The sequence below is a fragment of the Tenacibaculum sp. 190130A14a genome (assembly GCF_964048965.1).
Taxonomy (GTDB): Bacteria; Bacteroidota; Bacteroidia; order Flavobacteriales; family Flavobacteriaceae; genus Polaribacter; species Polaribacter polynesiense.
On the sequence record NZ_OZ040189.1, the window covers coordinates 3,743,187 to 3,800,857 of the forward strand.

49 protein-coding genes (2 of these 49 cut by a window edge) are annotated in these 57,671 nt (G+C 32.1%); 19 read left to right on the top strand and 30 right to left on the bottom strand.

Annotated elements, in window-relative coordinates; genetic code table 11:
• From infB to rimP, 3 genes are all read right to left on the bottom strand, one after another.
• Window positions 1-521: the beginning of a translation initiation factor IF-2 gene (infB, locus tag ABNT22_RS17535; protein WP_348718004.1), read on the bottom strand. 2,371 nt of this gene lie to the left of the window's left edge; only the first 521 of its 2,892 coding nucleotides appear in the window; the start codon lies at window positions 519-521; its stop codon lies off the left edge, out of view.
• Between the two features lie 131 nt (window positions 522-652).
• Entirely contained in the window at window positions 653-1,909 is a 1,257-nt protein-coding gene (gene nusA, locus ABNT22_RS17540; protein ID WP_348718005.1) for a transcription termination factor NusA, read from the bottom strand.
• A 12-nt stretch (window positions 1,910-1,921) separates the two neighbouring features.
• Window positions 1,922-2,383 carry a ribosome assembly cofactor RimP gene (gene rimP / locus ABNT22_RS17545; RefSeq protein ID WP_348718006.1) on the bottom strand — a complete coding sequence of 154 codons (462 nt, stop codon included), beginning with the start codon at window positions 2,381-2,383 and terminating at the stop codon, window positions 1,922-1,924.
• A gap of 151 nt (window positions 2,384-2,534) precedes the next feature.
• On the opposite strand from rimP, the gene ABNT22_RS17550 reads away from it, so the two are divergent.
• On the top strand, window positions 2,535-3,362 hold the full coding sequence (locus ABNT22_RS17550; protein WP_348718008.1) for a universal stress protein: 828 nt from the start codon (window positions 2,535-2,537) through the stop codon (window positions 3,360-3,362).
• A 634-nt stretch (window positions 3,363-3,996) separates the two neighbouring features.
• Here ABNT22_RS17550 and ABNT22_RS17555 read toward each other — a convergent pair.
• Window positions 3,997-4,995 carry a glycosyltransferase family 4 protein gene (locus ABNT22_RS17555; RefSeq protein WP_348718009.1) on the bottom strand — a complete coding sequence of 333 codons (999 nt, stop codon included), beginning with the start codon at window positions 4,993-4,995 and terminating at the stop codon, window positions 3,997-3,999.
• Window positions 4,996-5,748 carry a hypothetical protein gene (locus ABNT22_RS17560; protein WP_348727183.1) on the bottom strand — a complete coding sequence of 251 codons (753 nt, stop codon included), beginning with the start codon at window positions 5,746-5,748 and terminating at the stop codon, window positions 4,996-4,998. It lies immediately after the preceding gene.
• Window positions 5,749-5,903: 155 nt separating this feature from the next.
• Here ABNT22_RS17560 and ABNT22_RS17565 point away from each other — a divergent pair, with 155 nt between their 5' ends.
• From ABNT22_RS17565 to mscL, 3 genes are read left to right on the top strand one after another with little or no spacing between them, the layout of a single operon-like run.
• Entirely contained in the window at window positions 5,904-6,521 is a 618-nt protein-coding gene (locus ABNT22_RS17565) for a thymidine kinase (RefSeq protein WP_348718011.1), read from the top strand.
• On the top strand, window positions 6,514-7,614 hold the full coding sequence (gene alr / locus ABNT22_RS17570) for an alanine racemase (protein WP_348718012.1): 1,101 nt from the start codon (window positions 6,514-6,516) through the stop codon (window positions 7,612-7,614). The genes ABNT22_RS17565 and alr overlap by 8 nt, the downstream gene beginning before the upstream one ends.
• A 50-nt stretch (window positions 7,615-7,664) precedes the next feature.
• Window positions 7,665-8,066: a large-conductance mechanosensitive channel protein MscL gene (gene mscL / locus ABNT22_RS17575; RefSeq protein ID WP_348718308.1), complete on the top strand. Its 402-nt coding sequence runs from the start codon at window positions 7,665-7,667 to the stop codon at window positions 8,064-8,066.
• A 50-nt stretch (window positions 8,067-8,116) separates the two neighbouring features.
• Here the strand turns inward: mscL and ABNT22_RS17580 are convergent, their stop codons facing one another.
• Both ABNT22_RS17580 and ABNT22_RS17585 read right to left on the bottom strand, forming a co-directional pair.
• Window positions 8,117-9,130: a hypothetical protein gene (locus tag ABNT22_RS17580; protein WP_348718013.1), complete on the bottom strand. Its 1,014-nt coding sequence runs from the start codon at window positions 9,128-9,130 to the stop codon at window positions 8,117-8,119.
• Window positions 9,131-9,376: 246 nt separating this feature from the next.
• A complete protein-coding gene (locus tag ABNT22_RS17585) occupies window positions 9,377-9,967 on the bottom strand; it encodes a carboxymuconolactone decarboxylase family protein (protein WP_348718014.1) in 591 nt (196 codons plus the stop codon).
• Window positions 9,968-10,083: 116 nt separating this feature from the next.
• Between ABNT22_RS17585 and ABNT22_RS17590 the strand changes: the two genes are divergently transcribed.
• The 3 genes from ABNT22_RS17590 to ABNT22_RS17600 are packed head-to-tail and all read left to right on the top strand — an operon-like array spanning window position 10,084 to window position 12,603.
• Window positions 10,084-10,509, top strand: coding sequence for an OsmC family protein (locus ABNT22_RS17590; protein WP_348718015.1), 426 nt, complete (start codon window positions 10,084-10,086; stop codon window positions 10,507-10,509).
• Window positions 10,510-10,514: 5 nt separating this feature from the next.
• Window positions 10,515-12,200: a single-stranded-DNA-specific exonuclease RecJ gene (gene recJ, locus ABNT22_RS17595; RefSeq protein ID WP_348718016.1), complete on the top strand. Its 1,686-nt coding sequence runs from the start codon at window positions 10,515-10,517 to the stop codon at window positions 12,198-12,200.
• 58 nt (window positions 12,201-12,258) lie between these two features.
• On the top strand, window positions 12,259-12,603 hold the full coding sequence (locus ABNT22_RS17600) for a hypothetical protein (RefSeq protein WP_348718018.1): 345 nt from the start codon (window positions 12,259-12,261) through the stop codon (window positions 12,601-12,603).
• A 34-nt stretch (window positions 12,604-12,637) separates the two neighbouring features.
• On the opposite strand, the gene ABNT22_RS17605 is transcribed toward ABNT22_RS17600, so the two are convergent.
• On the bottom strand, window positions 12,638-13,678 hold the full coding sequence (locus tag ABNT22_RS17605) for an endonuclease/exonuclease/phosphatase family protein (RefSeq protein WP_348718020.1): 1,041 nt from the start codon (window positions 13,676-13,678) through the stop codon (window positions 12,638-12,640).
• A gap of 188 nt (window positions 13,679-13,866) precedes the next feature.
• On the opposite strand from ABNT22_RS17605, the gene ABNT22_RS17610 reads away from it, so the two are divergent.
• From ABNT22_RS17610 to ABNT22_RS17625, 4 genes are all read left to right on the top strand, one after another.
• Entirely contained in the window at window positions 13,867-16,626 is a 2,760-nt protein-coding gene (locus ABNT22_RS17610; RefSeq protein WP_348718021.1) for a TonB-dependent receptor, read from the top strand.
• Window positions 16,627-16,642: 16 nt separating this feature from the next.
• Window positions 16,643-18,625 carry a DUF5689 domain-containing protein gene (locus ABNT22_RS17615; protein ID WP_348718022.1) on the top strand — a complete coding sequence of 661 codons (1,983 nt, stop codon included), beginning with the start codon at window positions 16,643-16,645 and terminating at the stop codon, window positions 18,623-18,625.
• A gap of 87 nt (window positions 18,626-18,712) precedes the next feature.
• Window positions 18,713-19,600, top strand: a complete 888-nt coding sequence (locus ABNT22_RS17620) for a metallophosphoesterase (protein WP_348718023.1) — start codon at window positions 18,713-18,715, stop codon at window positions 19,598-19,600.
• A gap of 94 nt (window positions 19,601-19,694) precedes the next feature.
• Complete coding sequence (locus ABNT22_RS17625) at window positions 19,695-21,950, top strand: inorganic phosphate transporter (protein WP_348718024.1); 2,256 nt, start codon at window positions 19,695-19,697, stop codon at window positions 21,948-21,950.
• Window positions 21,951-22,014: 64 nt separating this feature from the next.
• Here the strand turns inward: ABNT22_RS17625 and ABNT22_RS17630 are convergent, their stop codons facing one another.
• The 11 genes from ABNT22_RS17630 to tyrS all read right to left on the bottom strand — a co-directional run bounded on the left by ABNT22_RS17630 (window position 22,015) and on the right by tyrS (window position 36,976).
• Window positions 22,015-22,881 (bottom strand): acyl-CoA thioesterase II, encoded by an 867-nt coding sequence (locus tag ABNT22_RS17630; protein WP_348718025.1) that lies wholly within the window; start codon window positions 22,879-22,881, stop codon window positions 22,015-22,017.
• 1 nt (window position 22,882) lies between these two features.
• Window positions 22,883-24,088, bottom strand: coding sequence for a GNAT family N-acetyltransferase (locus ABNT22_RS17635; RefSeq protein ID WP_348718026.1), 1,206 nt, complete (start codon window positions 24,086-24,088; stop codon window positions 22,883-22,885).
• Between the two features lie 51 nt (window positions 24,089-24,139).
• Entirely contained in the window at window positions 24,140-25,096 is a 957-nt protein-coding gene (locus ABNT22_RS17640) for a hypothetical protein (RefSeq protein WP_348718027.1), read from the bottom strand.
• Window positions 25,097-25,202: 106 nt separating this feature from the next.
• On the bottom strand, window positions 25,203-28,016 hold the full coding sequence (gene leuS, locus ABNT22_RS17645) for a leucine--tRNA ligase (RefSeq protein WP_348718029.1): 2,814 nt from the start codon (window positions 28,014-28,016) through the stop codon (window positions 25,203-25,205).
• A 142-nt stretch (window positions 28,017-28,158) separates the two neighbouring features.
• On the bottom strand, window positions 28,159-29,094 hold the full coding sequence (locus tag ABNT22_RS17650; protein ID WP_348718030.1) for a 2-dehydropantoate 2-reductase: 936 nt from the start codon (window positions 29,092-29,094) through the stop codon (window positions 28,159-28,161).
• A 398-nt stretch (window positions 29,095-29,492) separates the two neighbouring features.
• A complete protein-coding gene (locus tag ABNT22_RS17655; protein ID WP_348718031.1) occupies window positions 29,493-30,035 on the bottom strand; it encodes a DUF2911 domain-containing protein in 543 nt (180 codons plus the stop codon).
• 84 nt (window positions 30,036-30,119) lie between these two features.
• Window positions 30,120-31,355: a PepSY domain-containing protein gene (locus tag ABNT22_RS17660; RefSeq protein ID WP_348718032.1), complete on the bottom strand. Its 1,236-nt coding sequence runs from the start codon at window positions 31,353-31,355 to the stop codon at window positions 30,120-30,122.
• 65 nt (window positions 31,356-31,420) lie between these two features.
• Complete coding sequence (locus ABNT22_RS17665; protein ID WP_348718033.1) at window positions 31,421-33,772, bottom strand: TonB-dependent receptor; 2,352 nt, start codon at window positions 33,770-33,772, stop codon at window positions 31,421-31,423.
• A 34-nt stretch (window positions 33,773-33,806) separates the two neighbouring features.
• Window positions 33,807-34,853: a transporter gene (locus ABNT22_RS17670; RefSeq protein WP_348718035.1), complete on the bottom strand. Its 1,047-nt coding sequence runs from the start codon at window positions 34,851-34,853 to the stop codon at window positions 33,807-33,809.
• A 135-nt stretch (window positions 34,854-34,988) separates the two neighbouring features.
• Window positions 34,989-35,303, bottom strand: a complete 315-nt coding sequence (locus ABNT22_RS17675) for a hypothetical protein (protein WP_348718036.1) — start codon at window positions 35,301-35,303, stop codon at window positions 34,989-34,991.
• A gap of 368 nt (window positions 35,304-35,671) precedes the next feature.
• Window positions 35,672-36,976, bottom strand: coding sequence for a tyrosine--tRNA ligase (gene tyrS / locus ABNT22_RS17680; protein WP_348718037.1), 1,305 nt, complete (start codon window positions 36,974-36,976; stop codon window positions 35,672-35,674).
• A 62-nt stretch (window positions 36,977-37,038) separates the two neighbouring features.
• Here tyrS and ABNT22_RS17685 point away from each other — a divergent pair, with 62 nt between their 5' ends.
• Window positions 37,039-38,040, top strand: a complete 1,002-nt coding sequence (locus tag ABNT22_RS17685; protein ID WP_348718038.1) for an SDR family oxidoreductase — start codon at window positions 37,039-37,041, stop codon at window positions 38,038-38,040.
• 1 nt (window position 38,041) lies between these two features.
• Here the strand turns inward: ABNT22_RS17685 and ABNT22_RS17690 are convergent, their stop codons facing one another.
• Genes ABNT22_RS17690 through ABNT22_RS17705 form a run of 4 tightly spaced genes read right to left on the bottom strand, consistent with a single transcriptional unit; the run spans window position 38,042 to window position 41,064 of the window.
• Complete coding sequence (locus ABNT22_RS17690; protein ID WP_348718039.1) at window positions 38,042-38,518, bottom strand: DUF4296 domain-containing protein; 477 nt, start codon at window positions 38,516-38,518, stop codon at window positions 38,042-38,044.
• Complete coding sequence (locus ABNT22_RS17695; protein WP_348718040.1) at window positions 38,518-39,858, bottom strand: dihydroorotase; 1,341 nt, start codon at window positions 39,856-39,858, stop codon at window positions 38,518-38,520. Before ABNT22_RS17695 ends, ABNT22_RS17690 begins: the two co-directional genes overlap by 1 nt.
• A 4-nt stretch (window positions 39,859-39,862) precedes the next feature.
• Window positions 39,863-40,324, bottom strand: a complete 462-nt coding sequence (locus tag ABNT22_RS17700) for a GNAT family N-acetyltransferase (protein ID WP_348718041.1) — start codon at window positions 40,322-40,324, stop codon at window positions 39,863-39,865.
• 5 nt (window positions 40,325-40,329) lie between these two features.
• The gene (locus ABNT22_RS17705; protein WP_348718042.1) at window positions 40,330-41,064 is read right to left on the bottom strand and encodes a polyprenol monophosphomannose synthase; all 735 of its coding nucleotides are present in this window, start codon (window positions 41,062-41,064) and stop codon (window positions 40,330-40,332) included.
• Window positions 41,065-41,133: 69 nt separating this feature from the next.
• Between ABNT22_RS17705 and ABNT22_RS18400 the strand changes: the two genes are divergently transcribed.
• The 6 genes from ABNT22_RS18400 to ABNT22_RS17730 all read left to right on the top strand — a co-directional run bounded on the left by ABNT22_RS18400 (window position 41,134) and on the right by ABNT22_RS17730 (window position 49,628).
• Window positions 41,134-41,772, top strand: coding sequence for a DUF4271 domain-containing protein (locus tag ABNT22_RS18400; protein ID WP_412766897.1), 639 nt, complete (start codon window positions 41,134-41,136; stop codon window positions 41,770-41,772).
• A 12-nt stretch (window positions 41,773-41,784) separates the two neighbouring features.
• On the top strand, window positions 41,785-42,531 hold the full coding sequence (locus ABNT22_RS17710) for a uroporphyrinogen-III synthase (protein ID WP_348718043.1): 747 nt from the start codon (window positions 41,785-41,787) through the stop codon (window positions 42,529-42,531).
• Window positions 42,532-42,657: 126 nt separating this feature from the next.
• On the top strand, window positions 42,658-43,338 hold the full coding sequence (locus ABNT22_RS17715; protein ID WP_348718044.1) for a DUF2064 domain-containing protein: 681 nt from the start codon (window positions 42,658-42,660) through the stop codon (window positions 43,336-43,338).
• A gap of 81 nt (window positions 43,339-43,419) precedes the next feature.
• A complete protein-coding gene (locus ABNT22_RS17720; RefSeq protein WP_348718045.1) occupies window positions 43,420-46,533 on the top strand; it encodes a carboxypeptidase regulatory-like domain-containing protein in 3,114 nt (1,037 codons plus the stop codon).
• 78 nt (window positions 46,534-46,611) lie between these two features.
• A complete protein-coding gene (locus ABNT22_RS17725) occupies window positions 46,612-47,496 on the top strand; it encodes a sterol desaturase family protein (protein ID WP_348718047.1) in 885 nt (294 codons plus the stop codon).
• A 41-nt stretch (window positions 47,497-47,537) separates the two neighbouring features.
• Complete coding sequence (locus ABNT22_RS17730) at window positions 47,538-49,628, top strand: S46 family peptidase (protein WP_348718048.1); 2,091 nt, start codon at window positions 47,538-47,540, stop codon at window positions 49,626-49,628.
• A gap of 108 nt (window positions 49,629-49,736) precedes the next feature.
• Here ABNT22_RS17730 and ABNT22_RS17735 read toward each other — a convergent pair whose 3' ends face one another.
• The 7 genes from ABNT22_RS17735 to ABNT22_RS17765 all read right to left on the bottom strand — a co-directional run bounded on the left by ABNT22_RS17735 (window position 49,737) and on the right by ABNT22_RS17765 (window position 56,630).
• Window positions 49,737-50,105 (bottom strand): hypothetical protein, encoded by a 369-nt coding sequence (locus ABNT22_RS17735; RefSeq protein WP_348718050.1) that lies wholly within the window; start codon window positions 50,103-50,105, stop codon window positions 49,737-49,739.
• A gap of 53 nt (window positions 50,106-50,158) precedes the next feature.
• Window positions 50,159-50,398, bottom strand: coding sequence for a hypothetical protein (locus ABNT22_RS17740; protein WP_348718051.1), 240 nt, complete (start codon window positions 50,396-50,398; stop codon window positions 50,159-50,161).
• A gap of 19 nt (window positions 50,399-50,417) precedes the next feature.
• Window positions 50,418-52,571 (bottom strand): hypothetical protein, encoded by a 2,154-nt coding sequence (locus ABNT22_RS17745; protein ID WP_348718052.1) that lies wholly within the window; start codon window positions 52,569-52,571, stop codon window positions 50,418-50,420.
• A gap of 108 nt (window positions 52,572-52,679) precedes the next feature.
• Window positions 52,680-53,939 carry a POTRA domain-containing protein gene (locus ABNT22_RS17750; RefSeq protein ID WP_348718053.1) on the bottom strand — a complete coding sequence of 420 codons (1,260 nt, stop codon included), beginning with the start codon at window positions 53,937-53,939 and terminating at the stop codon, window positions 52,680-52,682.
• The gene (locus ABNT22_RS17755) at window positions 53,936-54,667 is read right to left on the bottom strand and encodes a hypothetical protein (RefSeq protein ID WP_348718054.1); all 732 of its coding nucleotides are present in this window, start codon (window positions 54,665-54,667) and stop codon (window positions 53,936-53,938) included. The genes ABNT22_RS17750 and ABNT22_RS17755 overlap by 4 nt, the downstream gene beginning before the upstream one ends.
• Entirely contained in the window at window positions 54,654-55,652 is a 999-nt protein-coding gene (locus ABNT22_RS17760; protein ID WP_348718055.1) for a glycoside hydrolase family 113, read from the bottom strand. The genes ABNT22_RS17755 and ABNT22_RS17760 overlap by 14 nt, the downstream gene beginning before the upstream one ends.
• 111 nt (window positions 55,653-55,763) lie before the next feature.
• Window positions 55,764-56,630, bottom strand: coding sequence for a transporter (locus ABNT22_RS17765; RefSeq protein ID WP_348718057.1), 867 nt, complete (start codon window positions 56,628-56,630; stop codon window positions 55,764-55,766).
• 141 nt (window positions 56,631-56,771) lie between these two features.
• Here ABNT22_RS17765 and ABNT22_RS17770 point away from each other — a divergent pair, with 141 nt between their 5' ends.
• Window positions 56,772-57,671: the 5' portion of an FAD/NAD(P)-binding oxidoreductase gene (locus ABNT22_RS17770; protein ID WP_348718059.1), read on the top strand. 441 nt of this gene lie beyond the right edge of the window; only the first 900 of its 1,341 coding nucleotides appear in the window; the start codon lies at window positions 56,772-56,774; its stop codon lies beyond the right edge, outside the window.

The window sequence follows — 57,671 nt, forward strand, 5'->3', positions numbered from 1 at the left end:
GCTGGCTTTGGCTCTTCTTTTTTAGTTACTTCAACTTTTTTAACAGGTGCTGGTTTTGGCTCTTCTTTTACCTTCTCTTCAACCTTAACTTCTTTAACGACTTCTGGTTTAGACTCAGGTTTTGGCTCTTCTTTCTCCTCTACAGCTTCTACTTTTTTACCAGTAGAAATATCAATCTTTCCAATTGTTTTTACCTCTAATTTTTCTGCTTTAGCTTTTAAAACTTCTTGTTTCTTAACTTCTTCTTCAAGACGTTTCTTTTCTTGCTCAGCTTCTAATTGTTGACGAATAGCCTCTTTTTCTTTTCTCTTTTCTTCGGTAACTTCTTTCGATGCTACTTTTTTAGATTTATCTGTTTGAAAACCATCAAGCAATACCTGATATTCTGTATCAGAAATCTTAGTGGTAGGGCGTGCTTCTATTTCAAAGCCTTTTTTTTCTAAATGCTCTACCGCTCTATCTAAAGAAATATTTAACTCTCTTAAAACTTTGTTTAGTCTTAACTTTTTGCCTTCAGCCATATATTGTTTTATACTTTTTACTCAAAAAACACACTTTACAACCAGTGTAGTTATGTTTTTTTTCTTTTGTGCCTGTTTATTTTACGAAGGTAAACAAACTAAAAACCTTTATTCTAAAAAAATCACTTTTATTAGTCTTCGAACTCTTCTCTTAAAATTCTTTGAACCTCTAAAATAGTTTCTTCTTCTAAATCTGTTCTTTGTAAAAGCATAGATACATCTTTTTCTAAAACACTTTTTGCTGTATCTAAACCAATCTTCTTGAATTCTTCAATTACCCAAGCTTCGATTTCATCTGAGAATTCAGTTAATTCTACATCTTCTTCTTCAATCCCTTCTCTTTGAACATCAATTTCATATCCAGTTAACTGACTTGCTAAACGAATATTAACACCAGATCTACCAATTGCCTTAGAAACCTCTTCTGGTTTTAATAAAACATTTACACGTCCTTTTTTCCCATCTTTTTCTTCTTCAAATTTTTCAATTTCTACAGAAGTTACTTTTGCTGGACTTAACGCTCTTGCGATAAATAAGTTTTCGTTTTTTGTATAATTGATTACATCAATATTTTCATTTCCTAACTCGCGAACAATACCATGAATACGAGATCCTTTTACTCCAACACACGCTCCAACTGGATCGATTCTATCATCGTAAGAATCTACGGCTATTTTCGCTTTATCTCCAGGGATTCTTGCTACACCTTCAATTGTAATTAAACCATCGAAAACTTCAGGAATCTCTTGCTCAAACAATTTCACTAAAAACTCAGGTGATGTTCTAGATAAAATAATTGCTGGTTTGTTCCCTCTCAATTCTACTGACTTGATAACACCTCTTACTGCATCTCCTTTTCTAAAAAAGTCAGAACGGATCTGCTCTGTTTTAGGTAACACTATCTCATTCCCTTCATCATCTAATAAAATAACTGCATTATGTCTAATATGATGTACCTCTGCACTATATATATCACCCACTAAATCTTTAAATTGTTTAAAGACATTCGTGCTATCATGCTCATGAATTTTAGAGATTAAATTTTGACGTAAAGCTAAAATGGCGCGTCGACCTAAATCTATTAACTTAACTTCTTCCGATACATCTTCTCCAATTTCAAAATCAGGCTCAATCTTTCTTGCTTCAGACAACTCAATTTCTTCGTTATCATCTTCTGACATTCCATCAGCAACTACAACTCGATTTCTCCAAATCTCTAAATCTCCTTTATCTGGATTAATAATAATATCAAAATTATCGTCAGAACCAAACTTACGCTTTAATGCTGCACGAAACACTTCTTCTAAAATAGACATTAGTGTTACCCTATCAATACTCTTATTATCTTTAAAATCTGAAAATGATTCTATTAACGCAATATTTTCCATTTCACCTTATTGTTAAAATATAATCTTCACTTTTGCTTCTTTAATCTCATCATACGCTAGTGTTTTCTCTTTTTCTACCGTATGCTTTCCTTTACCTATTGGTTTAGGCTCTCTAGTTTTCCAGTGTAACGTAATATCACTATCAGTTACCTCAGTTAACGTACCTTCAAATTCTTCAGTTTCCGTTTTCACCTTTAGAATTCTACTCACATTCTTTTTATACTGTCTTCTAACCATTAAAGGATGTGCAATATCTGGTGTAGTTACCTCTAGTGAGAAATCTTCTTCTTCTCGATCTAAATTATGTTCTATATTTCTACTTATTCGAACACATTCGCTTAAAGGAACTCCTGCATCTCCATCTACAATGACCTTAATCTTACTATTTGCAAGAAACTGCAAATCAATCAAAAACAATGATTCATTCTCCGCCAACGCCTCTTGTAATAACTCTTTAACTCTCTCTTGATTCATTCTAGGTATAAAAAGAGGGGACTCACGTCCCCTTCATTTATCTTGTTTATAAATTTCGATGCAAATATAGTAAGTAATTCATTAATATACAAATAGCTTTGCACTGTATTTTTTCCTATCTTTATGAGACTCTCTCTTAAAACCCACCTTTATGAAAAAAATACTAATTCCTATCGATTTCTCTAAGCATTCAGAATATGCTGCAACACTAGCTTCTAGGATAATTGAAAAAACTAAAAGCGAGGTACATTTATTACATTTAATTGAGATTCCTTCTGGAATTGTAGACATGGGAGCAGGGTCTAATTTCAGCATCCCTGAAAGTATGTTATACATCCGAACAATTAGAGATAAACTTGTTACATTTAAAGAAACCTTTTTTGACAATCCAAACAATGTAAAACATGCCATTCGATTTCAAAATCCTTTTGAAGGAATTAGAGATTACTCAACAAAAATAGGCGCCAATCTCATTATTATGGGATCTAAAGGGCACACCGCATTAGATGAAATTTTAATTGGTTCAAATACAGAAAAAACAGTTAGAAGCTTAAACATTCCTGTATTAGTAACCAAAAAAGATAGTAATGATTTTAAGTTTGATAAAATGGCATTTGCTTCTACTTTTGAAAAAGATGAAGACGAAGCTTTAAAAGGCTTTTTAGATTTCGCTACAGCTTTTAACCCTGACATTTATTTCTTAAAAATCAACACTCCACAAAAATTTCAAAACACAACAGAAGCTAAACAAATTGTAGAAAAATTCGTTTCTAAATATAACATTCCTAAATATCACATTTCTATATACAATGATAAAAGTGTAGTTGAAGGTATTCTTAATTTTTCAGACGAAAACAATATTGACCTAGTTTCTATTGCAACACATGGCAGAAGTGGACTCTCTCGTTTTTTTAACGGAAGTATATCCCTTGATCTTTCCAATAATGTCTTAAAACCTGTATTAACATTTAAGATCTAACATAGGAACTCTTTTTATATAAAAAAGCTAAATTGATGAATCAATTTAGCTTTTCTTTTTAATCATTGCTAATTAAAACTTTATATATGGAGTGTATTTAGAGGAACTAAAAAACGTAAACCTAAAGTGAAAGAAATCCTCTAAAATACACCCCCTCTATAAGAACTCTTATTATTTTTCTATGTTTCTTAATAGTTGGCTCTATAAACATCTTAGCATTTAAACATCAAACAACAGATGCAAAACGCAATTTGATTTATGTGTTACTTCACAAAACCATATGTCATTTTAAAAAAATCGGATATAATTGCTCTATCCTTGGCCCGAGTTAGTGTTTTTTGTGGGGTATTTAAAGAGGTATAAACTTTTCAAGAAGAAATAGATAGGAGTTTTTAATGTAATCTATTTCCTTATGAGAACAAATTTAAAAAATAAACTTCTAAACTCCATAGCTACCAAGTTAGACATTACAAAAAAGGGGATAAACCCTTAAAGAAAAAATCTTATGAAAGACCAAGTTGTAAATCCCACTTTTCCAAGTAAAACCAACTTCTATGACTATATTGTAACTTCTTTACAACCATAAAAAAAGATACTTTTACAACAATAGTTTACCAAGAGTATAAAGGGGTAATCACCCTGTTATCCCCTTGTATACTTTAAACAATTCTTCCGCTTCTTTCTTAGCACTCCAATTTTGAACAATCTCTTTTCTTCCTTCTTCTCCTAAGTCCTTAGACCCATCTTCAACTAAATTAAAGAGTATTTTCTCAAGCTCCTGAAAACTACCTGCCTCAAACAAATAACCAGACTTATTATTGGTAATCAATTCAGAATGAACACCTACATCTTTTGTTGCAACAACTGTATTTCCACATGACATGGCTTCAGCACAAACTAAAGAAAAACCTTCAGTAAAAGAAGGAACTACTGCAACTTTCGCTGCTTGATAATACATTACAATATCTGGAGTCTCATCTACAAAGTACACTTGATTTACAACATCATGTTTATTAACAATAGTTTTCATCTCTTCTAAAAATGGTGGTTTATCAACCTTACCCACAATTACCAAAGCCCAATCTCGATTATTTTTCAGTACTTCTACAGCTCCTTCCAATAAAACTATTTGCCCTTTGGCCTTTCGAACTCTTCCTGCGCAAATAATTATATTTTCTTGCTGAACATTACTTAGAGAAACATTTTCTTTAGGATGAAACATATCTGTATTCACACCATGTGCTACTTTTGTATTTTCTATTCCCAAAGCTTGATGCATCGAATTTGTTAAGGTAATAACCGAATCTGATTTTTTAAGCAAGAACCTAGTTAAACCAGAAGGTTTACTCTCTGCATGACGAGTAGAAACCAACTTAAATTTCGCCCCTAAAAGACGATAATAAAGCATTTTCATTATCTCATTATTTCTATGACAATGAACCACTACTTTTTTATCAGAGAAAATCAACTTTTTTAATTCTTTAGTAGAAATCTTTTCTCCATCAACTCCATATCCATATAAATAAGTAGGCGCTATTTTTTGTAGATAAGGCATTACATTTTCTACACTTCTTGTAACACCAGTTCTTCGCTTATGAAAATGTGTATGAACTACTATTATATCAGATTTCATTTAAGCAAATCTTCTTTCAATTATTTCCAATAAACGGGTTTCATAAGTTTCTTTTTCTGACCAGTCATAATCCGGCTTCACCATTTTAGTGATAAACTTTTTTGCCTCTTTTTCTGTTTTCATTGTATTTAATTGAGATACTACTCGATTAAAATCTGCTTGATCTCCATTAAACAAATGTTTCACAAAAGCAATACGATCATTTAAATCAATTTGAATTGAACTTTGCAAACGATCATTCAATGTTTTTTTAACTTCTGCTTTTTCAAATAGATTTGCCATCACATCAACTGGGAGTGTATCTTCTAACTCCTCTTCTAACGTTGGTGTTTTTCTTTCTCCTACATCTTTAACATCATTCTTGGTAGTGTCATTATTAAACAATATTTCTTCTAATTCATCAAAAGGTTGTTCTATAATCTCTTCTACCAACTTCAACTCAATCTTTTCTTCCGTTATTTCCTCGATTACTTTTTCAGCAATCTCTTCTGCCTCTTGTTCTACTTCCGCTTCTATATCTTCTTCTAATTGATGAATAATCCTATCCTCTTCAACTAACGGTTCTTCAATTTTATTTTGACTTTCTATCCTTTTTACTTCAGCAAGAGACACCTCTTCTAACAACTCTTCTTTGGTTTTTGTTGCATTAGGTGTATTATTTATATACTCCTCTACATAAGCCAATACAGATAGCTTTTCATAAACTTCATGTGCTTTTTCCTTCAACGCAAACACATCGTCTTTATTTTTCATTTTTAAAATGCTGTGTGCTAAACTAGTTAAATCGGATGCAAGTTTTTTGTGCATAAGTTGTTGTTTGAATTTAATATTTACTCTTAAATTTTAATAAATTTGTTCCCTATTCGAAAGAAATGCAAATATCAATAATTAGAGCTTAAAATTACAAAATGTTTCTTGAAAATACAGTAAATCATACAGAACAATTTGGTTGGATTGAGGTAATTTGTGGCTCAATGTTTTCAGGCAAAACCGAAGAATTAATTCGTCGTTTAAAACGCGCACAGTTTGCTAAGCAACGTGTAGAGATTTTTAAACCGGCAGTTGACACCCGTTATGACGATGAAGAAGTAGTGTCTCATAATGATAATAGAATTCGTTCTACACCTGTACCGGCTTCATCTAATATTCGGCTATTGGCTAATGATGTAGACGTAGTTGGAATTGATGAAGCGCAGTTTTTTGACGATGAAATCGTAGCTGTTTGTAACGACTTAGCTAATAGAGGAATTCGCGTTATTGTTGCCGGACTCGATATGGATTTCAAAGGAAAACCATTTGGTCCTATGCCAGCACTTATGGCTACCGCAGAATATGTTACAAAAGTGCATGCCGTTTGTACCAGAACTGGTAACTTAGCACATTACAGTCATAGAAAAGCACAAAGTGATGACTTAGTACTTCTTGGAGAAACCCAAGAATACGAGCCTTTAAGCAGAGCTGCTTATTACAAAGCAATAAGAGAACAACAGAGTCAAAACGAAAAAGAAGGAACCAGCAATGAATAATCATGTAACTGTTTTAGAAATTGATGCAAATGCCATTTTGCATAACCTAAATTACTTTAAACAAAAACTTCAACCTAAAACAAAAATTCTAGTTGTTGTGAAGGCTTTTGGCTATGGTAGTGATGCTGTTGAAATTGCCAAAATTGTTCAGGACAAGGTTGATTATTTCGCTGTTGCATATTCTTCTGAAGGAATTATACTTCGTGAATCAGGTATAAAAACTCCTATTTTAGTCTTACATCCTCAAGTAGAGAATTTAAAGGACATTGTAAAATATAGATTAGAACCGAATCTTTATAATTTTAAAATTCTTGACGCATTTTTACAATTAGCTGACGAAGCTCCTTTAATGAACTACCCAATTCATATTAAGTTTAACACAGGTTTAAACAGGTTAGGTTTTTGGCACTCTGATGTACCTGCTATTTTAACTGCACTAAAACAATCTAACAATATAAAAGTTGAATCAATATTTTCTCATTTAGCAGCTAGTGAAGATCCTAATGAACAAGAGTTTACCATAGGGCAAATAAACAACTTTGCATATATTATTAAACAGATATATCAGCATTTAGGATACGAACCGATGATTCATATATTAAATACTTCTGGTATCATAAATTACACCAACGCCCAATTTGACATGGTACGTCTTGGCATTGGTTTATATGGTTTTGGAAACCATCCAGAAATAACTGGACAACTTAAGAATACTCATAGTTTAAAATCAATTATTTCACAAATTCACTTAGTACAACCAGGCGAAACCGTTGGTTACAACAGAGCTTTTGTAGCCAGTTCTCCTACAAGAAGTGCTACGATTCCTATTGGACATGCAGATGGAATTTCAAGAAGATTGGGAAACAAAGAAGGATTTGTGATTGTTAACAATCAACCTGCACCCATAATTGGAAATGTTTGTATGGACATGATTATGGTAGATGTTACAAAGATTGATTGTAAAGAAGGTGATGAAGTAATTATTTTTAATCATCAACAGCATATCGAATATATCGCACACAAATGCGAAACCATCCCGTACGAAACGATTACAGCTATCTCGCAAAGAGTAAAAAGATTGGTTAAAAGCTAATTTTTTAGTACTTTTCAAATCAATTAACTATTAAATCAAAAAAAATGGGAATGCTCAAAGAGTTTAAAGACTTTGCAATGAAAGGCAATTTAGTCGACATTGCAGTAGGTTTTGTTATGGGTGCTGCTTTCAACAAAGTGGTTGCTTCATTTACTGGAGGAATTGTTTCTCCTTTAATCGGATTATTATTCAATGCAGACTTTAAAGATTTAAAGTACATTATTAAAGAAGGTGTTACTGATGATGCTGGTAAAGTTACTGGTGAAGTCGCTGTAATGTACGGAGAGTTTTTAACGAATGTTATCGATTTTATCATTGTTGCTTTTGTAATGTTTATGATTGTAAAAGGAGTGAATGCAATGAAGAAAAAAGAAGAGCCAGCTCCAGAAGCACCAAAAGGACCGAGTCAAGAAGAGCTTTTAGCTGAAATTAGAGATTTATTAAAGAAGTAATTTCTTGTTAAGATAAACACTAAAAAAGCCCTGGTTAACCAGGGCTTTTTTTATATAAAGGAAATGTTACTCTTCACTTCTATCTGATCTTTTAGTTTTTGCACCTTATCATACATTCTATTAAAGAACAATTTTCGTTCTACTTCAGCATTACCAGAGACTTTCTTTGAAAATTGTAGTTGTTTTTTAAAAAAGTAATCAGCCTCATTGCTTGTTAATTCTTCTTCTACTCTAAAATGAGATAAATTTGTATAATGAATAAACAATGTCTTTTTACTCTTTGATTTAAAGAGTGCTTCATTACCAAGACTAATTAACTGATTGTTGTAAAGATCAAATTTACTGCCTTTACCGTTCTTTCCCCACTCTCCTTTTTTTGAATTTACCTCCACCTTCTCAATCATTCTTTTTATCTCATCGCACATTTGCATAGCCTGTACCTTTTCTATAAACTTAGCTTCATAAAAATAATACACCTGATACAACAAGCTATTAATAGTTGTATCACTCCAAATTTCAACTGCATTAAACTTTTTAAACGAATCTTTAAATCTCTTAGACTCTTCAATCACCTTTACAGGTGGAACAAACTTTTTAAAACTGGTAAAACTATTGGTCGAAAACCCCGAATACACATTTAAATAAGCATATAGCCTAAATCTACCATATAGCGTATCTGTAGGTATATGATATACCGGAACATCCTTAGCTGCTTGATAGAATACAGATTTTTCACCCTTGTTGCTAAATGCTTCTAAAAAAACACTAGAGCTTTTAAAAAAGTCATATAGCCCTTCTGAGGAGTTCCTATAATTATTTTTTGAAATTTTAAAAAAGTTGTGATTGCTTAAATTAGAAAAACCATATAAACTATTTAAAGAAATACCATAATGCTCTGCTAATTTCATTCCTTCTTCAAAAGAAAGATTTGTCTTCCCCTTTAAACGCCTATATGCAGCATCGTAGCTTATTTCAAGAACATCTGCTATATCCTCTACTAATAACACATTTTTAGGTAATTTTTCTACTATTTTTTTGAAAAGATTTTCTTTACTCCTCTCCATAAATCAATTAAGTTAAGTTATTAACAAATAATGCAAATCCTAAAAAAAAAATTTGCAGTTATTACAACAAGAACTAGCTCGTGTATGCCTTAATTTGCTACACGATTATCTTGTTATAGATGATTTATGGGGGAACCTTTCAAAATTTTCTATAAAATAGGAAAGGTTTAAAAGAAAGTCTTCTCGCGAGAGAAGACTTTCATCTTATGTTTACTAATATAAGTTTTTTTTTGAAACCATAAAAGGTTAAGCATGTTTTCCTTTTTCCCAACCATGCTTACCTAAATATTGCTCACCAGATTCTACAGCTCCATCTTCAATACTAGTTCCCATTGAGTCATTCCAACGGTTTAAATACCCAAACAATGAAATCACTCCTAACATTTCAACAATCTCACCCTCATTCCAGTGTTCATATAAGCGGGTTTTAATTTCTTCATCAACCATATTTGGAACCATTGAAGCAGCCAACGAAAAATCTAAGGCAGCACGTTCTGCATCTGAAAACGCTGGATGCGTTTTATACTCCCAAATATTATCTAACTTTTCTTGCTCCGCTCCATATCTTTCTGCCGCCCTAATAGCATGCGCTTGACAATAACGACAACCTGTAGCATTACTACTTACCCAAGCAATCATTCTTTTTAAAGCAGAAGTTACTCTACCCTGGTTTGCCATTACTGCTTTGTTTAAATTGATAAACGCTTTTGAGATATCCGGTCTTCGTTGCATTGTTAAAACAGAATTCGGGCAAAAACCTAGCGTTTCATTATAAAAATCAGACAAACGTTTTGTTTCATCATCATGATTTGGATCTAGAGGTGTTACTAATGGCATTGTTTTATTTTTTAATTTTTAATACTAACTTTTTATACTAAGTTTGTGTAAAGATTCGACAATATTTGTCGACATACACAAAAGAGCTTACGCAAGAAACAAAAAATTATTTACATATGGCTTCTCATAAAATAACTACTACCTGGAAAGAAAACATGTTGTTTGAATCAGACAACCCAAGTGGACATAAAGTTTTAATTGATACTTCAGAAGAAAACGGAGGAACAAACAAAGGATTAGGACCAAAAGCAATGATGCTTTCTTCTCTTGCTGGATGTTCTGGCTTAGACGTTGTTTCTCTTTTAAATAAGATGAGAGTAGAGATAGATGACTATAAAATGGAAGTAGAAGCTGAACTTACTGAAGAACACCCTAAAACATACCATACAGTTACTGTTGACTACCATTTTTATGGTACTGATTTAGACGAAAAAAAAATTACCAAAGCCGTTCATCTATCTAAAGAAAAATATTGTGGAGTAATGGAAATGTTTCGTCAATTCTCTAAAGTAAATACCAATATTCATTTTCATAACAAATAATTCATATGCGTTGGACAGTTAAGCCGCAACCCGATTCGGAAATTGTACACTTATTGGCTAGAGAGTTAAACATTGATAAAACCTTAGCAATTTTACTTGTTCAACGTGGTATTACTTCTTTTGAAGAAGCGAAAAAATTCTTTCGCCCAACCTTAGAGGATTTACATGATCCGTACCTAATGAAAGATATGGATTTAGCTGTAGAAAGAATTGAAAAGGCGATATCTCAAAATGAAAATATCTTAATCTATGGAGATTATGATGTAGATGGAACCACATCCGTTTCTTTAATGTATTCTTATTTAAAAACCGTATATCCCAATATTGCAACATACATTCCTGATAGATATGCAGAAGGTTATGGGGTTTCTTACAAAGGAATAGACTTCGCTCACGACAATGATTTTTCTTTAATAATTGCTTTAGACTGCGGTATAAAAGCCATTGAAAAAGTAGCATACGCTAAAGAAAAGGAAATTGATTTTATTATTTGTGATCATCATAAACCTGGTAATGAAATTCCCAAAGCTACGGCAATTCTAAACCCAAAAAGAATAGATTGCGAGTATCCTTACAAAGAACTTTGTGGTTGTGGAGTCGGGTTTAAACTCATACAAGCCTTAGCCAATTCGCATAACCAAACCATTAACGATTTAACAGCGTATTTAGACCTAGTTGCCACAGCAATAGCTGCTGATATTGTTCCTATTACAGGAGAAAACAGAATACTTACCTATTTCGGTTTACAGGTTATTAACTCAACTCCTAGAAACGGTATTAAAGCTCTTATTTATCAATTAGATAAAGAAGAATTAAATGTTACAGATGTTGTTTTTGTTATAGCTCCAAGAATTAATGCTGCTGGTAGAATGAAACATGGAAACTATGCTGTTGAGTTGCTAACCGAAATGGACTTCGATTCTGCAATTGCCTCGGCTTCAGAAATTGAAAAGTTTAACAATGACCGTAAAGAACTAGACAAACAAATTACACAAGAAGCATTATTACAAATAGAAGACAACAAAGAGGAAGAACACTTTACAACTGTTGTTTTTGATAAAAATTGGCACAAGGGAGTTATTGGTATTGTTGCCTCAAGATTAACAGAAACTTACTATAGACCCACACTTGTTTTCACTAAAAGTGGCGATAAACTAGCAGCCTCGGCTCGATCGGTAAAAGGGTTTGATGTATATAATGCCCTAGAACAATGTGCCGAGTTTATTGAACAATTTGGAGGGCACAAATATGCTGCAGGACTCACGTTGCTTCCCGAACAATACAAAAACTTTAAACGTAAATTTGAAGAAGTTGTAAAAAACACGATTGATAAAGATTTACTTATCCCAGAAATAGCTATAGACACTGAATTAAGCTTGATGAATGTAACACCTAAATTTTACAGAATCATTAGACAAATGGGGCCCTTTGGACCACAAAATATGAAACCTACTTTTAAAACCTGTTCAGTACGTGACAATGGTTATGGAAAAAAAGTCGGAGCGGATCAAACGCATCTAAAGCTAAATATTTTGTATGGTTCTGACCGTAAAACCTATAACGCTATTGGTTTTGGACTAGGAAAAAAACATCCATTAATTCAAAACGAATTCGATATTTGTTATAGCATTGAAGAAAATCATTGGAATGGTTTTACATCTCTTCAACTTATGTTAAAAGACATTCAGTAAATTTTATTTAGATTAATTCTAAATAATTTATATATTTGTTTTCATATAACAACAACATATGGAAGGTATTCACAAAATATATAGCAACGACATTGGCATTTCTTTTCAATGGAAAGGATCAAAATCTAACTTAACCCAAATTATTTTTAGAGATACTGGATTTCACTTAAACGCTTCTGAAATCGAAGATTTTTTGGAAAATGTTGCAGATTCAAAAGCACAAACCAATTGTGTAACTTGTATTAAAGGAGAAAAATGTAAGTCAATATTGTTACAAACACCGTCTCATAAAGTGAGCATGGCAGTATCTAAAGTTGAACTAGGTCAAATAGATGATTTGTTAAAAGGAACACTTTTTCAACTTAGACTTCATAGCTATTTAATTGATATTTGTAAAAACTAAAAAGAGCCTGCGTTTGCAAGCTCTTTATAAGTATCTATTTTTCTTTAATTAAATACATATATACTGGGTAATGGTCACTATACCCTCCTGTATATTTTCCATAAGAAAAACTTCTAAATGGGTATCCCTTATATCGTCCTTTCTTTTGTGTTAAAAATCTCTTGTTAAAAATACCTGATTTAAACATTTTATAACTTGAGTAGTCCTTTTCTCCTCTATCTAATACTGGACTTGTAAATAAAATCTGATCAAATAAGTTAATATTATCTCTATATCCTAATGTATTAAATCCTCTACGGAACATATCTTCATAAGGATTATAAATATCTCCTTTATTTACATTCTTCTTTTTTGATTTTGTTTCCAACACATTTTTAAAGCTAGAATTTATAGGGTCATCATTAAAGTCACCCATAATAAAAACCTTAGGATTAGGGTCTGTTTCCTTAATCTTTTCAATAATCTGCTTTACTTTAAATGCTGCTTTTTCACGTAAAGGTCTACTTTTTGCCTCTCCTCCTCTTCTAGAAGGCCAGTGATTTACTATAACATGAATTAACTCATCATCTAAATATCCAGACACCAATAAAATATCACGCGTATAAATCTTTTTATTCTGAGCATAAATATTAGGGTTGAATGCTTCAAAATGAATCGGCTTAAAATATCTTCCTTGATATAACAAGGCAACATCAATACCCCTTTTATCTGGAGAATCGAAGTGAATTATACCATAACGCTTCTTTTTTAATTTTTCTGAATTAACTAAGTCTTCTAACACTCTTTTATTCTCAATCTCAGCAACTCCTAAAATTGTCGGACTTGTTTTTGCTTTCTCTGCTCCTAATTGTAAAATAACATCTCCTAGTTTATCAATTTTATCCGCATAAACCTTTTCTCTATCTCCATTCATCTCCATAATAGGACTCTTCTCATCATCTTTATTTGGATCATTTACAGGATCAAATAGGTTTTCTAAATTATAAAACGCTAATGTTCTAATCTTATATTGCTTTTGTGCGTATACGTTTGACAATCCAAAAGCTACAATAAATAATAATATTACTTTTTTCATTTAAAAAAATTTTCGACGGCAAAAATAAGACAAAATTCAAGCCAAAGATACATTAGAATGTTAAACCTTGATTTGTTAATGTTTAGTTAACATTTGGGTAATCATAATTTTGCTACTTTTGCATCCCTTTTGGAGTTTTTTAACTACCCTAGGGAATCAATATTTAAATATTTTATAAACAAGCATTTATGAGAAATTTTACAGTAGCAATGTTGCTTATGCTTTTTAGTATAATAAGCATTAATGCGCAAAACATTGTAAAAGGAATCGTTCTTAATGGCGATTCTGAGCAACCCTTACAAGGTGCTTCTGTTAGTGTAAAAGATGCAGGTATCAGTATTCTTACAGGAGCTGATGGTTCATTTACTTTACAAAACTTATCTGATGGAAGACAAATTGTAACGATTACTCTTAATGGGTATGAAACCCAAAACTTTCCAGTACAATTATCTGGCAAAACTGTTGATTTAGGAACTGTCTTATTATATGAAGACATTTCTGAAGATCAAGATTTAAGTACCATCACAATTACAGATGACGAATTGAATGATGATACAAGTGCTGCGGATAACATTTCTGGATTATTACAAGCAACTAGAGATACGTACTTACGTACTGCTGCATTCGAATGGAGTGGTTCTTTTTACAGAATTAGAGGTTTAGATTCTGAAAATGGAAAAGTACTTATCAATGGTCTTGAAATGAACAAATTATACAACGGGAGACCACAATGGAGTAACTGGGGTGGATTAAACGATGTATTACGTAATCAAGAATTTAGTAATGGGTTTACTCCATCAAACTATACGTTTGGAGGTGCTTTAGGTTCTACTAATATTAATACTCGTGCTTCTCAATATAGAAAGGGAGGAAGAATTTCATATGCTTCTTCTAACAGAAGTTATGTACACAGAATTATGGGTACTTATGCTTCAGGTGTAATGGAAAATGGTTGGTCTATTGCTGCTTCAGGAAGTAGAAGAGCAGGTAATGAAGGATATGTTGATGGGACTTTCTATGATGCTAACTCTGTATTTTTATCTGTTGAAAAACAAATCAGTGATAGTCATGCATTAAACTTAACTATTATTGCTGCTGAAAACGAAAGAGGTAAATCATCTCCTAATACCCAAGAGGTATTTGATATCCGCGGAATCAAGTATAATTCTTATTGGGGGTACCAAGGTGGTAAAATGAGAAACTCTCGTGAAAGAAGAATTTATGAACCAATCGTAATGTTAAACCATTACTGGGATATTTCTGAAAGCACTACGTTAAACACAAATGTGGGATATCAATGGGGGCAAATTGGTAATAGCCGTTTAGATTATAACGGAGCTAATAACCCAGATCCAACTTACTATAGATACCTTCCAAGCTGGCATTTATCTAATCCTAACGGACCAGATTATGAAAATGCTTATAAATCATTGATTAACTTCCAAGAAAATGGTCAAATTAACTGGGATGATTTAATTATTGGAAATGAAGGATCTCCAAACAATGCAAGAGTTATCTTGTATGAAGATAGAAATGATGATAAGCAATTAACTGCAAACACTATTTTATCTTCTGAATTAACAGACAATATTACATTAACTGCAAGTGCAGAATATAGAAGACTTAGATCTGAAAACTTTGCTACTCCGATTGATATGTTAGGAGCGCAAGGATATTTAGATGTAAATACTTTTGGTGATACTTTTGAGCAACAGCAAAGTAATATTTTAACACCTAACAGAACTATCGGACTTGGAGATAGATTTAAGTACAACTACATTTTCGAATCAGAAATCTATGGTGGTTTTGCTCAATTCCAATTTAAGTACAATAAAATTGATTTTTATGTAGCTGGTCAAGCTAGTCAAACTTCGCACCAAAGAGAAGGTTTATATCAAAATGGATATTTCCCGACTAGCTCTTTAGGTAAATCTGAAAAATTAGATTTCTTTAACTACGGTGCAAAAGGAGGATTTACGTATAAAATTTCTGGTCGTCATTTAATTGACTTCAATGGAGGATATATTTCTAAAGCTCCTTCTTTAAGAAACTCTTTTTCTAACTCTAGAGCAAACAACGTAACTGTAGCTGATGTAGCTGAATTAAACAGTGAAAAGATCTTATCTGGAGATCTTAGTTATATTTTTAGAAGTCCAATGATTACCTCTAAGTTAACTGGATATTTTACGGACATTTATGACGCTACTGAAATTTCTTTCTTCTTTGCAGATGGTATTGGAGGAGATAATTCAGCATTCATTCAAGAGATTTTAACTGGAATTGACAAAAGGCATTTTGGTGTTGAGTTTGGTATCGAAGCTAAAGTAACACCTACCTTAACTTTAAAGGCTGCAGCTAACTATGGTCAATATACTTATAACAACAATCCTAACTTAGTAATTACTACTGAAAACGCAAATACTCCAGGTTTTGTAGACGGAAAAAGAGATTTAGGGCAATCTAATCTTAAAGATTACCGTATTGCAGCTGGACCTCAAAAAGCATATTCTTTCGGATTTGATTATAGAGACCCAGATTACTGGTGGTTTGGAGCAACTGTAAACTATTTAGATGAAGCATTTGTTGATGTTTCTCCTATTAGAAGAACTACAAACTTTATAGCTGATGTTGATGGACAACCTTTCCCAGGTTATGACCCAGTATTAGCAAGACAATTATTACAACAAGAGCAATTTGATGATTACTTCGTTGTAAATGCTATTGGTGGTAAATCATGGAAAGTTGGTAATGGTAAATACATTGGTTTATTTGCTAGTATTAACAACATCTTTGGAGAAGAATATAAAACAGGTGGTTTTGAACAAGGAAGAACTGCAAACTATATTGAACTTCGTGATGATAACGCTAACGGAAAACCTACTTTCGGTAACAGATATTGGTATGGAAGAGGTACAACTTATTTTATTAATGTAAATTACAGATTCTAATATAATACTCTCTAAAATGAAAAAAATTAATTTATATAAAATCTTTGCAATTTTATTTATTGCAATATCTACATCTTGTGTAGATAATAATGACTTTGTTCTTCCAACAGTTGGAGAGGATAAAGAATACACGAACTTAATGCCTTTAAGTGATATTGTAGCACTTTATAACGGTGGAGTAGTAGATTTTGATCAATACATTGAAGATAACAACTTAGAGGATATCAATACTTACGGATATGTTATTTCTGATGATAGAGAAGGAAACTACTTTAAAACATTAATTATCCAAGATAAAGCTGAAAATCCAACAGTTGGTGTAGAAATCAGAATTGATGCTACTAACTTAAACGCAGTTTACAATGTTGGTAGAAAAGTATACATCAAATTAAAAGGTTTAGCTTTAAGTAAGTACTTTACAAATTTCCAAATTGGAGCAAACGGTGGTACTAGCGTTGATAGAATTGATGAATCTGAATATAGAAACCATATTGAACGTTCTTCTGAATTAACAGACATCGTTCCAACTACTTTAAAAATTGGGGAGTTAACAGATAACTTGATCAACACTCTTGTAAAAATTGAGAACGTACAATCAGATCAAAAAGGATTAACATATGCAGATCCTAACAGTACTTTTTCTGTAAACAGAACATTTAAGAGCTGTGAAACTTTTGAAAAGATTATTATGAGAACTAGTGGTTTTGCAAACTTTAAGTCTTTTTTAATCCCTGACATGAAAGGAAGTGTTACTGCTGTTTTAGGAAAGTTTAGTAGTGATTACCAATTATACATCAGAGATACAAATGATGTAAACTTTACGCAGGAATACGGTTGTAACAACAACCCAACAGCTGCCACTTTAGCTGAAATTAAAGCTTTATATACTGGAAGTGAAACTACAATTACTCAAAACTCTAAAATTAAGATTGTTGTTACTTCAGATTTATCTAAAGCAAATACATCAAACAGAAATGCTTTCGGACAAGATGCAAGTGCTGGTATCGCTTTACGTTTTAGTGATACTTACAACTTAAACTTAGGAGATGAAATCGAAATCGCTGTTGGTGGTTTAAAATTAAGTGAGTTTAGAGGTTTATTACAATTAAACTTATCTACCGGAGACATTATTAGCAACACTCCTGGTACGTTACCAACTCCAGAAGTTATTACTATTGCTCAAGCTTTAACGGGAGACTACCAAGGTAAATTAGTTTCTATTGAGGGTGTTCAATTTAAAGATATTACTAAAACATATTCTGGATCAAATGAATTCACTTCAGATTGTACAGATGCTTTAGCAACATTTGTAAGTAGCTCTGCTACTTTTGCTGGAGATCAAGTAAGTGATAAAAAAGGTACGGTAACTGGTGTTATGAGTTCATTTAATTCTCCTCAAATTTATATTAGAGATACTACTGATGTAAACTTCACGGAAGATTATGCTTGTGGTTCAACAACTCCAGCTGGACCAGCAAAAATATTCTTCTCTGAATTAGCGGATCCTAACAATGAATTCGGTGCAAGATTTATCGAAATTTATAATGCAGGTACAGAGAATATTGATTTAACAGGATGGACACTTAGAAGATATACGAATGGTTCAACTACTCCTTCAAGTAGTTCTATTGACTTAACAGGAAATACAATTAACGCAGCACAAGCATTTGTTATTGCTGCTGACGCGACAAAATTCCAAGCTACTTTTGGTTTTGCTCCAGATTTAACTGAGGGTGCAGCTAACACAAACGGTGATGATAACTTTGAGTTAGTGAATCCGAGTGGACAAGTAGTTGATGTTTTTGGTGTTCCTGGTGAAGATGGTTCTAACACTAATCACGAATTTGAAGATGGTAGAGCGTATCGTAAAGCTTCGGTTACTGAAGGAAACCCTACATATACATTCTCTGAATGGGATATTTGGAATGACACTGGTGCTGCAGGTACAACTAACGCACCTCAAGATGCTCCTGGGAACTTTACTCCTGGAGTTAGATAATAATCTATCTTTTACAATAAAATCTAAAAACCCAAGTTTTAAAACTTGGGTTTTTTTATGCATCTTTATCTTGTTAAAATTACAGGTATGTTTTCTTCAAAAACTAGAATAACTCGAGCTTTTAAAAACGCTAAAAAGCTCCCTCTAAATATCGACTCAAAATATGTTTTCTTTTCAGATTGTCATAGAGGTGATAATAGTTTTGCAGATGATTTTATGCATAACAAAAAAATTTACATGTATGCGTTACAACAGTACCTACAAAAAGACTTTACATATATTGAATTAGGTGATGGAGATGAGTTATGGGAGAACTCTTTTAAAAATATTTTTGAAGCTAATAAACATGTATATCTTCTATTAAAAGAGTTTCACTTAAAAAACAGACTTCACTTTATTTGGGGAAATCATGATATGGATTATCGAAATCCCAAAAAAGTAGAGAAGAATTTAGCTTACTACTACGATACTATCGATGATAAAGAAAAAGAGCTCATGATCAATGCTTCCTTTTCTGAAGCAATTCGACTTACTCAAGAAGATGGTAAGTCTATCTTTTTATTACATGGACATCAAGCAGATTGGTTTAACTATACTTTTTGGAAATTAAGCAGGTTCTTAGTACGTATTTTATGGCGACCTCTTCAATTAATTGGAATAAAGGATCCGACAAGTCCAGCACAAAACTTTAAAGAACTGATTAAAGTAGAACATCGTTTGGAAAAATGGATTAAAGAAAACAACAATCAAATGATTGTTACTGGACACACACATCGTCCGAGATTTCCTTCTCATGATGAGTTACCTCATTTTAACGATGGTAGTTGTGTTCACCCAAGGTGCATTACTGGATTAGAGTTAGAAAACAATGAAATTACCTTAATAAAATGGCACGTTATTACCAACGAAAATGGTACAATGAAGATTGTTAGAACTATCTTAGAAGGCCCAAAAAACATATCAGATTACATTTAACATTTAGATTTACAAGTCTTTATTAATAACATTAAAATAACATTACTTATCACACCGCTTTTCGTAAATTTGTCGGGTTAAATTAAAGACAGAAATGGGAGATCCGTTTATTTTAATGTTAGTCGCTTTAGCGGCTTTGGCAATTTTAGATTTGGTAGTAGGAGTAAGTAACGATGCTGTAAACTTCTTAAATTCAGCTATCGGTTCAAAAGCAATTCCAATCAAAACAATTATGATAATTGCTAGTGTTGGTGTTTTCTTTGGTGCTATTACTTCTAGTGGAATGATGGAGGTTGCTCGAAAGGGAATATTTAACCCTAATATGTTCATGTTTGAAGAAATCATGTACATCTTTATGGCTGTTATGATTACCGATATTCTCCTCCTCGATGTGTTTAATTCCCTCGGAATGCCTACCTCAACAACGGTGTCTATCGTTTTTGAATTATTAGGATCGGCAGTGGCTATCGCTTTAATCAAGATTTCTGCCAATGATGCACAATCTATTTCTGATTTAGCCTCTTATATAAATACTCAAAAAGCAACAGAAATTATATTCGGTATTGTAATTTCCGTAGTCGTCGCATTTACGGTGGGGGCTATTGTTCAATACTTCTCAAGAATCATCTATTCTTTTGATTTCGAAAAAAGACCTAATTATATCAACGCTTTATTTGGTGGATTTGCCATAACAGCAATCACTTATTTTATTATCATCAAAGGTTTAAAAGGAACTCCTTTTTACAGTAACTTAAAAGGAATTTTAGAAGGAAATACCGCTATGATAATTGCAGGTAGTTTCATTATGTGGACCGCAATTTCACATCTATTAATCAAACTATTCAAAGTTAATATTTTAGTGTTAATTATAGGTGTAGGTACTTTTTCTTTAGCCATGGCTTTTGCAGGTAATGACTTGGTAAACTTCATTGGAGTACCAATTGCTGCTTTAAACTCATATGAAGAATGGCAACTTTCAGGAGTTGCTGCCAATGAATTTGCTATGGGAGTATTAGCTAAGAAAGTTCCATCTAATGTATGGTTATTATTATTAGCAGGATTAATCATGGTTATTACTTTATGGACCTCTAAAAAAGCAAGAGCTGTAATTGAAACAGGAATTAACTTGTCTCGTCAAGGAGAGGGACAAGAAAAATTCCAACCAAATAATTTATCAAGAATCGTAGTTCGTTTAGCAATGGTAACCAACCAAGGTTTTAATTGGCTGGTTCCTCAAAATACGCAAGCGTACTTAAACTCTAAGTTTGAAAAACCTGTTATCAAGTTACCAAAAGATAAAACCTATGAATTACCGGCATTCGATTTGGTAAGAGCAGCGGTTAACTTAATTATGGCTAGTGTACTAATTTCTATTGCTACCTCTATGAAATTACCTTTATCTACTACTTATGTAACTTTTATGGTAGCTATGGGTACCTCTTTAGCTGATAGAGCATGGGGACGTGAAAGTGCTGTATATAGAGTAGCTGGAGTAATTAATGTTGTAGCGGGTTGGTTCTTAACCGCCATTGTTGCTTTTGTAGCTGCAGGTATTGTTGCTTATTTAATTAGCTGGGACAAAGCGATGATTCCGGTATTATTATTAGTAGTTATTGGAATGCTTGTTAGAACGAGTATTATGTATTCTCGTAAGGCAAAAGAAGAAAAGAAACAATTATTTGTAGAACGTGCTGAATTGATTTCTATTAACGGAGTAATTGATGAAAGTTCTGATCATATTGCTGAAGTAGCGCAACGTATCAACAAATTGTATTCGAATGTAGTAAACGATTTAGCTACCCATGATTTGGTTAAATTACGTAAGACAGACAAGCATGTTACTAAATTAAACGATGAAATTGATAGTTTAAAAGATGGTGTTTTTTACTTTATTAAATCTCTTGATGAAACATCAGTACAAGCAAGTCGTTTCTATATTTTAATTTTAGGCTATTTACAGGACGTAGCACAGTCGATTAGTTATATTTCTCGTTCTACTTACAAACACGTAAATAACAACCATAAAAACCTTAAAAAAGGTCAAATAAAGGATTTAAAACATATCGACAATACTTTATCTAAGTTATTGAACGATATTAGTAATACGTTTGAAAGCAAATCTTTTGATAATCTTCCTCAAATTATTGAAGAGAAGAAGGAACTTTTAAAAGAACTTTCTGCTTCTATTGAAAAACAAGTAGAAAGAATTAGAACTGATGAAACGAGTCCAAAGAATACAACACTTTATTTTGGTATTTTAATAGAAACCCAAGATCTAGTTTCTGGTTTAATGAGTTTATTAGAAACCTACGAAGAGTTTCATGTTAGCACCAAAAGTGTAAACATTTAAGATAGTAAAAAAGCCGAGTGAAATTCACTCGGCTTTTTTTGTATTGTACTTTTTTAAAACACCTCTATTTTTTCATTGGTCTCATAAGTCCTTCTTGTGCAACAGAAGCAATCAATCTTCCATCTCTTGTATAAATGTTTCCACAAGCGAATCCTCGAGCACCAAATGAGTTTGGACTTTCTATAGAAAACAACATCCAATCATTAAAATCAAAATCTCTATAAAACCACATAGAGTGATCTAAACTTGCCATTTGCGTATTTCCAAAATTAGCTACGCTTGCATTCGGATTCAAGCATGCTGTTAGTATATTATAATCTGAAATATACGTTAGTATTTGTTGTTTAATTGCCAGTTCTAAGTTTGAAGAATCTCCTTTTAATTTAAACCATACATCTACCACAGGTGGTAAATCTTTTGGATCCAACGGATTTGCTATTTCAACTGGTTTAAAATCAATGGGGCGTTCTATACTCAAAAAAGCTTTCATCTTCTTCGGTAAAAACGCTCCAAATTGGTCTAACATATCTGTCCAACTTAACAACTCTTCTGGTTGTTTGATATCTTTCTTTATTGGCATTTGGTGTTCATGCCCTTCTTCTTTTTTGTGAAAAGAGCAAGCCAAAATAAAGATGGTTTTTTCATTCTGATGAGCAGTAACTCTTCGGGTAGAAAAACTACCTCCATCTCGAATCGTTTGTACATTGTATGTAATTGGCAACTCTAAATTACCCGCTTCTAAAAAATAAGAATGCAATGAGTGCAGTATACGTTCTTCAGGAACCGTTCTATAAGCCGCATTAAGCGATTGTGCTAGCACCTGACCTCCAAACACATTTGGACTTCCAATATCTTTACTAACCCCATTAAAATTGTTATTTCCTATATCTTCTAAAGTTAAAATATCTAATAACTCTTGAGTATCTTTCATACTAATTTGTTTTTGCTACATGTTTAACCTCTTTAAAAGGTAACTTCTGATTAAATTCTGTCGGTTCTATTTTATTTAAAAATAAACTTAGAATTTTATTAGGTATTGTTTTTTTATGACGAAGATAAATAGTTAAATCTTGAGGAATTGCACCTACCGAACTTTTTATCTCGCTTGCCGTTCTTCCAAAATTAATGCAGTGTACTCCTTCTTGAATTCCTAAGATAATATAATCATATAGCATTCTTTGATATACGGCATATGATTTATTGTATTTATAGTCTATTCCAACAAAATGTGCATCTAATGTATGTTGATTCATAATTCCCGACATAAAGCCAACCAACCTATCTTCCAGCCAATATCCTTTTAGTAAATAGGATTGACCAAGGTTTTCTTTTAAATCACGATATGTTTTTAAATTAAAATCTCCTAAATTAAAACTTGATTTACCAGATACCTTTTTATACAAATCTGTCATTTTAGGCAATAAATCATCTAGCATTTCAATAGTAATATCTTCTACCTTTAAACTATTACTTTGTTTCATAGCCTTCTTTGCCTTTACCCTAAATTTAGTTTTCATTGCTGCTAAATAATCTTCAAAAGAAGCCCAACTCTTATTTAAGGTGAGCACCATATTTGGTTCTACTTTAAACGAATTGAAACTAACCTCTTTTAACTCATCGGTGATATACAAAGACTCGGTTAAGAAGTCTTTTAACATAAAAGCATCTATGGTATCTTTATAATTCGATTTAGCGTATTCTAACAACGCTTTTGAAATATCTTTTACTACTTGTTTTTTGTCTTGGTCTTGTTTGATATAAATACCATGCTCACCACTCACAAACGTGTTACCACTTGTAAGTACTTTAAAAGGTTCTTCTGGAGAAATGACTTTCAATTTTCTTCCCATACACTTTATCCATTCTACAATAGATTGCATCTCGTTTTGTACACTATCTAGGTAAAAGTTTACGATTTGAATGGTGGTAAACGCGATTGGTTTTTGAGCATCGTTTAGTAAAACCAAATACGAAAATTCAATGGTATCGTTATTACTTTCTAATGCTTCTAGATACATTGCACTCAAATATAAATTATGCTCACATTGAAGCTCTTTCCAAACTTCTTTTGGAACCTCTTTTATAGAAGAATAAAAAATATAGTTATTTGAATGTTTTGAACAGGATAAAAAATTCACTTAGTGTATCTAATTTGAGTGTAAATTACTAAAAGTTTAGGAAATATAGTACTAGACTACGCCTTTATTCCATACAGGAACTTTTAAAAGTTTACTAACCTTAACCATATCACTTAGTAAATATTGTTTATCCCCATGGTTTAACAAATTATAACGCTCTCCATCTTTAGTAACCAAATTTAATTCATAACAAAAATAACTTCCTGAAGAGTTTCCTTCAATAAACTTTTGCAGTACTTGCAAGGCATAAGCATCTTTGAATGGTAAAATTTTTCCTCCAATAATCATTTTTCTTTTTTGCTTATGGAATACAACCTTGGTTCCTTTAGACAAGAAAAAAAAGAATCCAATCAACATAAACACACCTCCTGAGGTAAAAAACAGTTTTCCTCCTTCCATAAAAGTAAGAGCTTCTTTACTGAACTTATAATGCTCTATAAAACTCCAAACTGTATAATTGAGTCCCATTAAGAAAAAACTCCAAGAAATCACCTTCATAGAGCCACTGGATGCTATTTTATACCCTAACATTGTCATTTTAAAACGTTCACTTAAAAAATTACTCCCTGAACTCTCTAGGGCATTCCAAGATATTCTACTACCAATAGCATCATAACTTGGATCTTCAAAGTTAAACTCAATGACTTTGTTATTGGGCGCTTTTTTCTTTCGTTTTAACCAATAACTAGACCCAAACATTCCTGTAAACATAAAAACCAACACCACCAGCATTCCACCAGTTTTATAATAAGTATATCGCTGTCTTTCAATTCCTTTTCCAGAAATCGGAATAGTAATTTCTAATCGCTTTAATTGATTCTTAACTTTTGTAGGTGGGTTTTCAATCAATTTTAAAGAATCTAATTGAGCAACTTTTTGCTGATGTTCTAATTCTTGTTTTTGAAAGTTAGTATAGGTTCCTTGTAATTGAGGAATGACTACAAACACAAATATTCCTACAGGAATGAGAAAAAACAGCCAAGAACTGTTGAATGAAATTTTATTCATAGATATTTTTTTGGGGGTTCGTGTACAAATTTGAGAAAAAGATCATAATAAAAAAACTCCCTTGTTAAAATTAACAAAGGAGTTTACCTATATTTTGAAGCTTTAATTATCCAACGATATTAATAATTCTTCCCGGAACTACAATCACTTTTTTAGGAGTACGTCCCTGTAATTGTTGTTGCGTTTTTTCGTGCTCCATCACTGTTTTTTCAATCTCTTCTTTACTCATGTCTAATGGTAATTCCAAGGTAAAACGTGTTTTACCATTGAAAGAAACAGGGTAGTTCTTAGAGCTTTCCACTAAATGCTTCTCATCAAACACTGGGAAAGCAGCTGTAGAAATTGATTCTTTATGACCTAACTTACTCCATAATTCTTCAGAAATATGAGGTGCATATGGTGATACCAATACTAATAACTGCTCTAAAATTGCTTTGTTATTACACTCTTGCTTAGCTAATTCATTTACAGCAATCATAAAGGTAGAAACAGAAGTATTGAATGAGAAATTTTCTATATCCTCTTCTACTTTCTTAATGGTTTTGTGTAATGTTTTTAAGTTGTCTTTCGTAGCTTCTCCTTCTGAAACTTCGAAGTCTTCTCCTTTGTGGAATAACTTCCATAGCTTTTTTAAGAATGAATACACTCCAGAAATACCGGATGTTTTCCATGGTTTAAATTGCTCTAAAGGTCCTAAGAACATTTCAAACAAACGTAAACTATCTGCTCCATATTCCTCGCAAATATCATCTGGGTTCACAACATTAAACCATCGCTTTGACATTTTTTCAACCTCTCTTCCAACAATATATTTACCATCTTCCAATTCAAACTCTGCATCCGCAAATTGAGGTTGCCAATTCTTTAATCCTTCTAAGTCTAATTCATCTGAAGAGTTGATCAACTTCACATCTACACGTAACTCTTCTGTTTGATATTGATCTTTTAAACCTAATGAAACGTACTTATTGGTTCCTGAAACTCTGTATACAATTGCAGAAGTTCCTAAGATCATTCCTTGGTTGATTAATTTTTTTGCAAACTCATCAACTGGCAAGAGTCCTCTATCAAATAAGAATTTTTGCCAAAAACGTGCATATAATAAATGTCCTGTTGCATGCTCAGAACCTCCAATATATAAATCTACTTCTTTCCAGTACTCAACTGCTTCCTTGCTTACAAATTCTCCTTCATTCGTAGCATCCATATAACGGTTAAAATACCAAGAACTTCCTGCCCAACCTGGCATTGTGTTTAATTCTAAAGGAAAAACAGTTTCGTTATTAATTTGATCATTAGAAACAACTGAATTTGTTTCTGTAGACCAAGCCCATTCCGTCGAATTTCCTAATGGTGGTTTACCATCTTCGGTAGGTAAATACTTTTCTACCTCCGGTAATTCAATTGGTAAATGTTCATTTGCTATCATTTGTGGCATTCCGTCTTTGTAATATACTGGGAATGGTTCTCCCCAATAACGTTGACGGCTAAATACTGCATCACGTAAACGATAGTTTATTTTTCCGAAACCAAAACCGCGTTTTTCCATTTCATAGATTACGGTTTTCATTCCTTTTTTATAATTCAACCCATCTAAGAAATCAGAGTTTGCTAACTTAATTCCTTCTTTGGTATCATTTGCTTGTTCTGAAATATCTACTCCATCAAAAATATTTGGAATTTCTAGTCCGAAATGCTTTGCAAAATCATAATCACGTTGGTCTCCACATGGTACTGCCATTACAGCTCCTGTTCCGTAGCTAGCTAATACATAATCTCCAATCCAAATTGGCACTTGCTTTCCTGTAAACGGATGTAATGCATAGGCCCCTGTAAATACTCCTGAAATAGTTTTTACATCTGCCATTCTATCACGCTCTGAACGTTTTGCAGTAGCTTCCACATATGCCTCTACCGCTCCACGTTGCGCATCAGTAGTAATTTTAGTTACTAAATCATGTTCTGGTGCTAAGGTCATAAAAGACACCCCAAAAATAGTATCAGGTCTTGTAGTAAACACTTCAATATTTGCATCATGTCCATCTACATCAAAACTCACCATGGCTCCTTGACTTCTACCAATCCAGTTGGTTTGAATATCTTTTAAAGGCTGTGGCCAATCAATTCCATTTAATCCATCTAATAAGCGTTGCGCATATGCAGAAATACGCATAGACCATTGTGTCATTTTTTTACGTACTACTGGATGTCCTCCACGTTCTGAAACTCCATTTACAATTTCATCATTGGCTAAAACCGTTCCTAAAGCAGGACACCAGTTTACTTCTGTGTCTGACAAATAGGTTAAACGATATTGTAATAAAATTTCTTGTTGCTCTTTTGAGCTAAAGTTCTTCCACTCTTCTGCAGAAAATTGTTTGATGTCTTCATCAGTCACCGCATTTACCTCAGCATTCCCAGCTGTTTCAAACTTAGTTATAAGAGTGCTTACATCTTCTGCTTTGTCTGTATCTTTATTATACCAAGAATTGAACAACTGGATAAAGATCCATTGCGTCCATTTATAATATTCTGGATTTGAAGTACGAACTTCACGAGACCAATCGAATGAGAATCCGATTTTATCTAACTGTCCTCTATATGTTTTAATGTTTGTTTCGGTAGTGATTGCTGGATGCTGACCTGTTTGAATCGCATATTGTTCAGCTGGTAACCCGAAGCTATCATATCCTTGTGGGTGCAATACATTAAACCCTTTATGACGCTTGTAACGTGCATAAATATCACTTGCGATATATCCTAATGGATGTCCAACATGTAGTCCTGCTCCAGATGGATAAGGAAACATATCTAATACATAGTATTTAGGTTTATCAGAATTATTACTGGCCTTAAAAGTTTGGTTCTTTGCCCAATACTCTTGCCACTTTTTTTCTATTTCTTGATGATTGTATTGCATTCTTTAAATTTATTCCTGTCGGTACGAAACATAAAATGGTGAGATCATTTCATTAAGAAACTACTTCACGCTGTTCGCAATGACGTGATTTTGAAGCTGCAAATTTACAATTCTTGTTTGGAAGAAGAAAGCCTGATTTTAATTAGCTTAAAGATTCTTTTCGGTTTCTTTTTTCAGTGATTATTAGTGAATGATAAATAAAAGAATTGATAGGTGTAGGGATGTTTAATTCTTGACCCATTTTATGAATAGTTCCTACTTGAGAATCTAATTCTGAAGGACGTCCTTCCATGATGTCTCGTTGTAAGGATGCTGTTGTCTCATATGGAAGCTTGTCTATAAAGTGAAACACTTTTTCAATACTTTCTTTATTTAAGGGAACTCCTTTGGCATTAGCTATAGTAACTATTTCTTGAGCAGTTTTAAGCATAAGATTTCTCACCTCTGGCTGCGTTCTCATTTCTCCTAAAGTAGCTCTTGTAAGTCCTCCAAGTGCACTTATAGTTGTAATAAACAAAAATTTAGACCAAATAGCTACCTGTATATTGTCTGGAACTTGATTGAAGATTTCGGCTTTATCAAAAACATTTTTAATTTCTTTTATCCTAGTTGAGTGGCTATTATCTAACTCTCCAAAGGCTATATACGGTTCTATTGCCATATGATTGATAACTCCAAACCGCTCTATTTTACTTACAATTTTACATAAACCACCTAGAACATGCTGAGTTCCTAGAATCTTAATAAGTTTCTCAGCATTATCTGCTCCATTTAATAGAGAAATTACTGACGTATTGTTCGTTAAAATTGGTTGGATACTTTTAGCTACCTCTTCAAGCTGCCATGTTTTAGTAGTAATTAAAATCAAATCTGGATTTGAGATTGTAGCAACATCATTGGTAACATTTACCTTTTTTAAGGTAAAATTTCCATTAATGCTTTTTAGTTCTAATCCATTTTGTTTGATGGCTTCTAAGTGTTTTCCTCTTGCTATAAAGGTAACGTTTTGCCCAAATTGAGCTAATCGAACACCAAAATAGCCTCCAACACCTCCTGTACCGTAAATAACAATATTCATAGATTTTGTTTTAAGTAAATTTACAAAAAACAAAAAATGCTCAATAAGATATTGAGCATTCATTTTCTTGCTAAAGAAATATGATTCTTATAAAAGTAGGTCTATATTATTTTACCGAAGGGTACTTCCAAAATTCACCTAGCAAGAATAATTACACAATAGGCCATAAGACAAAGCTTACAATGTTTTCTCAAAATGTTTCTTTTTAGGGACCTCTATATTTTTGTGAGGTTTACTTTATGTTTCACTTCGAAATTTCAAAAAACACGCTCCACAACCTTATAACCAATTGTAAATTATACTATTATGACACAATCAAAATTAAAAAGTCACATTTAAACACAAAAAAACACCTCATACTTTGTATGAGGTGTTTTTAAATACTTTTATCTAAAGGCCTATCCCTTCACAGGAACGGAAATAACTACATCTCCCCAACCTAAATACATGGTTGCTTCTTCTCCTTGACCGCTAAAGGTAATTGAAAATGCTTCTAATGTTTTTTTTGCTTTTGAAACTTTTGCAATTACTCTAGCAACATCTTCTTTTTGCTTATAAAAATAAGATCCCCAAACATTTTTTGCAGTATTTAAAACAACGGTCCATTTATCATCTCCTGGAATGGTAAATAATGAATATGTTCCTGCTTTTACTTTTTTATCACCAAAAGTTACATCTTTATAAAAGGTAATTTCAGCTGCTTCATTTGCCCCTGTTCTCCAAACTTTTCCTTTAGGTGCTAATTGTGTTAAACTCCTTCCCTTTAATTGCGGACGGCTATATGTAACCTTCACCAATTTATCTGAGACTCTCCAATTTGAAGGGTATGATGCTGCATCCATTGGACTTTTATCTAATCCTGAAAAATTTTGTGCAGTTGTTTCATTTGTAAAAACAACGGCAACAACTAGTAGCAAAAATGTTATAATTGATTTTTTCATTGTTATAGGTTTTATAGTTATAATTTTACGTTGCATTGGTCAATAAAATTACAAATCCTTACACTTCATATTCTTAAATAAATCCTAAATTCTTTTTTTAAGGTATCTACTTCCTTCAATTAATAAAATAAATAAAATACTTATTCCGAAGAGCGGTAATATTATGCCCAACAATATTAAAAACGTAACTATCAGAGGGTTTATTTTAAAACTTTTAGAAACTTTAGGAATTCCCCAACTATTTTCGGGTTTTCTAACCACGTAAGATGCAATAGCTCCCAAACTCATAATAGTTAACATTACTGCAACCCCAAACATTAACCACCAATTCCATCCTCCAAACTGACCTTGATGAAATGCCATGACCCACATTCTCCCTCGCATTAAAAAACCCACATCACTCCAATTGTGTTTTTTGATCAGTGCTCCTGAATATTGATCGAAATGCATCATCTTTTGAGCATTTAAATCGAATGTTTTATTGGAAACACTAAAAGTACTTTTCTCATTTTTTGGAAGCCCAATACTTATTGTTCCTTTTAGTTTTTGTTGTTTTGCAATGGTAACCATTTCATCTAATGTTAATGGTTTCTCTTTTATTTCAGAAGTTAACCCTCTTCCACTCCAAGTTTTTGGGTATCCTGTATTTGTTACTTTTTGCACCCATTTAAAATTAGCTCCAAAAACATCTGTCCACGGCAATCCTCCGGCAAGTGTAAGAATTAATAAACCCGAAATCCAAAATCCAATAACCGCATGCAAATCTCTAAACAAAATTCGTTTTCCTTCTCTGAGTCGAATTGTAAACACTCCTTTTATCCCTCTTTGAAAAGGCCACCAAATGTATAAACCAGACAAAATAAGTATAAGCATCCAACTAGCTACTAACTCAACTAGCTTTGTTCCTGTTTTTCCTCCAAGAAGTTCTCCATGTAGTTTTCGTACTGTATACATCCAAGTATCTTTCGGACTAAACTTTCCAGTAACTTTTCCACTATAAGGATTTACAAATAGTGAGTTTTTATGACTAAATCTCCCTGAAACAAATTCGGTGGCAATACTTTCAGTAAAAGGTAACACCATACTATTGGGCTTTTTCTTCATACTTTGTTTTGCCAAGGCCCATTGTTCTTCATATGAAATAGTACTCTCTGTTTTGTCCTTTACTTTTTGAATAGAAGCTTTAACTTCTTTTTCAACCTGAGGGTTAAACAAATAGATAGCTCCAGTAATTGACAATACCAGTACAAATGGCAATGAGATTATTCCTGCAATAAAATGCCATTTCCAAAGCCATTGATTTAATTTTCTATTTTTCATTTTGAATGAATATAATTGAAAGCACAACTCATATTCTTAATTTTAGTTGTGCTTTCTGTATTTTATTAAAAGTTATACTTTACACCAAAATGAAATGCTCTTGGGTTTCCTATACTATATGTATTTTGCTTACTCCATCTACTATAAGAAGCTCTTACTGCATAGAGTGTATCAAATATATTTAAAGCCTGCCCCCAAATTTCAAATTGTTTGTAGGTGTAATTGGCTCTAAGATTTAAAATATTATGTCCTTTATACGTTGATGTTCCTAAAACATCAGCTCCCAAAGTGTCTTGTCCTATAACAGCCTGCCCTTCAAAGCTTGTATTATAACTCCCTACCTGTTCATGCTCTAGTGTTAACAATAAGTTTTGAATTGGTTTATAGTTCAAAGAAGTTGTGGCAATATAATTAGGTGCCGTTTGCATGTCTGTATTAGAATAATCTATGTTATTCTCAAAAAAAGAAAGGTATTTATGTGTAGCGTAACTACCGCTATAATTTAAATAAAGGTTTTCTAAAAATTGGTACTTCACTCCCAATTCAACACCTCTAGATCTTGTTTTTCCAGCATTCTTCTGAACAAAATTTCCAAAATCATCTCGAATAGAAATCAATCGATCTATTCCGTCTAATTGATAAATAGCAACATCTACTTTTAACTTTGAAGGAATTGTAAAATATCCTCCTATTTCGTAGTTATGAAATTTCGCTGGTTTTAATGAAAAAGCATTTCCTGAAGTATTTTTACCATTTCTAAAAAGTGTTCCTACTTGCGGAGGTGTAAATCCTTTTGAATAGCTTGAGTAAATTCCCGATTTTTCTGTTAAATTTAAATTCACACCTAACTTAGGCGAATAATTATGATAACTTATTTTAGTGTCTCGTACACCAGAGTTTCCTTCGTCTAAATTATCATAATCATATGTAAAACCATCGTAGCGTAATGCTCCTGTTAATTTTATATTTTCTAATGGAGTTGTTTCGAACTGAACATACCCGGCATAGTTAAAAATGTCAGCATCATATTTTAAGATAAAATCATTATTTCTTACAGTATAATTGGTATTTTGAGCAGTAGCAACATCTACAATAACATCTATATTTTCTGCTTCATAGTTTTGAGGAGAAAAATCGGTTGTAGCTCCAATAATTAAACTAGAATTTGCAAAGTTGAAATCGATTTTATGCTGTACCAATCCAACATAACTTTTAAATTTATTCGAATTTATTTCTCCACTACCTGTTCCATCTAAAACCCCACTAACTCTGTTTTGTCTAATTCGATATGAAGGTATTTGATTCATCTCATTATTTCTATAAATAAAGTTAAAAGATGTTTTGTTAGTACCATTCCAAAACTTGTCTAAAGTTGAGCGAAATCTAAATGCTTTTGCCTCTCTTTCCGTAAATGTTTGATTACTTTCATAATTAGCATCTGTATAATTCTTTTCTGAAATTGACCCTGACATATCTGATCGGTAATTGATATAAGTTACACTATTGGTCCATTGTAAATTTTCAGAAAAATCATTGACGTTCTTAAAAGAAATAGCCGTTTTTTCATAGTCGGAATGACCAACCACTCCATTATCTCTTCGAATATGATGTCCTCCAATATAAAAACCATATTTTTCTTTCAAGGTAGTTGATGCTTCTAATTCATATCTAGTCAATCCTAAATCGTTTATTTGAATCCCAACAGATCCGCCAAAATCTCTTCTTGGTTTTTTAGTAATGAAATTAAAACTTCCTCCAATTGCCTCACTACCATAAATACTAGATGCAGGTCCTTTTAACACCTCAACTCTTTCAAATGTAGTATTGTTCATTTCTAATAAAGCATTGTGATTAAAAACAGCTACTGGACGTATTGGTAAACCATCTTCTACATATAAAAACAAAGACTTTGTTGAGATAGGAGATCGTGTAGCCATGAAATGTTGTTCGTTACTCGATGCTTTTGAGGTACTCATAAAAACTCCTGGCACTTGGTTTACTAACTGTTCTATTCCAAACGCTTTCGTTTCTTTGATCTGGTTTGCATCCAATAATCCAATAGAAGCAGGAACTTCTCTCCTTTTTTGTACTTCTCTACTAGCGGAAACAACTACCTCTTCTAAACTTTGAAGAGCAAACTCCAAAACTACCATGTTTTCCGTTGGAGAGAGTATGACTTCTTTTGATATATATCCAACACTTGATATTATAACTTTAGGGCTATTCAATTTTATAATAAATCTTCCCTCTACATCCGATACGCTTCCTGTTTTCTTGTTATTTAATGAAACTACAGCTGCTCCAACAATTGGTTCGTTTTGTGTATTTACTATTTTTCCTTTAAAAATTGTTTGTGAAACTCCTTTAAAATTAGGCAATAGCAGTCCTAGGCATAGTAATAATGCGAATTTTTTCATAATGAAAATAATAAATTGATATGTTAACTAAATACTATAAAGCGTACTGCAATCCAGCGGTAATTGTTTCTTTAGTTTTTAATTGAATTCCGTTAAGTTTTTGATAAACTGGAGTACTAAACTCAAATCCGAATCGTAAGTTTTTTAATGATCCTTTAAAAGCATATACATTAAAACCAATACCTCCATTAATGAACTTTCCTCCTGAATTGGCTGTATCTGCAGTAGTAACCATCATCGGGTTTAAATTAGGGTTCTTTCCATTTATTGAACTCACAACTAAGCCCTCTAAACGAGCAGAAAAGCTTAACCATTTATGAGTTTTAACGGCAAACCAAGAATTTAGGCTGTAACGATTTCCCAAAGTGTAATCAAAGTCATTCTTACCAAAACGGTACGTTGCTTTCAACTGACTACCCCAAGATACGGTTTCGGCTTGCCCTAAATATGTTAATCCTAAATCTGCATCATAGGTTCCACTCCCTATTTGCATTGGGTATGGCAATTGAATTTCATTTGGACTTGACATTGGTGTAACATCTTTTTCATTTATTTCTCCTGTAGGAATCGAAATAGCAATGTTGGCATGTAAAGAACCTCTATTTTCATTAATAAATTTATATAACATTCCTAATTTAAGGTCTCCTAAACCTGAAGATGATGTAGAAAACGGCATAATCATTCCTGTCATCATGTTACGCATTTGTAAATCCATATCATTCTCAATATAATTTACCATGGCCATTAAAGTAATTTTGTCTGTTGGTGCATACATTGCTCCTAACATGTGCATTTTCATAGGCATTGAAAGTGGTGTAACCATGTATCCAGCATTATGAGCTTCTGCATTAGAAACTGTTTCACTACCTTTTAATAGACCTTCCATATTCATATACATGAATCTGTATGAAAACATTACTTCTCCCTTATGATGGTAATGATCTCCCATAACACTTATAGGTGCATGACCATCAGGTCTATTTGATTTCCATTCATTACTTTGATGATGCTTTTCCTGTGCGTTTATAGTTTGTAGTAAGGACATAAACAATCCTATAAAGATGATTCTTGTTAATTTCATCAGTTTTATTTTTTACTGATAGGCATAGCGATAAACGCATTTTTAAAATGCTTTCTCAGAGTTTATTTAAATTTTATGTATTGGCTTAACTAGTCAAGCAGTGTACTTAACCTAGTTGTTTGAAGTATGTAAAATTTAAACGGTAGGAGGGTGAAAAACTGAATGAATAAATTGGTATCTATACTTCTTTGCATATAAGAAGTTATTAGAAGTATTATCTTGAACCAATGGTAGCTTTATTTGTAAAAACTCAACAAATCCTATCGGATATTCTTCCATTGCAATTCGTAACGATTTAAAGTCTTCTTCTTGCTGTTGTTCTAATTTTTTCATTAACTGACACTTTCCCTTACAACTCATCTCAGGCTTGTCTTTGTTAATACATAAAACTTTGGCTATATAATCGTAGTTGATAGCGTATTCAACAAAAGGAGCTATAGGTCTAAGCATTGCTATACCATATAGAAATATAAAGAAAAATATTGTAAGCTTTTTAAGCACAACCCCTTAATTTGTTTGCAACAGCAAAGGTAATAACAGCAAAAAAAAGATGCTAATAAATTCGTTAAAAAAACTATTTTTATTTATTCTAAATAAAACACTATATTTGCATCGATTTTATATTCAAAGACAATGATTGTTTTTTACACTGATACTAAGAAAGTTAAATCGTTACCAAAAGTAGTAGCTACGGATTCGTGTGCTACCTCTTGCGCTAGTAGTTGTATTAAGCCTAAAAATAAGTGTTGTAATAAGTATAAGAAAAAAGGCATCAACTGTAAGCGATGCCCTTTAACTTTTGATATTAAAATAGCTTCTTAAGCTACTTTTATTAAGAAATAATTTCTTCTTCCTCTCTGTAAAATAACATATTTATCTGCTATTAAATCTGTAGTAGTAATTGTATAATCTTCTTTTACCTTTTCTTTATTTACAGAAATAGAATTTTCTTTTAATGCTCTTCTTGCATCACCATTAGATTTTAAGAAACCTGTTTTAGCTGCCAAAGCACCAATCATGTCCAATCCATTGTCAATATCTTCCTGAGATACTTCTGCTTGCGGTACTCCATCAAACACATCTAGAAATGTTTGCTCATCTAAGCTTTTCAAATCGTCTGCTGTTGATTTTCCAAATAAAATATTTGAAGCAGCAATGGCTTTATCTAATTCTTCTTTTGAATGTACAAAAGTAGTAACCTCTTCTGCTAGCTTTTTTTGTAAAACTCTTTGGTGAGGCGCTTCTTTATGCGTTTCTATTAAAGTATCTATGGTTTCTTTATCTAAAAAGGTAAATATTTTAATATATTTTTCAGCATCTTCATCAGAAGTATTTAACCAAAACTGGTAAAACTTGTATACAGATGTTTTGTCTGCATCTAACCAAACATTTCCTCCTTCAGATTTTCCAAATTTAGAACCGTCTGCTTTTGTAATTAACGGACATGTTGCTGCGTATGCTTTTACTTCTTTACCCACATTCATTCTACGCACAAGTTCTGTTCCTGTAGTAATATTACCCCATTGGTCAGAACCACCCATTTGTAATAAACAGTTATGTTCTTTATTTAAGTGATAAAAATCATATCCCTGAATTAACTGGTATGTAAACTCTGTAAAACTCATACCTCCGCCAGATTCTCCTGAAATACGTTTCTTAACTGAATCTTTAGCCATCATATAATTTACCGTAATTCTCTTTCCAACATCACGTGCAAACTCTATAAATGAAAAGTCTTTCATCCAATCGTAATTGTTCACTAAAATTGGTGAATTAGCAGAACCATTATCGAAATTTAAAAAACGAGCTAATGTTCTTTTTATTCCAGCCACATTATTCGCTAACGCTTCTTCGTTTAACAAGTTACGTTCATCAGATTTCCCTGATGGGTCTCCAATCATTCCTGTAGCTCCACCTACTAAAGCAATAGGTTTATGTCCCGCTTTTTCTATATGAACCAATAAAATTATAGGTACTAAACTACCAATATGTAAAGAATCTGATGTAGGATCAAAACCAATATACGCTGTAGTCATTTCTTTTTGTAATTGTTCTTCTGTTCCTGGCATGATATCATGTATCATCCCTCTCCATTGTAATTCTTCTACTAGATTCTTGGTCATTTTCTTTGATTTTTAAAGAGGCAAAGATAAGTTTATCAACGAAAAAAAACTAAATTCGCTTTATGATTTTAGTTACTGGCGGAACAGGTTTAGTTGGAGCTCATTTATTGTATCATTTAACTTTAAAAAATAACACAATTAGGGCTATTTATAGAACAGATGAAAAACGTGCGCACGTAAAAAAAATCTTTTCCTTTTATACAGAAAACATAACACCTCTTTATGCTAAAATTGAATGGATTAAAGCAGATATTACAGATGTTCCTTCTTTAAAACCTGTTTTTAACAATATAACCCAAGTATATCATTGTGCGGCTTTAGTTTCGTTTGACCCTAAAGATTATAGAAAAATGCGTCAAGTTAATATTGAAGGAACTGCCAATTTGATTAACTTTTCTATTGAAGGAAGTGTTGATAAATTCTGTTTTGTAAGTTCTATTGCAGCCGTAGGTGATTCTATAAATGGTAACCCCATTAATGAGGAAAATGAATGGAGTGATAATGGTGAACAACACGGTTATGCAATTACTAAATATGGAGCAGAAATGGAAGTTTGGCGTGGTAGTCAAGAAGGGTTAGATGTTGTAATTGTAAATCCAGGTGTAATTTTAGGTGGTGGATTTTGGAGTGAAGGTTCTGGTAAATTATTTAGTCAAGTATACAATGGATTTAAATTTTATACAGAAGGGGTTACTGGATTTGTTGGCGTTACAGATGTTGTTAAAGTGATGATACAACTTATGGAGTCTAACATTAAAAATGAACGCTATATTTTGGTTACTGAAAATAGTTCATTTAAAGATGTACTATTTGCTATTGCAGACGGTTTGAATAAAAAAAGACCGTCTATTAAAATAGGAAAATTGGCTACTGAAGTATTTTGGAGAATTGATTGGGTATTAACCAAATTAACTGGAAAAACACCTTTACTAACTAAAAATTCGGCAAAATCGTCTCATAATATTTCACGTTATTCTGCAAAAAAAATACAACAACAACTGTCATATACATTTAACTCATTAGAGAAAACAATTAATACAGTTTGTAAAGAATATAAAAGGTAGCTTATTTAGAGCTACCTTTTAAATTACTGTTCTTTTCTTTGAGCTTGGAAGATATTTCTTTGTTCAAACGTTTTGTTTTAAGCTCTCCCTTTAATGTATCTCTTCTTTTTTGTTTTAAGATAGAGTCTTGCATTGACAATTCATTCTCATAGGTATCAAATAGTGAATCAATTCTCTTTTTAACCTCTTTTAACATATCGGTATAATCTTCAATCTTAGAGGTATAATAGGTATTACTTTCGTCAAATCGTGTACTGTCTATTTTGTATTTTTCATACACCAACTTAACATAGTTCTTTTCTCGTTTTAAGAACTTATTTTTTCTATTTTTTGCTGATGAAGCTACATACATATCAGTAAGTAATGCTACCATCGAATCTTTTGGTATTAAGTTATCAGGCTTCTCGTATACTGTATTACTTGTACAAGAACTAAGCACTATTACCAGCGTTAATAAAAAATATCCCCCTTTTTTCATTATCTGTTAAATGTTAATCTCTTCCCTTTTATATCTTCATTAAATATACCATTTTCATACATTAAATTCCCATTAATAAATGTGTGAGAAATTTTGCTTGAAAATTCTACGCCCTCAAATGGTGACCAACCACATTTGTATAGAATATTATCTTTAGATACCGTCCAGTTATCATTTGCATCGACCAATACTAAATCTGCATAATATCCTTCTTTTATAAATCCTCTCTTTTCTATTTGAAAAATTTTCGAAGGATTATGGCACATCTTTTCTACGGCTTTTTCAATAGATAAAACCCCTTCCTTTACTTTTTCTAAAACAGCTAATACTGCGTGTTGTACTAAAGGACCACCGCTTGGTGCTTTTGTATACACATTGGCTTTTTCTTCTAAAGTATGAGGAGCATGATCAGTTGCTATAATATCAATTCTATCATCAAGTAAGGCTTTCCACAATCCGTCTCTATCCTTTTGAGTTTTTACAGCTGGATTCCATTTTATATGTGTTCCTTTTTCCTCATAATCAGCATCTGTAAACCATAAATGGTGTACACAAACCTCAGCAGTAATTTGTTTTTCCTCTAAAGGTATATCATTTCTAAACAAATGAGTTTCCTTTTCTGTTGATAAATGGAAAACATGTAAACGCGCTCCTGTTTTTTTTGCTAATTCTATGGCTTTAGAGGAAGATAAATAACAAGCTTCTTCACTTCTAATAATTGGGTGATATTTTATTGGAATATCATCTCCATACTTCTCTTTATAAGCTGCGGTATTCTTTCGAATAGTCGCTTCATCTTCACAATGTACAGAAATCAACATTTTTGTAGAAGAAAAAATCTTCTCTAATACTTCTTGATTATCCACTAACATATTTCCTGTAGAAGAACCTAAGAACAACTTAATTCCTGCTACATTTTTAGGATCCGTTTTTAACAATTCTTCTAAGTTGTCATTGGTACCTCCAAACATAAAAGAATAGTTTGCATACGACGTTTTTGACGCTATTTCAAACTTATCCTCTAATAACTCTTGAGTAGTAGCTTGCGGAACTGTATTAGGCATTTCAATAAAAGTTGTAATCCCTCCAGCTACTGCAGCTTTACTTTCTGTAGCAATATTCGCTTTGTGAGTTAATCCTGGCTCACGAAAGTGAACCTGATCGTCAATCATTCCAGGAATTAAATACTTCCCTTCAGCATTTACAACTTTCATTTCTTCAGAAGGAGTAATAGTTGTAGCTATTTTTTTGATAAACTCTCCTTCTACTAATACATCGCCTTTAAAAACCTTGTTTTCGTTAACGATTTGTGCATTTTTAATTAAGTATGACTGCTCCATTTTGTTAGATTTCCATTTTCATGTTAACTAAGCTTTTATTAAAACCAAAACGTTCGTATGATTTGATCGCCGTAAAGTTAGCATTATAAACATCGAGCCTAAGCTCTTTTAAACCTTTATTTTTTGCCCAGATTTTTAAAGATTCTAAAATCACTGAGCTTATTCTTTTACCTCTAAACGAAGGCTTTACATACATAAAACCAATATACCCGTTTAAATCATTTATATGATAACTACCAGATTTTTCAATTCTCACATAACCAGACCCCACAATTTCCTCACCATGCAATGCAACCACCAAATGAATTTTTTCGGAAGATATTAGCTTTTCTATATCGTAGTAATTGATATCTCCTTTCTTTAAAAATGGGTCGAAGGGTCTTTCTGCTTCAATAACCCCTTGTTCAAACTCTAACAAGATATCTAAGTCTTCTTTTCTTGCTTCTCTTGTAACAATTGAATTCATATTTTCTATTTAGGTAACCCTTTAAATCTCATTTTAACCACTCCAAAGATAGCTTCCTTTATAATTCCCGGACTCAACTTTGATTCGCCTAAAACTCTATCAGTAAAGATTACAGAGACTTCTTTTATGTTAAAATTACGTTTCCAAGCTTTGTATTTCATTTCAATTTGAAAAGCATATCCAACAAATTCAATTTTATCTAATTTTATTGTTTCCAATACCTTTCGTTTATAACATACAAAACCAGCAGTGGTATCATGCACAGGTATTCTTGTTATGAATCGAACATATTTCGAAGCAAAATACGACAATAAAACCCTTGACATGGGCCAGTTAACTACATTTACTCCTACTGAATATCTTGAACCGATAGCTACATCTGCTCCTTCGTTAAAACAACATTCATATAAACGAATAAGATCATTAGGATTGTGAGAAAAATCAGCATCCATTTCTATAACATAATCATATCCTTTTGCTATTGCCCAATTAAATCCATGAATATATGCTCTACCCAGACCATTCTTTTCAGATCTACTTTCTAAAAATAATCTATTGGGGAACTCTTTCTGAAGATTTGTAACAATTGAAGCTGTTCCATCAGGAGAACTATCATCAACAATCAAAATATCAAAGTCTTTTTTTTGATTGAAAGTAGCTTTAATTATTGCTTCAATGTTTTCTTTTTCGTTGTATGTAGGTATAATGACTAAAGCGTCAGACTTCATATACTTTAACATCTAATTTAGTACAAAGATACATTAATTTATTACTAACTTTGTGTTAATTAAAAGCATAAAATTTTAATAATGCAAGCAGTCGAACGTATTGTAAATTACGATTATTGGATTTCTCTATTTTTTGTTATTGCTTTTGTAATACTTGCAATTTTAAAACTGTTAAAACCTAACGGTCTTTACGGATATATAGTTGCTTTTTTTACACCTGGGTTTTTCCATAAACAAGCTGAAAAAAACACACCTTTTTTTTCGTCTTTCCAATTACTTTTATTTGTTTTCACCTCTCTGGTGTTATCACTTTTTTTCTTTGAAATAATCCCTGCATATGTAGTACATAAAAGTATTACTACATTAAGTTACATTTTTGGAGCTACAACTATGTACTTATTAATAAGAGCACTTTTAGATGCATTTATTGTTTCAGTTTTAGGATTAAAAGGTTTTTTAAACTATTTCCTTTATTCAAAATTAGGCTATTTAAAAACTTTAAGTATTTGGTTATTGCCCGTATTAATCCTTAACCAATACACTATAAAAAGCATAAATTTTATCGTTGCCTTTTTTTTAATTTTAGTCGGCTTTCGCTTTCTATTAATAATTTATAACAACAAAAGATTGGTTGTAAACAAGTTATTCTATTTTATTTTGTACCTTTGCGCACTTGAAATAGCACCGCTATTAATTCTTTATAAAACAACAACTACGTAAAGAGAAAAGTATATGAAAGTGAAAACTATTTTAGTGTCTCAACCTGCCCCAAAGTCAGAAACTTCTCCTTACTTTGATTTAGCTGATAAACACAAAGTAAAAGTTGATTTCCGTTCTTTTATTCATGTAGAAGGAATTCCTGTAAAAGAAGTTAGAGCTCAAAAAGTAGATTTAAACAACTACACAGCAATTATCTTAACTAGTAGAAATGCCGTAGATCATTTCTTTAGAATTGCTGAGGAAATGCGTTTTACAGTTCCAGATGACATGAAGTATTTTTGTCAATCGGAAGCTGTAGCATATTACCTACAGAAATATGTAGTGTATAGAAAACGTAAAATCTATGTTGGTAATAGAACATTTCCAGAGTTAACAAAGTTAATTAAGAAGCACAAAGATGAAAAATTCTTATTACCTTCTTCTGACAAGTTAAAATCATTAATTCCTACTGAATTAGACAAATTAGGAGTTGATTGGAAACGTGCAGATTTATACAGAACAGTAGTAAGTGATTTATCTGATTTAGAAAATGTATTTTACGACGTTTTAGTATTCTTTAGTCCTTCTGGAATTGATAGTTTATTTAAAAACTTCCCAGAATTCAAACAAAACAATACTAGAATTGCTGTTTTTGGTAATACAACTATCAAAGCTGTTGAGGACAGAGGTTTACGAGTAGATATTGCTGCTCCAACCCCTGAAACACCTTCAATGACTATGGCTTTAGAAAAGTACATTAAAGAAGTAAATAAGAAGTAAACACTTCTCAAATCATATTTTTTAAAAAACCATCAATTTTTATTGATGGTTTTTTTTATGATTCTATGTAAAGAACTTACCTTTTACTCGACTATTAACATCTTGAAAAAAATCGAGTTACTTTAAATGGTTCATAATCAAAAACAAACTGCTATTATGTTATTTGCCTTCTCTTCAGAGAAAGAAGCAAATAGAAAAGTTTTTGAAGAAAGTGAACAGCTCTTTCAGCAATTAAATCGAAAAACACTTTTAAAAGCTCAAAAAACAAATGTTGATGTTGTGGTTATTACCGAAGAACATCAGATAGGTGCAACTTTTGGAGAACGTTTTGCAAATGCTATTCAATCGGTTTTTAATAAAGGATATGAACAGATTATTACTCTTGGAAATGACAGCCCTAATTTAAAAACCTCACATCTCTTAAAGGCTCTTCATAGTTTACAAAACGATGAAGCTGCTTTAGGCCCATCATTTGATGGAGGAACCTACTTGATAGCTTTAAAAAGAACAGATTTTGTTTTTGATTCATTTAAAAATATTTCATGGAATACTTTCAAGGTTTTTTCTGAACTTAAAAGTTATTTCGCTACACAAAACACTCATGTTCGCGTTTTAAGTTATTTAGCCGATATTGATTCTAGAAAGGATGTTTTCTTTTATATACATCAGTTTAAAAAATCAATTTCTTTCTTACAAGAACTTTTAAGAACGTCAGTTATAAAGATACCTTTGTATTCAAATAACTTTTACGTATCTAAAAAATACGCTTCACTTTTTTTTAATAAAGGCTCCCCTAATACACTTTAATTATTTCAACCATAGAAGACTCTTAGTGATTAAGAATTTTCTTCATTCCAATTCAATAATTAAAGTCAATACATAATTCACGTGAAAACTAAAATTAATGTAATAATACTGCTACTTTTAGCAGTAAGTGTTTATGCACAAGAAACTACAGGTAACTTGGAAGGTAAAATAGTTGATGCTACAAATCAACCAATTCCTTTTGCTACCATCATTATTAAAGATACTGAAACAAATTTTACCTACGGAACTACTTCTCAAGAAACCGGACACTATGTTATAGCTAACATCCCTCCAGGAAATACATATACTGTCGAAGTTAGTTTTGTTGGATTCCATACTTACAAAGCCAATAACACCACCATTAGCTTAGGAAAAACAACCCTCTTAGACATTCTCTTAAAAGAAGAAAGTACTTCTTTGGAAGAGGTTGTTATTACCGGAGCTTCTTCTAGAAAAAATGGAACGGTAATTAGTGCTCAAAAACTATTAAAAACTCCCACAATTAGTAGAAGTGTACAAGACCTAACAAGAAATTTACCAGAAGCAAACTTAAACTCTTTTGGAGGTGCAAGTAACCGTTTTAACAACTTTAATATTGATGGTATTGCAAGTAACGATGTTGTAGGGTTTCAAGAGCCCGCAAGTGGAGCTGCTGGATCTTCAGCTAACGGAACACCAGGAAGTTTATCGCGTAGCCAGCCTATTAGTTTTGGAGCTATTAAAGAGCTTTCAGTAAAAACCTCTCCATTTGATGTAAGCGTAGGAAACTTTACAGGGGCTAATATTAATGTAGTGACGAAAAATGGAACCAACAATACCAAAACAGAAGTTTATGGATACGGTAACAATCAAGCCTTAGTAGGTTCTTATGCCGATGGAATTAAACAAGATGTAAATAGTTTTTACGATGTACAAATCGGGGCAGGAATTGGTGGAGCTTTAAAAAAAGATAAATTATTTTACTATGTTAATATTGAACAAGCGCTGAGCAAAACACCTTTAATAGGCGCTCCAGGAACCAATGGATCTAACATTAGTAAGCAAACGGTAATTGACATTGCCAACAAACTTCAAAACGACTATAATTACGACCCTGGATCTTTTGAAAATAGTAATATAAAAACAGCATCTACTAAAATATTTGCTCGTTTAGATTATAATATCTCTAACAAGCATAAACTTACTTTCAGAAATAATTTTGTTAAAAGTTTTGCAGATAATTTAGAGTGGAATCAAGCTGTTTTTAACTTTGGAAATCAAGGTTACAGACATAATAGCATCTTAAATAGTACTACTTTTGAATTAAATTCAACACTTTCTGAAAACACCTCAAATATTTTAACCGTAGGATATAACAAGGTAAAAGAAGACAGAAGTTATGATGGTAGAGTATTTCCACATATAGAAATTACGGACACTTCTAATAGAATTTTTGCCGGAACTTATAGAGAGGCTTCTATTTACAATACCAACCTCAACACATTTCAATTAACCAATAAGTTTACTTACTATAAAAACAATCATACACTTACTGCCGGATTACTATTACAATACAACGACATTGATTATGGTTTTTTAACTGCATGGAACGGTCGTTGGGCATACAAATCAGTAGATGATTTTTTAAACGATCAACCTTCTAGAATTCGAGGAGTATATCATGTAACAAATAACTCGTTTGATTTTGTAAACAATCGACCATCTGCTACCATAGATGTACTTACTTCTGCTTTATATATCCAAGACAAAATTCGTGTAAATGATAAATTATCTGTAAACATAGGATTACGTTTAGATAATCAATTATTGTTAGATGAGTTACCATTAAGCCCTTTAGTCAAAAACACCCCTGAATTTAGCCAATTCACAAATAAAATTAATGCAAAACCTCATGTAAACCCGAGAGTGAGTTTTAAATATGTTCTAGATGAAAACAAAAATTATACTTTAGAAGGTGGAAGTGGACTATTTACAGGGCGTATTCCTTATTTATGGTTTGCTTATGCAGAATATATTTCTGGTACTGATTATTTTAATGTAGATATAAGACCTGGTGGAAGCACAGTACGACTAGTGGAAAACCTAGGAACTTTAGCCGCACAACAACCAGGTTTAACGGAAATAAATTTAATTGACAATGATTTTGAACTACCAAGAGAATGGAAAACCCGATTAAGTTTTGAAGCAAAACTTCCTGAAAATTTCCGATTTACAACACAAGCTACCTATACTGAAGTTTTAAGGGGAATCTATTTTCAATCAATCAATCGTCGTTTAGAATTTAACAATTATTCTGGAGCAGATACTCGTCAATTTTACAATGGGACCAAAGTAAATGACAACTTCACCAATGTTTTCTTATTGCGAAACACTAACAAAGGATATCGCTATAACCTAACTTTTGGTTTATATAAAGAAGATAAAAACTATAATGGTTTTATTGGATACACCTATGGAAAAAGCAAAGATATTTCGAGTACCGTAAGAAACTCTTCGGCGGCAAATTTTGAATGGAATCAAGCCATCAACTCTCATAATCCTGATCTTTCTTTTTCAAATTTTGACCTACGTCATAAGCTTGTGTCATCACATGGATACAATTTTAATTTCAACAACAAACACCAACTTCAGGCTTCTTTACTTTATACGGGAACTTCTGGAAGCCCTTACTCAATTGTTTATCAAGGAGACGTAAATCGAGATGGTTCTTCAAGAAATGATTTAGTATATATTCCTTCAAATCAAAATGAAATTCAATTACAAGATATTACAGATGGCACTGGAAATGTACTCGTATCTTCCCAAGAACAATGGAATCGACTAAATAATTTCATCGAAAAGAATGAGTATTTAAGAAAAAATCGCGGTTCCTATGCAGAACGAAATGGTGCAAGAACTCCATGGAACCATCAATTGGACGCTAAGCTTTTATACAATATCCCTTTTAAAAACAATCATAACCTACAAGTTAGCTTAGATGTTTTTAACGTTCTTAATTTGATAAATAATGACTGGGGGCGTTTGGTATATGTACCAAACGTGGTGAATTCTAGTTTCAATTTATTAGAATTTAGAGGTGTAGAAAATAATCAACCAGTATATCAATTTACTATAGATGAAAATGCACAACCTTGGGTTACGGATGCTATCAATTCTCGCTGGAAGGCGCAATTAGGATTAAAATATCAGTTTTAAGTTTTGTAACCTATGTAACAATAAAAAACGTTTATTTCAGTAACTTTGAAGTAAACGTTTTTACTACTCCAAGATAGAATGAACAAATACCTTGATATCATAAAAAACTCCTATTCCGATTATTGGAATTATTTAAAACAATCGGTTTTATTAGAACTGAATTGGGAAAATTATTTTTATGGCTTAATTGTAATCTCACTAATTGTTTGGGGCTTAGAAGTTATATTTCCTTGGCGTAAAAATCAACCGTTATTTAGAAAAGATTTTTGGTTAGATACTTTCTATATGTTCTTCAATTTCTTTCTACTCAATTTGATTGTTTTTATTGCACTTTCAAATACAGCTGCTGAAGTTTTTAACGATATTCTGGAAGTTGTAGGTTTGTCGATTGCCAATTTTCAAGTATTCGACATCAATACTTTTCCCTATTGGGCTAGATTGCTTGTCTTTTTTATAATTATTGATTTTGTGCAATGGTTTACCCATACGCTATTACACAAATACGAATTTTTATGGAATTTCCACAAAGTACATCATTCTGTAAAGCAAATGGGCTTTGCAGCACACCTACGTTACCATTGGATGGAACCTGTCGTGTACAATTCCATGAAGTACATTCCGCTTGCTATTATGGGAGGTTTTACTGCACAAGATGTAGCTATTGTTCACTTTTTTAATATTACTATCGGACATCTAAATCATGCCAATATTAATTGGGATTATGGCTGGTTAAAGTATATTTTAAACAATCCAAGAATGCATATTTGGCACCATGCCAAAGAATTACCAGAAGAAAGACGCAAAGGGGTGAACTTCGGAATTACCTTAAGTATTTGGGATTATATATTTAAAACCAATTACATTCCTTACGACGGTAGAGATATTGAAATTGGTTTTGAAGGAGATGAACACTTTCCTAAAGACTTTATTGGACAAGAAATGTACCCTCTTAACAAAAAATAATCTAGAGAATTGTACCTTTATCCGATAAATAACTAAATCAGATGAAGTATATAAAAATTCTATTCTTATTTCTTTTTATTCAAGTTTCTGCGCAACAAGGTGGAATGTGGATTCCTTCTCTTTTAGAAGGAATGAATGAACAGGAAATGAAATCATTAGGTAGTAAACTTACTGCCAAAGATATCTATGATGTAAACAACTCTAGTTTAAAGGATGCTATTGGTCATTTTAATGGTGGTTGTACTAGTGAAGTAATTTCTCCTAAAGGGTTAATTTTAACCAATCACCACTGTGGTTTTGGACAAATTCAGTCGCATTCTTCTTTAGAAAACGATTATTTGAAAAATGGTTTTTGGGCAATGAATTTAAAAGAAGAATTGCCAAATAAAGGATTGTATGTAGAGTTTATTGTTCGAATTGATGATGTAACCAAACAAGCTTTAAATGGTATTACTGATACAATGACGGAACGCGAAAAGCAATCTGCTATAGATAAAAACATCAACCAACTTACCAAAACGGTTCAAAAAGAAGATTGGCAATTGGTAAAAGTGCGTCCTTTTTATAAAGGAAATCAATATTTCTTGTTTGTAACCGAAAAGTTTGAAGACGTTCGTTTGGTTGGAGCTCCTCCAAGCAGTATTGGAAAGTTTGGTAGCGATACCGATAACTGGGTATTTCCACGTCATACAGGAGATTTCTCTTTATTCAGAATTTACGCTGACAAAAATAATAGGCCTGCAAAGTATAGTAAAGATAATGTACCTTATACTCCAAAACACTTTTTACCAGTATCTTTAGATGGAGTAGAGGAAGGTGATTTTACTATGGTTTTTGGTTTTCCTGGTCGTACTAATGAATATTTACCTGCAACAGCAATTAAACATATAACTCAAGAGTTTAACCCGAGTAACATTGCTATTAGAGAAGCTGCATTAAAAGAGATTGATGCACAAATGAAAGCGAGTGACGCGGTAAGAATTAAATATGCTTCTAAACAAGCTCGTATTGCCAATGCATGGAAAAAATGGATTGGTGAAAACTTAGGTATTCAAAAAAGTAATGCCATTGAAAAGCGTAAAGCTTTTGAAACAACTTTTAAAAAGGCCTTAAAAGAAAAAGGGTTAGAAAAACAATACGGTACTATTTTACCAGAGTTTGAAAAATTGTATAAAGACTTTGCTAATATTAATATTAAAAGAAGAAACTTTATCGAAGTATTCATTGTAACCAATGAATTAATGCAAATGGCGTTTAGAGCTTACCAATTAGAACAAACTGCTTTACAAAAACCAGCAAGTTTTGAAAAAGCCAAAGCTTCTTACATCAATCGTTTAAAAGGAATTCATAAGAACTACGATGTAAATGTAGACAAGGGTGTTTTTAATAATGTAATGCCATTATATACCAAGCAAGTAGACACTTCTATTTACGAAAAAACTAGTTTAACGGATTTAGATAAAGCGCTAAAGTTACTAGACGGCGATGCTAAGCAAGTTGTTGAAAACTTAAATAAAGATGCTGCCTATCAATATGCTAAACCTATGGTAGCAGAATTTTACACGAAAATCAATCCAGAGTTTCAACAAAAAAATCAAGCAATTGCGGCTTTACAGAAAAAATACATGAAAGCTTTAATGGAAGCTTTACCAAATGCTCGTTATTTCCCAGATGCTAACAGTACTTTACGTGTTACCTACGGACAAGTAAGAGGATATGCTCCGAGAGATGCAGTATACTACAATCCTGTAAGTTATTTAGACGGTGTTATTGAAAAGTATGTTCCGGGGGATTACGAATTTGATGTTCCTAAAAAACTTCGTGATTTATACAACGCTAAAGACTATGGACAATACGCTGATAAAAACGGAAAAGTACCGGTATGTTTCTTAGGAACCAACCATACTACTGGAGGAAACTCAGGAAGTCCAGCAATTGACGCCAATGGAAACCTAGTAGGGTTAAACTTTGATCGTGTTTGGGAAGGAACTATGAGTGATATTAACTACGACCCTGAGATTTGTAGAAACATCATGGTAGACCTTCGATATGTATTATTTATTATTGATAAATATGCCGGAGCCAAACATTTAATTGATGAAATGAAATTGGTGCATCCAAAAAAGAAATAAAAGACTGAAAAAGTAAATCATAAAAAAAGAGATTCGAATGAATCTCTTTTTTTTACATTTTTATCTAGTTAATAAGATAGTCAAGAAGACTTCTTATTAAAATAATATTTACTTTCTAGGTGTAAAATAATCTTCAACATCCATAAAACGAGTAACATCCGTTTGTACATAAAGCATCTCTAACGTTTCTAAGTCAGAAATAACAGTCTGTTTTTTACCAAATTTAGGTTTACTCATACTTGTAATTAAAACTGTTTTCTTTGTTACTCCATCTCTTAAAAGATGATTTTCATAGAGATAAGAATATATACTTGTTATTCGGATATTATTTTCATCCAACCTCTCTTTTACTCTTTTGGTTATTTCTTGCTCTTTGGCTTCTATTTCTTCTTTCTTTTCAGGAGACCATTTTTTTCTGTTCTCCATCATTTGGAAAACTTCATTTTCTATCTCTTTTATTTTATTTTTATAATCCATTCTTCATTATCATTTTATCTATAAAAGACTTTTATCCTTGATATTCTTGTTTATCACAAATTGTTTTTAAGGTATTCAATCCCCTCATCAGTTATACTGTAAATCCATTCATTACTATCAGATTTAATTAGTTTTTCTAATTTCATTTCGTTTAGTAACTCCATCAAGTCACCTCCTAAAATAGTATCATTAATATTCCTATTTACAATTACCTCCAAACTATTTAACGGAATCTTATTTGTACCGTCCTTAACTAAGTTTAAGGTTTTTAAAATTATAATTTTATATTTCATTTTTATTTTATTTTTAAATTTATAGTCCTAGAAGTTTCCTATCAGAATCAGATAAAAAGTCAATATCTTCAACATCTGGGTGATATAAATTACTATTTCCTTCAAAATCTTTATCGGATATCTTATAATCTTCTAATGTTGCTGTATGAGTATCGTTCCAAACCTTTTGACTATTCGGAATATCAATTTGCTTTGTCTCTTCATATCCAAGAACTTTATATCTCTCGAACTCTCGAATCTCATGGGTATAAAATCTTTTATCCCAATCAGTCGCATCTATTTCTTTGTTTAGTATTCTCTCTATCCTCTCAATCATTTTTCTATTTGCTGCTACATCTTCAAATCTACTCAAATGCTTTTTAACTATTATTATTCCTTCTTTTGTTATACTTACATTTTTCCAACTTAGATTTAAAATTGGACCACCTGCATTCTTTGGATTGAATGGTCTTTTACTATACTTACCTATGACCATTCCTTTAGCTATAGGACCTTTACCTCCTATTTGTTTTTCCTCTAACTCATCAAAAAATTCTTTAACCTGTTTTTTATTAAGCTTTTTTAAATCATTAATTCCTTTTCTTCCATAACGCTTAATATACTGTAGCCCTTTTCTTGAAAAATTAAGAAAGCTAGAAACGCCTTTTGCTAGTTGAAAAACACCTATCAACAAAGATACAATTTGTATCACATCATGTGCTAGGTTGTAATAAAGTCGTTCAATGTTTCCTTCTTGGATAGCTTTTCTATATTCTTTAGTAGCTCCTTCAATGATAGCTTGAAAGATACCTTCCTCAAATAATTTTTTAAGTCCGTTTATAAAGGCTTCTTTCTCTTTTTCACTTCCCAATATTTTAGAGAAAAAAGATAGCATTTCTGGCATTGCTTTAGTTTCATCTATAATTCCATTAATAAAACCACAAACCTTAGCGTTAAATAAAGTATCTCCCTCAATAAGCGGTAAATAGTTTTCTAACTTTGGATTCCATTGATGTTCTTTGAATTTATAGCTCTCAATTTCTTCAACAGCAAAGTTAGCTGCTTGCAAAGCAAGAAATAAAGCTGGATTTGTATCAAATATTTCAGCATTTAACTCACTACTTTCTTTTCTTTCTATAATCCATAACTGTATTAATGCGTCTCCAAGACCTCTATGAGTAGCTCTATCAATAGTTCTTTTACTATAAATATTTCTATCTAATTCGGCTTTAATTTCATTAATGATTAGTTGTTCAATAGAATCTTGCGTTATCTCTTTTTCTTTTAAATCTTTAGCGACATTAGTTCCTAATTGAACTTTTATAAAAGAACTATTCTTATGTACTAACCAAATATAAATTTCATTGGGCTTAGGAGTTACTTTAATACCTTCATTTATTGTTTTGTCTGTTTTTAATTGTACATCCCTTTGCGATTTTTCAACAAACACATATGGTTTATATTTACCAACAATGGTAAAGTCCTCCATAAAAGAAACTACTTTTTTCGAAAAAAGCGCATTGAATTCAGCAAACTCATTAGCCTCACTTTCAACTCCTATAGTACTCAGAACATAGCGCATCATGTTATCATGTACCAATTCTTTATCAAAAAAGTTTTGAAATGTTTTTTTATCCGTCTTATAGCTTTTGTTTTCTAACGAATCTATAGATACTCTTGGCTCACTATTTTCTAGTGACTTCTTTAAATAGTTTTTAAATCGTTTTCCAAATTTAAAGTGTATCTCAATATTTTCTCTTTCATCTACCTCAACAAATGTTAAAACTTCATTTTCAGAAACCTGAACTCGGTCTTTTCTTTCTTCTGCTAACACGCCTTTTGGATAAGTGTAATTAATAAGACTAATTAAATACTCATGGTCATCAAAAGTAAATAGCTTTCTTTCAGCCTTTTTTAAACCACTAAACAATTCAGCCCCATCGTACATCCACATTCCTTTTCCTTTGTAATACTTTTTGATATAAGGTAAAAACTTATCGGCGTAATCAATACTACCGTATCTTTCCTTATCAAGTTTAAAAATTTCGTGTGGTCGTGCATTGAATTTAAGCCCTTCAAAAGAACCTTCTTTAAATGTACTTTTGGGTCGTTGCGCTGTTTTTTGTCCAAAAACCTGTTCAAAACCTTGTTTATTGAACTCATAAAGTTCATCAAGCGTTGTAAATGTTTTCATAGCTTATTTTTTGTAAAATGTTAAGCAAAAATAAAACAAAAAACAGAATAAACAAATATTATTTGTAAAAAGATTGATTTTAACCTGTAAAAAGTTTGACTATAAAGATTAAAAATACTGACCGATACCAAAAACAAATCCTCTTGAAGCTCCTTGGGTTAAACCATATCCGTAATCGATTCTAAAAACGGCATTGAAGATTTTTTTATTGATAAAACGAAGTCCTACACCAGAATAAATTCTAACATTATCACTATCTACAAAATCTGAAAATCCTCCTCCTGGCGTTCTCCACGTACCAAAATCGGTAAATACATTTCCTTGAATGATAAACCACTTTTTTTCATATAAGGTATGACGGTATTCTGTGTTCCAGACTATACTTCCGGTACCTCTATCTACTAATATTCCAACCCCTCTCAAGTTTACATTGTTGTCTAATGCAAAAGGAGCAAAGGGGGTGTTTGAATTAGAAGACAATCCTACTCGTAAACGATTTGCCCAATTTCCTCGATCTCCTAATCTCTTGTAGTAAAAAAAATCATTCCAAAAAACCATGAAATCGTTTTGATATTCATTTTCAGAAGTTACATATTGACCATAAAACTGACTTTTAAAACCACTTATGTATTGATAATAATAATCTAAATTATCATAGGTATAAATTAATTTAAAAAGCTGCTTATTTTCATTTAATCTTTGGGGTACATTATTAGCTACTGCTCCGCTTATGTAATCATATTTCTCTTTGAAAAAATTTACACCAAATTGTACCTGATGCTTACTGTTTATTTGATAAAGAGCTAAGGTTTCAAATGAGATATTTTGGTACCTATAATTCGCTGTTTGATCATCGAAGTACAAGGGCTCTTCACTTACCCAATTTTGATGATGAAAAGCAACTCCCCATTTTCTAGAAAATAATGAAGGAGCTCTAAAATTAATACCATAAGAATTAAATCCATTGTTCTGATAAAAACCTCCAAAAGCAATGTTTCTTCCTAAAAAATTATAATCGCTAACACCAACTTTATAAGCTAGCTTCTTATTGGTGGTGGTCCAAAAATTAATTTCAGGAATAATGGTAAAATTTTCTTCTACATTTACAAATACATTATACGTATTTCCTTCCGAATGAAATACTTGATAGTAAGCGTGAGATATTGCTGGTAAACGCTTTAACCTTGCAATATCATCATTTAGTACTATTGAGTCTAAAGGCTTATCTTTTTTAGAAGCTAACAACTTTTTTAACTCGTAAACCTTTGTTTTTTTTGCTCCTCTTATGGTAATTTCACCAATACTATTTTCTTGCGAAAACAAAGTTAAACCAATAAATAAAAACGCTATAGAAACAATTACTTTCATTTAACCTCAAAACTTTTTTGAATCACCAAATTTACCCAATTGTCTTCACTTACTCCCATCATCGTAAATCCATAATTGCTTCCCAAGATTAACGCAGGAGGCGTTTCTCGTGTAACATTTAAAACAACATTTGATAAATTGTAATATTGAAACATTTTTTCAAAGGTGTACGTTCCAGATAATAACGTTTCATTTGCATCTGTTACTACCTGAAAATAAATAGCATTTTCTTTTACAGTTCCATCATTCCAACTAAACTTAGGAGTGGTTGCTTCAGGAAAATCTATAGCCACTTCATCTATCCATTCCGTTGGTTTAGACTGGTTTTTGATTCGAATTGGATTTGATTTATGAAACTTTCCTTCTGAATTATAGGTTACAATACACCAAACTTCTTTATTACTTTCTCTTACAAACCTTTCTAAATAACCATTAAACACCTTTTCTTTAGGTAATAGAATTTCTTTGTATAAACTGAAATCATTCTTGTCATCTTGAATACTTTCCGTTTCAAAATATTGAATATTTGTTGCCGTTGGAATTGGATAATAAAACACAAAAGAGGTATTAGCATCTGCTTTACTACTCGCAGCACAAGCAATTACTTCATCTTGCACTACACCTAAATTCATCGCTATTACATCTCTTAAAGACACTTGCCCTTCATCTTCAGTAGCACAACTTAAGAGGAATACTAATACAACAAAGCATAGATTATTTATTTTCATAATTCTGTTTAATTATCTTCTCAGCTGGTTTATTTTGCGGTGTAAATCTGTTATTATCAACACCTCCCACCTCATGATAATTTATAAACCACTTCCAAAGAAATCCACCTGCAAACCAATCTTCTTTCCAAAACTGATTGTAGATTGCTTGTAAAGCGTTTTTTTGATTTTCCAAATTAACTTGTCCATTTACCCTATTAGAATCCCACGGTTCTTTACCAGTAAAATGAACACTCCTATATCCATATTCTGTAAATAAAACAGGCTTATTTACTTCTTCCCTAACTCTTACTATTTCTTGTTTGTGCTTTTTCCATCCTTCTTCAAATTCTTCAACAGATGGCGAGTGTTTTTTACTTAATGGAAAATAAGCGTCTATACCAATAAAATCTAAATCTTTCCAAAAAGGGGTTCTTTTAAATTCATCCCAATTTGCGGCATAAGTAAGTTTACCAGTATATACTTTTCGTATTTTTTGTATCAACTCCTGCCAAAACGCAGGTCTTTTTTCAACAAATTTTTCGAGTTCTGTTCCAATACAAAAAATTTCTGCATTTATATCTTTGGCAGTTTGAGCAAATCCTAAAATAAACTTTTCGTAGCTCTTTTCTAAAGTTCTCCAATCTTCTTCCGAGGTCATTTCTATTTTACCTGTATAAATCCCTCTAGAAACCCAAATTTGAGGTTTCACCATTACCTTAAAAGATTCTTTTTTTAACTCCTTTGCATATTGTTTTAATCCGTCATTCGTTTCTCCAAACCATTGCCATTTTGCATTGTAGTTTACCTTGGGAGATGAAATATCTCTTATAAAGCCAAAAGGCATCAGCGCTACATAGTTCGCTGACACCTTTTTAACTGGTTCTATATGTTCTTTGTTAATAGCTTCTGAAGAAGCTACAAAACTTACTCCATTAATTTTTTGTGCTTGACTTGAGCATGATAAACATACCAAGCCTAGCAAAATAAGTTTAACTATTTTCATTTATATCAAATTTCAATAGTCATCAACTGTTAAATAATATTTTAACAACAATAACCTGTATTATAACTAACCCAAAAAGAAGGTCTTATAACTCCCAAGTTAAACATTATTTTAAAATAATGCCCTTAATCCTAAATTAAAACTCTGTCCTAATCCGTTATCGGTTCCTCTTACAAACTTGCTATACAATACCTCTAAGTTTAAAACTTTTGATAGCTGGTACTTTCCACCAAATCCTAAAGCTGTATAATCTTGTGTAAAATTTCCAAATCGTTGAGAATGTTGAACGAAACCTAAAACGGTAGACTTATCTGATGGAAAATAGCTCATAAAAACTGCTGGTACTAATAAAAAAGTATCATTTGCAAAGCTTGTTTCTTCTCCAAAACTATATTCTGTGTTTAATTCTGTAAATAACTGCCACTTTCCATTTGGCAACGTGTAATCGTAGAAGAATCTGTTTTGAAAAATCCAACTACTCTGATCTAAAAACACGTTGTTTTCGCTTTCATTACTTACTAAAGGAATGTGAATTGCCGTTTGAACAGAAAAATTCCCAACGTTTTCAATAGGTTGCCATTTAATTGCTGGGGCTATCGAAGTAAGACCTTTTCTGTCTGTACTCGTATCATCAAAACTAAAAACAGACAATGCCTGTCTTCCTCCTACAGTATTAGAGCGAAACTCAATAATAGCACCCACATTGATTCTATTATTTTCAGAAACTCCAGTAAAAACTTCAACTGTAGATGTAAAATAATTCTCTCTTAATTTATCTTGCGAATCTCCATTGCTATCTGCAAATTTTGTCTCTGTATATAAGTTATTAAACCATTTAATATCCCATTGCCCTTTATTTAAAAGCTTAGACGGTGTATAGGTTTGAATATTTGATTTTGCATCACCTTCTTGTGAATATCCGTTTGAAACAAATAAGGTTGCAACTAAAATAAAAATTGAAATGATTCTACTTTTCATGGTTAAAATTTTAACAATTAATACCTCAGTCGTTTCTCATGAGAATCAATTACACGCACTCTTTATTTATACTCATTCTAAATTTAAAGTTCTCATTAAGTTATTAACTTTAACAACGACCTAATTCGCAAATCAACTTATATGGAACACGTTGTTATTATAGGAAATGGTATTTCAGGTGTAACTGCCGCAAGGCATATCAGAAAACTCTCTGATAAAAAGATTACAATTGTTTCTGGTGAAACAGACTATTTCTTTTCGAGAACTGCGCTTATGTATGTTTACATGGGGCACATGAAATTTGAACATACACAGCCTTACGAATCTTGGTTTTGGAAAAAAAACAGGATTGAATTAAAAAAAGGATTTGTTACTAAAATTCATACCTCTAAAAAAGAGTTAGCGTTTATAAATGGTGAAACTTTATCATTTGATAAACTCATAATTGCCACAGGATCAAAACCCAATAAATTTGGTTGGCCTGGACAAGATTTAAAAGGTGTTATGGGTATGTACCACAAACAAGATCTTGAAAACCTTGAAAAATACGCCCCTGATAACCAAACGTGTAAAAGAGCTGTAATTGTTGGTGGAGGATTAATAGGTATAGAATTAGCGGAAATGCTACATAGTAGAAATATCCCTGTAACCTTTTTAGTAAGAGAAAATAGTTTTTGGAATGGGGTTTTGCCTGCCCAAGAATCCGCAATGATTAATAAAGAGATTCTAGACAATCATATTGATTTACGTTTAGGAGTAAACCTAAAAGAAATTAAGGCAGATGCTAATGGTAAAGCTAAATCGGTAGTTATTGCTGAAACAGGTGAAGAAATTGCTTGTGATGTTGTGGGACTTACCGCGGGAGTTTCTCCGAATATTAATTTCGTTAAAGATTCTGATATAGAAACTGGTAGAGGAGTAAAAGTAAATCGTTTTTTAGAAACAAACATCAAAGATATTTATGCTATTGGTGATTGTGCCGAACAGCATGAAGCAATAGGACAACGCAGACCTATTGAAGCAGTTTGGTATACTGGAAGG

Coding starts and splice junctions, on each gene's coding strand:
- nusA (WP_348718005.1), bottom strand. CDS start 1,909: ATGGAAAATATTGCGTTAATAGAATCATTTTCAGATTTTAAAGATAAT.
- rimP (WP_348718006.1), bottom strand. CDS start 2,383: ATGAATCAAGAGAGAGTTAAAGAGTTATTACAAGAGGCGTTGGCGGAG.
- ABNT22_RS17550 (WP_348718008.1), top strand. CDS start 2,535: ATGAAAAAAATACTAATTCCTATCGATTTCTCTAAGCATTCAGAATAT.
- ABNT22_RS17555 (WP_348718009.1), bottom strand. CDS start 4,995: ATGAAATCTGATATAATAGTAGTTCATACACATTTTCATAAGCGAAGA.
- ABNT22_RS17560 (WP_348727183.1), bottom strand. CDS start 5,748: ATGAAAAATAAAGACGATGTGTTTGCGTTGAAGGAAAAAGCACATGAA.
- ABNT22_RS17565 (WP_348718011.1), top strand. CDS start 5,904: ATGTTTCTTGAAAATACAGTAAATCATACAGAACAATTTGGTTGGATT.
- alr (WP_348718012.1), top strand. CDS start 6,514: ATGAATAATCATGTAACTGTTTTAGAAATTGATGCAAATGCCATTTTG.
- mscL (WP_348718308.1), top strand. CDS start 7,665: ATGCTCAAAGAGTTTAAAGACTTTGCAATGAAAGGCAATTTAGTCGAC.
- ABNT22_RS17580 (WP_348718013.1), bottom strand. CDS start 9,130: ATGGAGAGGAGTAAAGAAAATCTTTTCAAAAAAATAGTAGAAAAATTA.
- ABNT22_RS17585 (WP_348718014.1), bottom strand. CDS start 9,967: ATGCCATTAGTAACACCTCTAGATCCAAATCATGATGATGAAACAAAA.
- ABNT22_RS17590 (WP_348718015.1), top strand. CDS start 10,084: ATGGCTTCTCATAAAATAACTACTACCTGGAAAGAAAACATGTTGTTT.
- recJ (WP_348718016.1), top strand. CDS start 10,515: ATGCGTTGGACAGTTAAGCCGCAACCCGATTCGGAAATTGTACACTTA.
- ABNT22_RS17600 (WP_348718018.1), top strand. CDS start 12,259: ATGGAAGGTATTCACAAAATATATAGCAACGACATTGGCATTTCTTTT.
- ABNT22_RS17605 (WP_348718020.1), bottom strand. CDS start 13,678: ATGAAAAAAGTAATATTATTATTTATTGTAGCTTTTGGATTGTCAAAC.
- ABNT22_RS17610 (WP_348718021.1), top strand. CDS start 13,867: ATGAGAAATTTTACAGTAGCAATGTTGCTTATGCTTTTTAGTATAATA.
- ABNT22_RS17615 (WP_348718022.1), top strand. CDS start 16,643: ATGAAAAAAATTAATTTATATAAAATCTTTGCAATTTTATTTATTGCA.
- ABNT22_RS17620 (WP_348718023.1), top strand. CDS start 18,713: ATGTTTTCTTCAAAAACTAGAATAACTCGAGCTTTTAAAAACGCTAAA.
- ABNT22_RS17625 (WP_348718024.1), top strand. CDS start 19,695: ATGGGAGATCCGTTTATTTTAATGTTAGTCGCTTTAGCGGCTTTGGCA.
- ABNT22_RS17630 (WP_348718025.1), bottom strand. CDS start 22,881: ATGAAAGATACTCAAGAGTTATTAGATATTTTAACTTTAGAAGATATA.
- ABNT22_RS17640 (WP_348718027.1), bottom strand. CDS start 25,096: ATGAATAAAATTTCATTCAACAGTTCTTGGCTGTTTTTTCTCATTCCT.
- leuS (WP_348718029.1), bottom strand. CDS start 28,016: ATGCAATACAATCATCAAGAAATAGAAAAAAAGTGGCAAGAGTATTGG.
- ABNT22_RS17650 (WP_348718030.1), bottom strand. CDS start 29,094: ATGAATATTGTTATTTACGGTACAGGAGGTGTTGGAGGCTATTTTGGT.
- ABNT22_RS17655 (WP_348718031.1), bottom strand. CDS start 30,035: ATGAAAAAATCAATTATAACATTTTTGCTACTAGTTGTTGCCGTTGTT.
- ABNT22_RS17660 (WP_348718032.1), bottom strand. CDS start 31,355: ATGAAAAATAGAAAATTAAATCAATGGCTTTGGAAATGGCATTTTATT.
- ABNT22_RS17665 (WP_348718033.1), bottom strand. CDS start 33,772: ATGAAAAAATTCGCATTATTACTATGCCTAGGACTGCTATTGCCTAAT.
- ABNT22_RS17670 (WP_348718035.1), bottom strand. CDS start 34,853: ATGAAATTAACAAGAATCATCTTTATAGGATTGTTTATGTCCTTACTA.
- ABNT22_RS17675 (WP_348718036.1), bottom strand. CDS start 35,303: ATGCTTAGACCTATAGCTCCTTTTGTTGAATACGCTATCAACTACGAT.
- tyrS (WP_348718037.1), bottom strand. CDS start 36,976: ATGACCAAGAATCTAGTAGAAGAATTACAATGGAGAGGGATGATACAT.
- ABNT22_RS17685 (WP_348718038.1), top strand. CDS start 37,039: ATGATTTTAGTTACTGGCGGAACAGGTTTAGTTGGAGCTCATTTATTG.
- ABNT22_RS17690 (WP_348718039.1), bottom strand. CDS start 38,518: ATGAAAAAAGGGGGATATTTTTTATTAACGCTGGTAATAGTGCTTAGT.
- ABNT22_RS17695 (WP_348718040.1), bottom strand. CDS start 39,858: ATGGAGCAGTCATACTTAATTAAAAATGCACAAATCGTTAACGAAAAC.
- ABNT22_RS17700 (WP_348718041.1), bottom strand. CDS start 40,324: ATGAATTCAATTGTTACAAGAGAAGCAAGAAAAGAAGACTTAGATATC.
- ABNT22_RS17705 (WP_348718042.1), bottom strand. CDS start 41,064: ATGTTAAAGTATATGAAGTCTGACGCTTTAGTCATTATACCTACATAC.
- ABNT22_RS18400 (WP_412766897.1), top strand. CDS start 41,134: ATGCAAGCAGTCGAACGTATTGTAAATTACGATTATTGGATTTCTCTA.
- ABNT22_RS17710 (WP_348718043.1), top strand. CDS start 41,785: ATGAAAGTGAAAACTATTTTAGTGTCTCAACCTGCCCCAAAGTCAGAA.
- ABNT22_RS17715 (WP_348718044.1), top strand. CDS start 42,658: ATGGTTCATAATCAAAAACAAACTGCTATTATGTTATTTGCCTTCTCT.
- ABNT22_RS17725 (WP_348718047.1), top strand. CDS start 46,612: ATGAACAAATACCTTGATATCATAAAAAACTCCTATTCCGATTATTGG.
- ABNT22_RS17730 (WP_348718048.1), top strand. CDS start 47,538: ATGAAGTATATAAAAATTCTATTCTTATTTCTTTTTATTCAAGTTTCT.
- ABNT22_RS17735 (WP_348718050.1), bottom strand. CDS start 50,105: ATGGATTATAAAAATAAAATAAAAGAGATAGAAAATGAAGTTTTCCAA.
- ABNT22_RS17740 (WP_348718051.1), bottom strand. CDS start 50,398: ATGAAATATAAAATTATAATTTTAAAAACCTTAAACTTAGTTAAGGAC.
- ABNT22_RS17745 (WP_348718052.1), bottom strand. CDS start 52,571: ATGAAAACATTTACAACGCTTGATGAACTTTATGAGTTCAATAAACAA.
- ABNT22_RS17750 (WP_348718053.1), bottom strand. CDS start 53,939: ATGAAAGTAATTGTTTCTATAGCGTTTTTATTTATTGGTTTAACTTTG.
- ABNT22_RS17755 (WP_348718054.1), bottom strand. CDS start 54,667: ATGAAAATAAATAATCTATGCTTTGTTGTATTAGTATTCCTCTTAAGT.
- ABNT22_RS17760 (WP_348718055.1), bottom strand. CDS start 55,652: ATGAAAATAGTTAAACTTATTTTGCTAGGCTTGGTATGTTTATCATGC.
- ABNT22_RS17765 (WP_348718057.1), bottom strand. CDS start 56,630: ATGAAAAGTAGAATCATTTCAATTTTTATTTTAGTTGCAACCTTATTT.